The sequence below is a fragment of the Streptomyces sp. NPDC006529 genome, from assembly GCF_040611795.1.
In the GTDB taxonomy this organism is placed as follows: Bacteria; Actinomycetota; Actinomycetes; order Streptomycetales; family Streptomycetaceae; genus Streptomyces.
The window spans coordinates 1-53,783 of the sequence record NZ_JBEXPB010000002.1 but is presented as its reverse complement, the minus strand read 5'-3'; the positions used below and the strand labels follow the sequence as shown (position 1 = coordinate 53,783).

General features: G+C 70.5%; 67 protein-coding genes (1 of these 67 running past the window's edge). 9 read left to right on the top strand and 58 right to left on the bottom strand.

Features of this window, described 5'->3' with window-relative positions; all coding sequences use genetic code 11:
- Window positions 1–512, bottom strand: the 5' portion of a protein-coding gene (locus ABZY31_RS02195; protein ID WP_356403834.1) for a LysR family transcriptional regulator. Its footprint begins 394 nt before the window's first position; only the first 512 of its 906 coding nucleotides appear in the window; its start codon is at window positions 510–512; its stop codon lies beyond the left edge, outside the window.
- A 79-nt stretch (window positions 513–591) separates the two neighbouring features.
- Here ABZY31_RS02195 and ABZY31_RS02190 point away from each other — a divergent pair, with 79 nt between their 5' ends.
- From ABZY31_RS02190 to ABZY31_RS02180, 3 genes are all read left to right on the top strand, one after another.
- Window positions 592–1,281, top strand: coding sequence for an MOSC domain-containing protein (locus ABZY31_RS02190; protein WP_356403831.1), 690 nt, complete (start codon window positions 592–594; stop codon window positions 1,279–1,281).
- 25 nt (window positions 1,282–1,306) lie between these two features.
- On the top strand, window positions 1,307–2,080 hold the full coding sequence (locus ABZY31_RS02185) for an SDR family oxidoreductase (RefSeq protein WP_356403828.1): 774 nt from the start codon (window positions 1,307–1,309) through the stop codon (window positions 2,078–2,080).
- Window positions 2,081–2,154: 74 nt separating this feature from the next.
- Entirely contained in the window at window positions 2,155–2,844 is a 690-nt protein-coding gene (locus ABZY31_RS02180) for an ester cyclase (protein ID WP_356403825.1), read from the top strand.
- A gap of 114 nt (window positions 2,845–2,958) precedes the next feature.
- Here ABZY31_RS02180 and groL read toward each other — a convergent pair whose 3' ends face one another.
- Both groL and groES read right to left on the bottom strand, forming a co-directional pair.
- Window positions 2,959–4,590, bottom strand: coding sequence for a chaperonin GroEL (gene groL, locus ABZY31_RS02175; RefSeq protein ID WP_356403822.1), 1,632 nt, complete (start codon window positions 4,588–4,590; stop codon window positions 2,959–2,961).
- A gap of 132 nt (window positions 4,591–4,722) precedes the next feature.
- Window positions 4,723–5,031, bottom strand: coding sequence for a co-chaperone GroES (gene groES, locus ABZY31_RS02170; protein WP_283455899.1), 309 nt, complete (start codon window positions 5,029–5,031; stop codon window positions 4,723–4,725).
- A gap of 441 nt (window positions 5,032–5,472) precedes the next feature.
- Between groES and ABZY31_RS02165 the strand changes: the two genes are divergently transcribed.
- Window positions 5,473–6,870, top strand: a complete 1,398-nt coding sequence (locus ABZY31_RS02165; protein WP_356403819.1) for an FtsW/RodA/SpoVE family cell cycle protein — start codon at window positions 5,473–5,475, stop codon at window positions 6,868–6,870.
- Between the two features lie 5 nt (window positions 6,871–6,875).
- Here ABZY31_RS02165 and ABZY31_RS02160 read toward each other — a convergent pair whose 3' ends face one another.
- From ABZY31_RS02160 to ABZY31_RS02150, 3 genes are read right to left on the bottom strand one after another with little or no spacing between them, the layout of a single operon-like run.
- Window positions 6,876–7,673 (bottom strand): GNAT family N-acetyltransferase, encoded by a 798-nt coding sequence (locus tag ABZY31_RS02160; protein ID WP_356403816.1) that lies wholly within the window; start codon window positions 7,671–7,673, stop codon window positions 6,876–6,878.
- A gap of 35 nt (window positions 7,674–7,708) precedes the next feature.
- A complete protein-coding gene (locus tag ABZY31_RS02155; protein WP_356403813.1) occupies window positions 7,709–8,596 on the bottom strand; it encodes a polysaccharide deacetylase family protein in 888 nt (295 codons plus the stop codon).
- Window positions 8,593–9,468, bottom strand: coding sequence for a polysaccharide deacetylase family protein (locus tag ABZY31_RS02150; RefSeq protein WP_356403810.1), 876 nt, complete (start codon window positions 9,466–9,468; stop codon window positions 8,593–8,595). The genes ABZY31_RS02155 and ABZY31_RS02150 overlap by 4 nt, the downstream gene beginning before the upstream one ends.
- 175 nt (window positions 9,469–9,643) lie before the next feature.
- Here ABZY31_RS02150 and ABZY31_RS02145 point away from each other — a divergent pair, with 175 nt between their 5' ends.
- Entirely contained in the window at window positions 9,644–10,828 is a 1,185-nt protein-coding gene (locus tag ABZY31_RS02145) for a class I SAM-dependent methyltransferase (protein WP_356403807.1), read from the top strand.
- Here the strand turns inward: ABZY31_RS02145 and ABZY31_RS02140 are convergent.
- The 5 genes from ABZY31_RS02140 to tsaB all read right to left on the bottom strand — a co-directional run bounded on the left by ABZY31_RS02140 (window position 10,758) and on the right by tsaB (window position 14,290).
- Window positions 10,758–11,552, bottom strand: coding sequence for a hypothetical protein (locus ABZY31_RS02140; RefSeq protein WP_356403804.1), 795 nt, complete (start codon window positions 11,550–11,552; stop codon window positions 10,758–10,760). The genes ABZY31_RS02145 and ABZY31_RS02140 overlap by 71 nt on opposite strands.
- 105 nt (window positions 11,553–11,657) lie before the next feature.
- On the bottom strand, window positions 11,658–11,957 hold the full coding sequence (locus ABZY31_RS02135; RefSeq protein WP_356403801.1) for a hypothetical protein: 300 nt from the start codon (window positions 11,955–11,957) through the stop codon (window positions 11,658–11,660).
- Window positions 11,954–13,105 (bottom strand): tRNA (adenosine(37)-N6)-threonylcarbamoyltransferase complex transferase subunit TsaD, encoded by a 1,152-nt coding sequence (gene tsaD, locus ABZY31_RS02130; protein WP_356403798.1) that lies wholly within the window; start codon window positions 13,103–13,105, stop codon window positions 11,954–11,956. Before tsaD ends, ABZY31_RS02135 begins: the two co-directional genes overlap by 4 nt.
- Complete coding sequence (gene rimI, locus ABZY31_RS02125; RefSeq protein ID WP_356404393.1) at window positions 13,098–13,592, bottom strand: ribosomal protein S18-alanine N-acetyltransferase; 495 nt, start codon at window positions 13,590–13,592, stop codon at window positions 13,098–13,100. Before rimI ends, tsaD begins: the two co-directional genes overlap by 8 nt.
- Window positions 13,593–13,627: 35 nt before the next feature.
- A complete protein-coding gene (gene tsaB, locus ABZY31_RS02120; protein WP_356403795.1) occupies window positions 13,628–14,290 on the bottom strand; it encodes a tRNA (adenosine(37)-N6)-threonylcarbamoyltransferase complex dimerization subunit type 1 TsaB in 663 nt (220 codons plus the stop codon).
- Window positions 14,291–14,444: 154 nt separating this feature from the next.
- Here tsaB and ABZY31_RS02115 point away from each other — a divergent pair, with 154 nt between their 5' ends.
- Window positions 14,445–15,002, top strand: a complete 558-nt coding sequence (locus ABZY31_RS02115; protein WP_356403792.1) for a hypothetical protein — start codon at window positions 14,445–14,447, stop codon at window positions 15,000–15,002.
- A 107-nt stretch (window positions 15,003–15,109) separates the two neighbouring features.
- On the opposite strand, the gene ABZY31_RS02110 is transcribed toward ABZY31_RS02115, so the two are convergent.
- From ABZY31_RS02110 to ABZY31_RS02070, 9 genes are all read right to left on the bottom strand, one after another.
- Window positions 15,110–15,319, bottom strand: coding sequence for a hypothetical protein (locus ABZY31_RS02110; protein ID WP_356403789.1), 210 nt, complete (start codon window positions 15,317–15,319; stop codon window positions 15,110–15,112).
- 168 nt (window positions 15,320–15,487) lie between these two features.
- Complete coding sequence (gene tsaE / locus ABZY31_RS02105) at window positions 15,488–16,039, bottom strand: tRNA (adenosine(37)-N6)-threonylcarbamoyltransferase complex ATPase subunit type 1 TsaE (protein ID WP_356403787.1); 552 nt, start codon at window positions 16,037–16,039, stop codon at window positions 15,488–15,490.
- Window positions 15,999–17,171 (bottom strand): alpha/beta hydrolase, encoded by a 1,173-nt coding sequence (locus ABZY31_RS02100; RefSeq protein WP_356403784.1) that lies wholly within the window; start codon window positions 17,169–17,171, stop codon window positions 15,999–16,001. Before ABZY31_RS02100 ends, tsaE begins: the two co-directional genes overlap by 41 nt.
- 85 nt (window positions 17,172–17,256) lie before the next feature.
- Window positions 17,257–18,396 carry an alanine racemase gene (alr, locus tag ABZY31_RS02095; RefSeq protein ID WP_356403781.1) on the bottom strand — a complete coding sequence of 380 codons (1,140 nt, stop codon included), beginning with the start codon at window positions 18,394–18,396 and terminating at the stop codon, window positions 17,257–17,259.
- Between the two features lie 674 nt (window positions 18,397–19,070).
- Window positions 19,071–20,543 carry an NAD(P)H-hydrate epimerase gene (locus tag ABZY31_RS02090; RefSeq protein ID WP_356403778.1) on the bottom strand — a complete coding sequence of 491 codons (1,473 nt, stop codon included), beginning with the start codon at window positions 20,541–20,543 and terminating at the stop codon, window positions 19,071–19,073.
- Window positions 20,544–20,576: 33 nt separating this feature from the next.
- The gene (locus ABZY31_RS02085; protein ID WP_356403775.1) at window positions 20,577–20,945 is read right to left on the bottom strand and encodes a holo-ACP synthase; all 369 of its coding nucleotides are present in this window, start codon (window positions 20,943–20,945) and stop codon (window positions 20,577–20,579) included.
- A gap of 25 nt (window positions 20,946–20,970) precedes the next feature.
- Complete coding sequence (gene glmS, locus ABZY31_RS02080; RefSeq protein WP_356403772.1) at window positions 20,971–22,821, bottom strand: glutamine--fructose-6-phosphate transaminase (isomerizing); 1,851 nt, start codon at window positions 22,819–22,821, stop codon at window positions 20,971–20,973.
- 128 nt (window positions 22,822–22,949) lie between these two features.
- A complete protein-coding gene (locus ABZY31_RS02075) occupies window positions 22,950–23,732 on the bottom strand; it encodes a hypothetical protein (protein WP_356403769.1) in 783 nt (260 codons plus the stop codon).
- A gap of 142 nt (window positions 23,733–23,874) precedes the next feature.
- Window positions 23,875–24,654 carry a hypothetical protein gene (locus ABZY31_RS02070; RefSeq protein ID WP_356403767.1) on the bottom strand — a complete coding sequence of 260 codons (780 nt, stop codon included), beginning with the start codon at window positions 24,652–24,654 and terminating at the stop codon, window positions 23,875–23,877.
- A 241-nt stretch (window positions 24,655–24,895) separates the two neighbouring features.
- Here ABZY31_RS02070 and coaA point away from each other — a divergent pair, with 241 nt between their 5' ends.
- Together coaA and ABZY31_RS02060 are read left to right on the top strand one after the other, a co-directional pair.
- Window positions 24,896–26,002 (top strand): type I pantothenate kinase, encoded by a 1,107-nt coding sequence (gene coaA / locus ABZY31_RS02065; RefSeq protein ID WP_356403764.1) that lies wholly within the window; start codon window positions 24,896–24,898, stop codon window positions 26,000–26,002.
- Window positions 26,003–26,039: 37 nt separating this feature from the next.
- The gene (locus ABZY31_RS02060) at window positions 26,040–27,011 is read left to right on the top strand and encodes a TIGR00341 family protein (RefSeq protein ID WP_356403761.1); all 972 of its coding nucleotides are present in this window, start codon (window positions 26,040–26,042) and stop codon (window positions 27,009–27,011) included.
- A gap of 33 nt (window positions 27,012–27,044) precedes the next feature.
- Here ABZY31_RS02060 and glmM read toward each other — a convergent pair whose 3' ends face one another.
- The 37 genes from glmM to ABZY31_RS01875 all read right to left on the bottom strand — a co-directional run bounded on the left by glmM (window position 27,045) and on the right by ABZY31_RS01875 (window position 51,522).
- Window positions 27,045–28,403, bottom strand: a complete 1,359-nt coding sequence (gene glmM, locus ABZY31_RS02055) for a phosphoglucosamine mutase (RefSeq protein WP_356403758.1) — start codon at window positions 28,401–28,403, stop codon at window positions 27,045–27,047.
- A gap of 136 nt (window positions 28,404–28,539) precedes the next feature.
- A complete protein-coding gene (gene rpsI, locus ABZY31_RS02050; protein ID WP_356403755.1) occupies window positions 28,540–29,061 on the bottom strand; it encodes a 30S ribosomal protein S9 in 522 nt (173 codons plus the stop codon).
- Between the two features lie 44 nt (window positions 29,062–29,105).
- Window positions 29,106–29,549: a 50S ribosomal protein L13 gene (gene rplM / locus ABZY31_RS02045; RefSeq protein WP_330332042.1), complete on the bottom strand. Its 444-nt coding sequence runs from the start codon at window positions 29,547–29,549 to the stop codon at window positions 29,106–29,108.
- Between the two features lie 237 nt (window positions 29,550–29,786).
- Window positions 29,787–31,034: a glycosyltransferase family 87 protein gene (locus tag ABZY31_RS02040; protein ID WP_356403752.1), complete on the bottom strand. Its 1,248-nt coding sequence runs from the start codon at window positions 31,032–31,034 to the stop codon at window positions 29,787–29,789.
- 67 nt (window positions 31,035–31,101) lie between these two features.
- On the bottom strand, window positions 31,102–32,730 hold the full coding sequence (locus ABZY31_RS02035; RefSeq protein WP_356403749.1) for an ATP-binding cassette domain-containing protein: 1,629 nt from the start codon (window positions 32,728–32,730) through the stop codon (window positions 31,102–31,104).
- 53 nt (window positions 32,731–32,783) lie between these two features.
- Window positions 32,784–33,635 carry a tRNA pseudouridine(38-40) synthase TruA gene (gene truA / locus ABZY31_RS02030; protein ID WP_356403746.1) on the bottom strand — a complete coding sequence of 284 codons (852 nt, stop codon included), beginning with the start codon at window positions 33,633–33,635 and terminating at the stop codon, window positions 32,784–32,786.
- 105 nt (window positions 33,636–33,740) lie between these two features.
- Window positions 33,741–34,208, bottom strand: a complete 468-nt coding sequence (gene rplQ, locus ABZY31_RS02025) for a 50S ribosomal protein L17 (RefSeq protein ID WP_356403743.1) — start codon at window positions 34,206–34,208, stop codon at window positions 33,741–33,743.
- A 79-nt stretch (window positions 34,209–34,287) separates the two neighbouring features.
- Window positions 34,288–35,310 carry a DNA-directed RNA polymerase subunit alpha gene (locus tag ABZY31_RS02020; protein WP_283521070.1) on the bottom strand — a complete coding sequence of 341 codons (1,023 nt, stop codon included), beginning with the start codon at window positions 35,308–35,310 and terminating at the stop codon, window positions 34,288–34,290.
- Between the two features lie 155 nt (window positions 35,311–35,465).
- Entirely contained in the window at window positions 35,466–35,870 is a 405-nt protein-coding gene (gene rpsK, locus ABZY31_RS02015; protein ID WP_006376016.1) for a 30S ribosomal protein S11, read from the bottom strand.
- Window positions 35,871–35,936: 66 nt separating this feature from the next.
- The gene (gene rpsM, locus ABZY31_RS02010; protein ID WP_008739674.1) at window positions 35,937–36,317 is read right to left on the bottom strand and encodes a 30S ribosomal protein S13; all 381 of its coding nucleotides are present in this window, start codon (window positions 36,315–36,317) and stop codon (window positions 35,937–35,939) included.
- Between the two features lie 201 nt (window positions 36,318–36,518).
- Window positions 36,519–36,632: a 50S ribosomal protein L36 gene (rpmJ, locus tag ABZY31_RS02005; RefSeq protein WP_003956441.1), complete on the bottom strand. Its 114-nt coding sequence runs from the start codon at window positions 36,630–36,632 to the stop codon at window positions 36,519–36,521.
- Between the two features lie 73 nt (window positions 36,633–36,705).
- Window positions 36,706–36,927, bottom strand: coding sequence for a translation initiation factor IF-1 (infA, locus tag ABZY31_RS02000; RefSeq protein WP_003956442.1), 222 nt, complete (start codon window positions 36,925–36,927; stop codon window positions 36,706–36,708).
- A gap of 137 nt (window positions 36,928–37,064) precedes the next feature.
- The gene (gene map, locus ABZY31_RS01995) at window positions 37,065–37,916 is read right to left on the bottom strand and encodes a type I methionyl aminopeptidase (RefSeq protein WP_330332037.1); all 852 of its coding nucleotides are present in this window, start codon (window positions 37,914–37,916) and stop codon (window positions 37,065–37,067) included.
- Between the two features lie 95 nt (window positions 37,917–38,011).
- Complete coding sequence (locus tag ABZY31_RS01990; RefSeq protein ID WP_356403740.1) at window positions 38,012–38,659, bottom strand: adenylate kinase; 648 nt, start codon at window positions 38,657–38,659, stop codon at window positions 38,012–38,014.
- Window positions 38,659–39,972, bottom strand: coding sequence for a preprotein translocase subunit SecY (secY, locus tag ABZY31_RS01985; RefSeq protein ID WP_356403737.1), 1,314 nt, complete (start codon window positions 39,970–39,972; stop codon window positions 38,659–38,661). The genes ABZY31_RS01990 and secY overlap by 1 nt, the downstream gene beginning before the upstream one ends.
- 186 nt (window positions 39,973–40,158) lie before the next feature.
- A complete protein-coding gene (gene rplO / locus ABZY31_RS01980; protein WP_356403734.1) occupies window positions 40,159–40,614 on the bottom strand; it encodes a 50S ribosomal protein L15 in 456 nt (151 codons plus the stop codon).
- Between the two features lies 1 nt (window position 40,615).
- Window positions 40,616–40,798 carry a 50S ribosomal protein L30 gene (gene rpmD, locus ABZY31_RS01975; RefSeq protein WP_053682614.1) on the bottom strand — a complete coding sequence of 61 codons (183 nt, stop codon included), beginning with the start codon at window positions 40,796–40,798 and terminating at the stop codon, window positions 40,616–40,618.
- Window positions 40,798–41,403, bottom strand: coding sequence for a 30S ribosomal protein S5 (gene rpsE / locus ABZY31_RS01970; RefSeq protein WP_214946843.1), 606 nt, complete (start codon window positions 41,401–41,403; stop codon window positions 40,798–40,800). Before rpsE ends, rpmD begins: the two co-directional genes overlap by 1 nt.
- Window positions 41,404–41,448: 45 nt before the next feature.
- Window positions 41,449–41,832, bottom strand: coding sequence for a 50S ribosomal protein L18 (rplR, locus tag ABZY31_RS01965; RefSeq protein ID WP_030026334.1), 384 nt, complete (start codon window positions 41,830–41,832; stop codon window positions 41,449–41,451).
- Between the two features lie 2 nt (window positions 41,833–41,834).
- Window positions 41,835–42,374 (bottom strand): 50S ribosomal protein L6, encoded by a 540-nt coding sequence (rplF, locus tag ABZY31_RS01960; RefSeq protein WP_330332033.1) that lies wholly within the window; start codon window positions 42,372–42,374, stop codon window positions 41,835–41,837.
- A 20-nt stretch (window positions 42,375–42,394) separates the two neighbouring features.
- Window positions 42,395–42,793, bottom strand: a complete 399-nt coding sequence (gene rpsH / locus ABZY31_RS01955) for a 30S ribosomal protein S8 (protein WP_007265911.1) — start codon at window positions 42,791–42,793, stop codon at window positions 42,395–42,397.
- A gap of 223 nt (window positions 42,794–43,016) precedes the next feature.
- Window positions 43,017–43,202 (bottom strand): type Z 30S ribosomal protein S14, encoded by a 186-nt coding sequence (locus ABZY31_RS01950; RefSeq protein WP_003956452.1) that lies wholly within the window; start codon window positions 43,200–43,202, stop codon window positions 43,017–43,019.
- Between the two features lie 5 nt (window positions 43,203–43,207).
- Complete coding sequence (gene rplE, locus ABZY31_RS01945; RefSeq protein WP_030298216.1) at window positions 43,208–43,759, bottom strand: 50S ribosomal protein L5; 552 nt, start codon at window positions 43,757–43,759, stop codon at window positions 43,208–43,210.
- On the bottom strand, window positions 43,759–44,082 hold the full coding sequence (gene rplX / locus ABZY31_RS01940; protein WP_330332032.1) for a 50S ribosomal protein L24: 324 nt from the start codon (window positions 44,080–44,082) through the stop codon (window positions 43,759–43,761). The genes rplE and rplX overlap by 1 nt, the downstream gene beginning before the upstream one ends.
- 2 nt (window positions 44,083–44,084) lie before the next feature.
- On the bottom strand, window positions 44,085–44,453 hold the full coding sequence (gene rplN / locus ABZY31_RS01935) for a 50S ribosomal protein L14 (protein ID WP_003956455.1): 369 nt from the start codon (window positions 44,451–44,453) through the stop codon (window positions 44,085–44,087).
- A 120-nt stretch (window positions 44,454–44,573) separates the two neighbouring features.
- The gene (gene rpsQ, locus ABZY31_RS01930) at window positions 44,574–44,855 is read right to left on the bottom strand and encodes a 30S ribosomal protein S17 (RefSeq protein WP_053682619.1); all 282 of its coding nucleotides are present in this window, start codon (window positions 44,853–44,855) and stop codon (window positions 44,574–44,576) included.
- On the bottom strand, window positions 44,855–45,079 hold the full coding sequence (gene rpmC / locus ABZY31_RS01925) for a 50S ribosomal protein L29 (protein WP_073912892.1): 225 nt from the start codon (window positions 45,077–45,079) through the stop codon (window positions 44,855–44,857). Before rpmC ends, rpsQ begins: the two co-directional genes overlap by 1 nt.
- The gene (rplP, locus tag ABZY31_RS01920; RefSeq protein WP_030026326.1) at window positions 45,079–45,498 is read right to left on the bottom strand and encodes a 50S ribosomal protein L16; all 420 of its coding nucleotides are present in this window, start codon (window positions 45,496–45,498) and stop codon (window positions 45,079–45,081) included. Before rplP ends, rpmC begins: the two co-directional genes overlap by 1 nt.
- 5 nt (window positions 45,499–45,503) lie before the next feature.
- On the bottom strand, window positions 45,504–46,343 hold the full coding sequence (rpsC, locus tag ABZY31_RS01915) for a 30S ribosomal protein S3 (RefSeq protein ID WP_354383002.1): 840 nt from the start codon (window positions 46,341–46,343) through the stop codon (window positions 45,504–45,506).
- Complete coding sequence (rplV, locus tag ABZY31_RS01910; protein WP_004571827.1) at window positions 46,343–46,690, bottom strand: 50S ribosomal protein L22; 348 nt, start codon at window positions 46,688–46,690, stop codon at window positions 46,343–46,345. The genes rpsC and rplV overlap by 1 nt, the downstream gene beginning before the upstream one ends.
- A 43-nt stretch (window positions 46,691–46,733) precedes the next feature.
- On the bottom strand, window positions 46,734–47,015 hold the full coding sequence (rpsS, locus tag ABZY31_RS01905; protein ID WP_023539342.1) for a 30S ribosomal protein S19: 282 nt from the start codon (window positions 47,013–47,015) through the stop codon (window positions 46,734–46,736).
- A 12-nt stretch (window positions 47,016–47,027) separates the two neighbouring features.
- The gene (rplB, locus tag ABZY31_RS01900) at window positions 47,028–47,864 is read right to left on the bottom strand and encodes a 50S ribosomal protein L2 (protein ID WP_330332030.1); all 837 of its coding nucleotides are present in this window, start codon (window positions 47,862–47,864) and stop codon (window positions 47,028–47,030) included.
- Window positions 47,865–47,903: 39 nt separating this feature from the next.
- A complete protein-coding gene (rplW, locus tag ABZY31_RS01895; protein WP_215023440.1) occupies window positions 47,904–48,227 on the bottom strand; it encodes a 50S ribosomal protein L23 in 324 nt (107 codons plus the stop codon).
- The gene (gene rplD, locus ABZY31_RS01890; protein WP_351047607.1) at window positions 48,227–48,877 is read right to left on the bottom strand and encodes a 50S ribosomal protein L4; all 651 of its coding nucleotides are present in this window, start codon (window positions 48,875–48,877) and stop codon (window positions 48,227–48,229) included. The genes rplW and rplD overlap by 1 nt, the downstream gene beginning before the upstream one ends.
- A 4-nt stretch (window positions 48,878–48,881) precedes the next feature.
- Window positions 48,882–49,526, bottom strand: coding sequence for a 50S ribosomal protein L3 (rplC, locus tag ABZY31_RS01885; protein ID WP_007265899.1), 645 nt, complete (start codon window positions 49,524–49,526; stop codon window positions 48,882–48,884).
- Between the two features lie 14 nt (window positions 49,527–49,540).
- A complete protein-coding gene (gene rpsJ / locus ABZY31_RS01880; RefSeq protein WP_003948644.1) occupies window positions 49,541–49,849 on the bottom strand; it encodes a 30S ribosomal protein S10 in 309 nt (102 codons plus the stop codon).
- Between the two features lie 467 nt (window positions 49,850–50,316).
- Window positions 50,317–51,522, bottom strand: coding sequence for a hypothetical protein (locus ABZY31_RS01875; protein WP_356403731.1), 1,206 nt, complete (start codon window positions 51,520–51,522; stop codon window positions 50,317–50,319).
- Window positions 51,523–51,981: 459 nt separating this feature from the next.
- On the opposite strand from ABZY31_RS01875, the gene ABZY31_RS01870 reads away from it, so the two are divergent.
- A complete protein-coding gene (locus ABZY31_RS01870; RefSeq protein ID WP_356403728.1) occupies window positions 51,982–52,842 on the top strand; it encodes a helix-turn-helix domain-containing protein in 861 nt (286 codons plus the stop codon).
- A gap of 3 nt (window positions 52,843–52,845) precedes the next feature.
- On the opposite strand, the gene trpA is transcribed toward ABZY31_RS01870, so the two are convergent.
- Entirely contained in the window at window positions 52,846–53,676 is an 831-nt protein-coding gene (gene trpA, locus ABZY31_RS01865; protein ID WP_356403725.1) for a tryptophan synthase subunit alpha, read from the bottom strand.
- Window positions 53,677–53,783 lie beyond the last annotated feature (107 nt).

The window sequence follows — 53,783 nt, the reverse complement described above, 5'->3', positions numbered from 1 at the left end:
AGCAGCGGGCGCACCACCAGGTCGTCCCACTCGGCGACCGGTCCGTCCGGCGCGGTGCCCGCGTACCGGAAGGCCAGCGCCACGTCGCAGTCCCCCTCGCGGAGCATCTCCACCGAGCGCGGCGGTTCCGCCTCGACCAGGGAGATGCGGGTGCCGGGGTGCGCGGCGCGCATCGCGGCGAGCGCGGTCGGCACCAGCGTGGAGCTGCCGCTGGGGAAGGAGACCAGCCGGACCCGGCCGGCGCGCAGCCCGGCGATGGCCGCGACCTCTTCCTCGGCGGCGGTGAGCCCGGCGAGGATGCCCGCGGCGTGGCGGACCAGCGCCTCACCCGCCTGGGTCAGCCGCATCTCGCGGCCGGTGCGGACGAGCAGCGGAGTGCCCGCGGACTGTTCCAGCGCCTTCATCTGCTGGGAGACGGCGGGCTGCGTGCAGCCCAGTTCACGGGCGGCGGCGGAGAAGGAACCCGTACCGGCCACGGCGCGCAGGACTCGGAGATGACGTGCCTCGATCACCCTGCGAGCATAAGCCTTGCTTTGGAGACGGCGCCCGGGTGCATGGACGCCTTTGAGGGTGCTCGGTTAGCGTGCACCCATGCAGCTGATGTCCCTCAACGTGGCCCGCCCGCTGTCCGTGGAGTACACCGACGCCGACGGCGGCGTGACCGGCTGCGACAAGCGGCCGGTGCCCGGGCCCCTGCGCATCGTCGCCCCGGGCCCCAAGGGGCGGGGAGCGAGCGGGGTGGAGGGCGACGCCGTCTGCGACCTGCGCCACCACGGCGGCGACCACAAGGCGGTCTACGCCTACGCCCGCGAGGACCTGGACTGGTGGGAGGCCGAGCTGGGCCGGCCGCTGCCCGCGGGCGTCTTCGGCGAGAACTTCACGACGTCGGGGCTGGACGTCACCGGCGCGCGCCTCGGCGAGCGGTGGCGGGTCGGCGCGGAGCTGGTCCTCGAAGTGGCGTCCGCCCGGATCCCGTGCCGGACCTTCCAGGGGTTCCTGGGCGAGCCGGGCTGGGTCAGGCGGTTCACCCGGGAGGTCCGCCCGGGCGCGTACCTGCGGGTGATCCAGGAGGGGCAGGTCTCCCCCGGCGACCCGATCGAGGTGCTCCACCGGCCCGGCCACGAGGTGTCGGTCGGCTTCTGGTTCCGCGCGTTCACCACCGAACGCGCGCTGCTGCCGCGCACCCGGGCGGCGGGCGACGCGATGGACCCGTCGGGGCACGAGAAGGTCCGCTCGTACCTGGACAAGCTCGGCGACGAGGGCGCCGGGGCCCGGGGCTGACGCGTCCTGCGGTTAGGTTGCGCGTATGACGACTGCGTTGATCACAGGATCCACGGCGGGCATCGGCGCCGCCTTCGCCCGCAAGCTCGCCGCCCAGGGGCACAACCTGGTGCTGGTGGCACGGGACACCAAGCGGCTGGGCGAGCAGGCCACCGAGCTGCACGACCGGCACGGCATCGAGGCCGAGGTGCTGACCGCCGACCTGTCCACAGAGGAGGGGATCTCGGCGGTCGAGCGGCGCCTGGCCGACCTCAAGCACCCGGTGGACCTGCTGGTCAACAACGCGGGCTTCGGCAACAAGGGCCGTTACCTGGACGTCCCGATGGCCGACGAGCTGGCGATGATCAAGGTGCACATCGAGGCGGTGCTGCGGCTGACCTCGGCCGCGACCGGGTCGATGCGCACGCGCGGGCGCGGCGGCGTGGTCAACGTGGCCTCGGTGGCGGCGTTCCTGCCGCGCGGGACGTACGGGGCGAGCAAGGCCTGGGTCGTGCAGTTCACCCAGGGCGCGGCGAAGGACCTCGCGGAGTGCGGGGTCCGGCTGATGGCCCTGTGCCCCGGGTTCGTCCGTACGGAGTTCCACGAGCGGGCGGGCATGGGCACCGACAACATTCCCGGCTGGATGTGGCTGGACGCGGACAAGCTGGTCGCGGCGGCGCTGGCCGACCTGGCGCGCGGGCGGACGGTCTCGATCCCGGACCCGCGCTACAAGGCGCTGATGAGCATGGTGAAGCTGGCTCCGCGCGGGCTGCTGGGCGGGGTGTCCTCGCGGACGGGCCGCAAGTACGGACCACAGTAACCACCCGGTAACCACCCAAACGGCCCCATCCTCCCTAAACTGGACGTGTCCCTATCCCGCCGGGAGGCGACGCGATGACATTCGTACAGATTATCGATTACGAGACGCGACGGTTCGACGAGATGAACGCCCTCATCGACCGCTACGCCGAAGAGACCGCGGGCAGGCGCACGGTCACGCACACCCTGATCGGCAAGGACCGCGAGGCGGGGACGCACTACGTGGACCTGGTCGAATTCCCGTCGTACGAGGACGCCATGAGGAACTCTCAGCTCCCGGAGACGGAGCGGATGTTCCAGGAGATGGTGAGCCTCTGCGACGGCATGCCCACCTTCACCAACCTCGACGTGGTCCGCGAACAGCACCTCAACACCCTCATCGCGAACCGGGTGTTCAAGGAGATCGCGGAGCAGGGCCGGTTCGAGGCCATCGACGAGTGCGTGTCGGCGGGGTACGTCACCCACGACATGATGGACACCGAGGGCCGGGGCAACGGCCGCGACGGCATGCGGCGCACGATCGGCATGTGGCGCGACGCCTTCGACTTCACTTTCGACATCACGCGCCAGGTCGCCGAAGGGGACTGCGTCACCACGCTGTGGGACTGGAAGGGCACGCACAAGGGCGAGTTCATGGGGCTCGCGCCGACCGGCAGGGCCGTCGCCATGTCGGGCTGCACGACCGTCCGGATCGAGAACGGGCAGATCGCGGAAGACTGGTGGTACTGCGACGCACCGGGCCTGATGCGCAGCATGGGCAGGTGAGCCGCGGCAAACGGACCGCGGCAGACGAAGAGGGCCCCCGTTCCAGTGGAACGGGGGCCCTCTCTCGCTACTGCCGGCAGTACCGACGCCGGCTCAGCACGTCACCGACGGAGGTCAGTGGCTGTGGCCGTGGCCACCGTGGCCGTGACCGGCGTCGCCCTCGTCCTCGGCCGGCTTCTCGACGACCAGGGTCTCGGTCGTGAGCAGCAGGGAGGCGATGGAGGCGGCGTTCTCCAGAGCGGAACGGGTGACCTTGACCGGGTCGATGACGCCGGCCTTGACCAGGTCGCCGTACTCGCCGGTCGCGGCGTTGAAGCCCTGGCCCTTGTCGAGCTCGGCGACCTTCGCGGTGATCACGTAGCCCTCCAGGCCCGCGTTCTCCGCGATCCAACGCAGCGGCTCGACGGCGGCGCGGCGCACGACCGCGACACCGGTGGCCTCGTCGCCGGAGAGGCCGAGGTTGCCCTCGAGGACCTTGACGGCGTGGACGAGCGCGGAGCCACCGCCGGAGACGATGCCCTCCTCGACCGCGGCGCGGGTCGCCGAGATGGCGTCCTCCAGGCGGTGCTTCTTCTCCTTCAGCTCCACCTCGGTGGCGGCGCCGACCTTGATGACGCAGACGCCGCCGGCGAGCTTCGCCAGGCGCTCCTGCAGCTTCTCGCGGTCCCAGTCCGAGTCCGTGGACTCGATCTCGGCCTTGATCTGGTTGACGCGGCCGACGACGTCGTCGTGGCTGCCGCCACCGTCGACGATGACCGTGTCGTCCTTGGTGATCGTCACGCGGCGCGCGGTGCCGAGGACGTCCAGACCGGCCTGGTCGAGCTTGAGGCCGACCTCTTCGGCGATGACGGTGGCGCCGGTGAGGGCGGCCATGTCCTGGAGCATCGCCTTGCGGCGGTCACCGAAGCCGGGGGCCTTGACGGCCACGGCGTTGAAGGTGCCACGGATCTTGTTCACGACGAGGGTGGAGAGCGCCTCGCCCTCGACGTCCTCGGCGATGATCAGCAGCGGCTTGGAGGCGCCCGCCTGGATGACCTTCTCCAGCAGCGGCAGCAGGTCCTGGATGGACGAGATCTTGCCCTGGTTGATGAGGATGTAGGGGTCCTCGAGGACGGCCTCCATGCGCTCCTGGTCGGAGACCATGTACGGCGAGAGGTAGCCCTTGTCGAAGGCCATGCCCTCGGTGAACTCCAGCTCCAGGCCGAAGGTGTTGGACTCCTCGACGGTGATGACACCGTCCTTGCCGACCTTGTCCATCGCCTCGGCGATCAGCTCGCCGACCTGGGTGTCCTGCGCGGAGAGCGCGGCCACGGCGGCGATGTCGGACTTGTCCTCGATCGGACGGGCGGTCTCCAGCAGCTCGGCCGAGACGGCCTTGACCGCCGCGTCGATGCCCTTCTTCAGGGCGGCCGGGGAGGCGCCGGCGGCGACGTTGCGGAGGCCCTCGCGGACCAGCGCCTGGGCCAGCACGGTGGCGGTGGTGGTGCCGTCACCCGCGATGTCGTTGGTCTTGGTCGCCACCTCCTTCACGAGCTGGGCGCCCAGGTTCTCGTACGGGTCGTCGAGCTCGACCTCGCGCGCGATGGTGACACCGTCGTTGGTGATGGTGGGGGCGCCGAACTTCTTGTCGATGACGACGTTGCGGCCCTTGGGGCCGATCGTCACCTTGACCGTGTCGGCAAGCTTGTTGACGCCGCGCTCCAGAGCGCGACGGGCGTCCTCGTCAAACTTAAGAATCTTCGGCATGGGAGCGGTACAGCCCTCTCGTTGCGATCCCCGGCCGCTCACCGCGACCGCCTGAACGAACTACGCCCCTCGCCGCCCGGCATCAGCAGGGGTGACCAGGGGCGCAGCTCACAGCAAAACTGGTGAAGTGTCTTACTTCTCGACGATCGCGAGCACGTCGCGGGCCGAGAGGACGAGGTATTCCTCGCCGTTGTACTTCACTTCGGTGCCGCCGTACTTGCTGTACAGGACGACGTCGCCGACGGAGACGTCCAGCGGCAGGCGCTGACCGTCCTCGAAGCGACCCGGACCCACAGCGAGGACGACGCCCTCCTGGGGCTTCTCCTTCGCGGTGTCCGGGATGACCAGGCCGGAGGCCGTGGTCTGCTCGGCGTCGAGCGGCTGGACCACGATGCGGTCCTCAAGCGGCTTGATGGCAACCTTGGAGCTGGTGGTCGTCACGTTCCGGTCTCCCCCTTCGGAGATCTCACGGGGTTAACTGTTTTGGGGTGGCGACCAGGTGGTTCCGTCGTCGCGGGTGCCGGACCTGCCTGTCGCTGTGTTGGCACTCACCAGTGGCGAGTGCCAGGCCCGAGACTATTCCGGCGATTAGCACTCGGTCAAGCGGAGTGCCAATTCTGGGTCCGGCGTCGCGTCGGATGCGGGGCCGGGGCGGGGTCACGTGTGGGGCGAGACACTGCTCGCCGAGGGGCTCGCAGGCAACCACGGGAGCGCGGGACACGTCGTAGACGATATGAAGATAAAGCGCCTCAATGCCGAGCAGACAGGACCCGGGGCCGCCGCGGGCCCGAGCGTACCGGGTGCCGCTGCCTCGTCACCGGGGGCGCGGACGCCCGGTTCCACCGCGGCCGGCCCGCGGTGCACCGACGGTGGCGGCGTGCCGTGCGCGGCCTGAGCGCGCGCACGTCGACCTCGGGCGCCCGTCGCCGTACGGAGGCGCTGCTGCTGGGCCTGGTCGTCGTCATCACGGTCGCCGGGCACGCCAGTGCGGGACTCGCGCTGAACGACCGGCTGCCCGACAACCTCACGGGCTTCACGGTCAGCATGACGCTGCTGTCGCTCGTGGGGCACCTGGGCGTGCGCCGGTTCGCGGCGTACGCGGATCCGCTGATCCTGCCGCTGGCGATGCTGCTGACGGGGCTCGGGCTGGTGCTGCTGCACCGGCTGGACCAGTCGTACATCGAGCGGTACAACTCCCCGGCGGTGGCGCCGGGGCAGCTGATGTGGTCGGTGGTGGGCGTCGCGGCCGCGCTGGCGGTGGTGGCGCTGCTGCGCGACCACCGGCTGCTCCAGCGGTTCATCTACATCACGATGGTCGTCTCGCTGGTGCTGCTGATCGCGCCCGCGTTCTTCGGCGCGGACAAGTACGGCGCCAAGCGGTGGATCAACCTCTTCGGGCTGTCGCTCCAGCCGGGCGAGTTCGTGAAGATCATGATCGCGGTCTTCTTCGCGGGCTACCTGGTCCTGCACCGCGACACCCTGGCCCTGGCGGGCCGCAAGTTCCTCGGCATGCGGCTGCCGCCGATGCGCCAGCTCGGCCCGATCATCACGGTGTGGCTGGTCTCGCTGATGGTGCTCGTCTTCGAGCGCGACCTCGGCACCTCGCTGATCTTCTTCGGGGTGTTCGTGGTGATGCTCTACGTCGCCACCGAGCGCACCAGCTGGATCGTGTGCGGCGGGATCATGGCCGCCCTCGGCGCCTTCGTCGTCGGCTCGACCGAGCCGCACGTCAAGGGGCGCGTCGCCGCCTGGCTGGACCCGCTGTCGTACTACCAGAACCCGCGGCCGCCGGGCATCACCTCCGACCAGTCGGCGCAGGCGCTGTTCAGCTTCGGCACCGGCGGGGTCACCGGCACCGGGCTCGGCATGGGCCACCCGGAACTGATCAGCTTCGCGGGGCGCAGCGACTTCATCCTGACCACGGTCGGCGAGGAGCTGGGCCTGGCCGGGGTGATGGCCGTGCTGCTGCTGTACGCGCTGCTGGCCCAGCGGGGGCTGCGGATGGCGCTCGGGGCCCGGGACCCCTTCGGCAAGCTGCTGGCGGTCGGCCTGGCGTCGGCCCTGGCGCTCCAGGTGTTCGTGGTCGCGGGCGGCGTGACCGGGCTGATCCCGCTCACCGGAAAGGCGCTGCCGTTCCTGGCGAGCGGCGGTTCGTCCCTACTGGCCAACTGGGTCATGATCGGGCTGCTGATCCGGATCAGCGACAGCGCGGAGCGCCAGCGGGAGGCGGATTCCCTGCCGGTGTCGGAGCCGCCGGCCACGCTGGCGGCGGTGGCGTAGGCGTCCTAGAGGCTCTGGTCGCGCTCGAAGACGTGCACCCGGCCGACGGGGGCGAAGCCGCGGCGCTCGTACCAGTGGCGCGGCCAGTCGGCCTCGTCGGCGGTGAGGAAGCGCGTGGCACAGCCCGCCTCGGCGGCGGCGCGCAGGCCCGCGGCCAGGACGGCGTCGCCGTAGCCGCGGCCCAGCCGGTCCGCGGCGGTCATCAGGTCCTCGATCTGGGCCGTGCCGGAGGCCGGGTCGAGGTAGAGGTCGGCCCAGGCCGCGACGTCCCCTCCGGGGGTACGGGCGCCCAGGAAGCGCACGGTCTCGGCGCCCCGCAGGCGGGCCCGGCGGCGGTCCACGAGCTGGCGCAGGACCTCGTCCCCGACGTCCGGCAGGAAGCCGCGCCAGCGGCGGGCCAGCGGCTCGCGGAAGGCGGCCGCCTCCACCTCCCCGGCGGCGGGCTCCCCGGGGCCCGCGGCGGGCGGCGGCGGACCGGTGTGCCGCAGGACGACCAGGGGCAGGTGGGCGTACCCGGCGCGGACCATGGACGGCGCGCAGGCGGCTCCGCCCTCGTCGTCGAGGACGCTGACCAGCCGGAACGGCAGGTGTCCCAGCGCCGCGTCCGCAATGCCCGCCAGCGCCGCCGGGTCCACGGCCGCGGGGTCGTCGATGACGACCTGGTTGTCGGCCCGGGAGGCGTGGAAGGTGTCGTCCAGCGCCGCGAACCCGCCGGGCACCGCGACCGTGCGCTCGGCCTGGCGCCGCGCGAAGCCGGAGAGGAATGCGGTGATCCGGCGCATGCCGGGGTCCGGTGCGTGCATGCCCGCACCCTAACCAGCCGCCGTCGAGGAGCTGACTAGAGGTAGTCCTCCAACCGCCCGATCTTGTAGCCCTGTTCCTGTATGCGCTGGAGCATCCGGGTGGTCATCTCGATCTCGGTGGAGCCCTTCAGCTCCGCGGGGCCGCGGAAGTGGGCCAGGATGATGTCACCCGGCTTCAGGGCGCTGCCTTCCGCGTACTGGAAGTTGTTGATCTGCATCGAGGCCCGCCACAGCACCGCGTACGAGAGCCCGCACTCGGAGGCGGCCCGCAGGGTGTCGTCGTTGTAGTTGCCGTACGGCGGGCGGAAGAGCGGCGGCTTCGCGCCGAACCGCTTCTCCAGGCGTTCCTGCTGGCCGCATATCTCCTTCTTCTGCGCCGCGAAGGACAGCGTGCGCAGGTTCGGGTGGGTCAGCGTGTGGTTGTTGACCGTGCTGTGCGAGCCGTTGTCGCGCAGCGACTGGAAGTGGCCGTAGTCCGACGAGGCGATGTTGTCGGTCAGGAACATGCTGATCGGCAGCTTGAGGTCGGCCGCCATCTTCAGGAACTCGGGGTTCTTCTCCGCGCCGTCGTCGAAGGTCAGGAAGACCGTCTTCTCGCCGGCGGGCACGGGTATTCGGTCCACCACGGGTATCCGGCCCGGCGCCGCCTTCGGGAGCTGCGGCTTCTGCGCGGGCTTCGCGGCGAACTCCAGCGGCTTGGCGAGGCCCCACCGCCGGTGGGCGTCGTTCGCGGCGGGGCTCGGCGGGACGGCGCTCGCGGACGGCGCGGGGGACGGCGTACCGCTCGCCGCCCCCTGCGACGCTTCCGTGGTCTTGCGGCCGAGCCGTTCGATCGGGTCCACGCTGTTCCCGCACCCCGAAAGGGACAGCGCGAGCGCGCCGGCCGCCAGCGTTCCGGCCGTCAACCGGCGCGCGATGCTCACAAGTAGTCCTCCAGGCGGGCCACGGCGTATCCCTTCGCCGTGACGGTCTTCATCACTTGTCGGATCATGTCAGGCATCGTGCCCTTCCAGTCCTCCCGGCCCCGGAAATGGGTGAGGATGATGTCGCCCGGGTGCAGGTCCTGGTCGTACTCGCGCCAGTCCATCTTGTCCGTGAACGCCTCGGCGTTCCAGATCGGGACGGCCTTCACGCCGCACGACTTGGCCGCGCGCAGCGTGTCCTCGTTGTAGTTGCCGTAGGGCGGCCGGAAGAGCTTCGGGCGCTTGCCGAACTCCTTCTCGATGGTGTCCTGCATCCCGCAGATCTCCTGGCGCTGCTTCTCGTAGGAGAGGGCGGGCAGGTAGCGGTGGTTGAGCGTGTGGTTGTTGATGCCCACGCCCAGGGACTGCATCTGCTTGAAGTACGCGTAGTTGTCGCGCACCAGGTAGTCGCTGAGGAACGCCGTGTACGGGATCTTCAGCTCCTGCATCATCTTCAGGAACTCGGGGTCCTTCTCCGCACCGTCGTCGATCGTCAGGAAGACGACCTTGTCCTCGGTGGGCACGGTCGTGAAGACCGGCGGGAGGCCCTCGCCGTCCTCCACCTCGAAGCCCTTGCGGAAGGTGATCTCCGGCTTCGTCTTCGGCGCCGGGGGCGCGGCCAGCGGCGCAGCGGCCAGGCCCCACTTCTTGGCGGCCAGCGCCCGGGCCCGCTGGAGCTGCTCGGCGGTGACCGCGGGGCCGCCCCGGGCGCCGGATGCGCCGTTCTGGCCGGACTCCGCCGTCTTCGCCTTCTTGTCCTTCACCGCGGGGGCGGATTCCGTGGAGCCGCAGGCCGACCCCAGGGCGGCGACCAGCAGCGCGGCCAGCGCCACCCCGTACCGGCCGCGGGGACCCGCGGCGCGGCGACCGATACGCGCGTTATCTTCCTTTTTTCCTACTAGCTGCATAGCAGCGCATCCTGGCACCAGGGCCCCGCGCGCCCCCGGCGACACCGCGACCGGCGCCGGACGATCCATCGAGTGGCCCACACTGTCCGACAATGAAGCGGTGAACCCCGACGACCTCGCCGCCCTGCTCGCCCCCGAGGGGCAGGCCCTGCTCGACTCGCTGCACGACTACGACCCGGCCCGGGAGATCGCGGTGGCCACCCGGCTGCGCCGCGAGCACCCCGCCGAGCTGGTCTCCGCCGCCCTCGGGCAGGCCCGGCTGCGACAGCGCGCGGTGGTGAAGTTCGGCGCCGAGGACGCGTACCGCATGTACTTCACGCCGGGCGGCGGCGAGATGGCCACCCGGGCCTCCGTGGCGGCGTACCGCGCCGAGCGGATCGCCGCGCTCGGCGTACGGTCGGTCGCCGACCTGTGCTGCGGCATCGGCGGGGACGCGCTGGCCCTGGCCCGCGCCGGGATCCGGGTGCTCGCCGTGGACCGGGACCCGCTGACCGTCGCCGTGGCCCGCGCCAACGCGGCGGCGCTGGGGCTGGCGGACCTGATCGAGGTCGTGGAGGCCGACGTCACCGAGGTCGACACCGCCGGCTACGACGCCGTCTTCCTCGACCCGGCGCGGCGCGGCGGACGCGGGCGGATCTTCGACCCCGAGGGGTACTCGCCGCCGCTCTCCTGGGCCGTCGGGACCGCCCGGGCAGCGAAGTACGCGGCCATCAAGATCGCCCCGGGGATCCCGCACGAGGCGGTCCCCGCCGAGGCCGAGGCGGAGTGGATCTCCGACGGCGGCGACGTGAAGGAGGCCGTGCTCTGGTTCGGCACCTCGCCGGGCGCCGTCCGCGCCACCCTGCTCCCCGGCCCGCGCACCCTGCGCACCGAGGATCCGCTGCCGGACCCCGAGGCCGGACCGGTGGGGCGCTACCTCTACGAGCCGGACGGGGCGGTCATCCGTGCCCACCTCGTCGCGGAGGTCGCCGAGCAGCTGGGCGGGCGGCTGATCGACCCCACCATCGCCTACATCACCGCGGACGAGCTGCACGCGACGCCGTACGCGACCGCGTACGAGATCACCGACGTGCTGCCCTTCGGCCTCAAGAAGCTCAAGGCGCTGCTGCGCGAGCGCGGGGTGGGCGTCCTGACCGTCAAGAAGCGCGGCTCGGCGATCGAACCGGAGGAACTGCGCCGCAAGGTCAAACCGCAGGGACCGAACTCGGCGACGGTCATCCTGACCCGAGTGGCGGGCGCTCCTGCGATGCTGATCGGCGCTCCTGCGCGGGCACCCGAGCGGTGACGGTCGCGGCCCCGGCGGCGGGCTCCCCGGCCAGGGGGCCGGCCCCGGCGGCGGGCTCCCCGGCGCCGGGCTCCCCGGGCGCGGCCGCGGCCACGGAGTCGGCCGCCGGCGGGACGGGCCGGAAGGCGCGCAGCGCCCAGCGGTAGTGCGCGGCCGCCTTCCCGGCGCCCAGCAGCCCGGTGATCCACAGGATCATCCCGAGGCCCATGAGGTAGGCCACCTCGCCGTACGTGTCCGCGCCGGGCCGGGCCCCGACCGCGCTCCCGAAGGTCACCCACAGCCCGAGCGCGCACAGGACGAACGAGGACATCAGCCAGACCAGACTCCGCCCCGGCATGCGCAGCCTGCGGTCGTTCACCGGATCGCGGTCCGACTCGGCCCACGCGCACAGCAGTTGGCGGACGCGGCGGTCCCGCTTGACGCCCCACACGAACCAGAACCCGGCCGGTACGAGCACCCCGGCGCCCAGCACCAGGAAGACCGCGCCGACCAACGCCTCGACCAGGACGCCCTCTTCGAAGGCCATCAGGGCCATCCCGACGAAGGACCAGCCGAGGGCGAAGACGGCGCTGACCGCCCAGAGCAGCAGCAGCCGCCCCGTGCCCAGGCTGAGCCGCTCCAACTCGCCCAGGAAACGGGCCCGGTCGGCCCGGATGGCGGTCTGGTCCAGCCATGCACGCAGGTGCGCGGGCGGCGGCGGGGGCGGCAGGTCGGGGCGGGGCATGCGCATGACCATAGCGGCACTCCGGAACGCTCCGGGCCCGGACGTGCCGCCGCGTTCGCGGCCGGCCGCGGGCCGGTAGCGGGCCGACCGCAGGCCGGCCGTGCGTCAGCCGCCGGTCAGCTCGACGGACTCGAAGCGCCACCGGTGCACCGGCCGGGCGATCAGGTCGGCGCGGGGCTCGGGCAGTTCGGGCAGCGCGTCCGCGCCCGTGCCCGCGCTGCCGTCCGCCGCCTCCGGCCCGGTCTGCCACCAGGTGATGACCAGGACCCGGTCCTGCGCCGCCCGGAACACCTCGCGCCGCACCGGTTCGCGCGCGAGCACCTGCGAACGGGCCCACTCCAGCAGCTCGCCGCCCCGGCCGTCGGCGGCCCGGGCCTCCCACATGACGGCGACGGTGGTGCTCATGAGTACAGGTTGTCCTTGCTCAGTTCGTGCACGTGATCGTGGTCGTGCGCGTGCCCGTGCGGCTGCCCGTGGTCGTGGCCGTGCGCGTGCTCCCCGTCGTGGGACGCCCCGGGCACGTGCGGCTCGGTCACCGGCAGGGAGGAGTCCGCCGACAGGTCCCAGTCCGAGGCCGGCCGGTTCCGCTTGACCATCTCCGCGCCCAGCGCCGCCACCATCGCGCCGTTGTCGGTGCACAGCTTGGGACGGGGCACGCGCAGCACGATGCCCGCGTCGTCGCAGCGCTCCTGCGCCAGGGACCGCAGCCGCGAGTTCGCCGCGACGCCGCCGCCGATCATCAGGTGGTCGACGCCCTCGTCCTTGCACGCCCGGATCGCCTTGCGCGTCAGCACGTCCACCACGGCCTCCTGGAAGGACGCGGCCACGTCGCGCACCGGCACCTCCTCGCCGGCCTTCCGCTTCGCCTCGATCCAGCGCGCCACCGCGGTCTTCAGCCCGGAGAAGGAGAAGTCGTACGCCGCGTCGCGCGGCCCGGTCAGCCCGCGCGGGAAGTTGATCGCCTTCGGGTCGCCCTCGCGCGCGAGCCGGTCGATGACCGGGCCACCCGGGAAGCCGAGCTGGAGCACCCGCGCGATCTTGTCGAAGGCCTCGCCCGCCGCGTCGTCGATGGTCGCACCCAGCGGCCGGACGTCGCTGGTGATGTCGGGGGCCAGCAGCAGCGAGGAGTGCCCGCCGGAGACCAGCAGGGCCATCGTGGGCTCGGGCAGCGGCCCGTGCTCCAGCTGGTCCACGCAGATGTGGGACGCCAGGTGGTTCACGCCGTACAGCGGCTTGCCGAGCGCGTAGGCGTAGGCCTTCGCCGCCGATACGCCGACCAGCAGCGCGCCCGCCAGGCCGGGGCCTGCGGTCACCGCGATGCCGTCGAGGTCGCGGGCGCTGACCCCGGCCTCCTTCAGGGCGCGTTCGATGGTGGGGACCATCGCCTCCAGGTGCGCGCGGGAGGCCACCTCGGGCACGACCCCGCCGAAGCGCGCGTGCTCGTCCACGCTGGAGGCGATCGCGTCGGCGAGCAGCGTGGTGCCGCGCACGACACCGACACCGGTCTCGTCGCAGGACGTCTCGATACCGAGGACGAGCGGTTCGTCAGCCATGGGATTCACCTTGTACGGGTCCGTCCGTGGAGACGGAGCTTGCGGGATCGGAGAGTCGCATCACGAGCGCGTCGACGTTGCCGGGCTGGTAGTAGCCGCGGCGGAAGCCGATGGCCTCGAAGCCGAAGCGCTCGTAGAGCCGCTGGGCACGGGTGTTGTCGACCCGTACCTCCAGCAGCACCTCGGCGCACTCGAACGCGGTGGCGGCGCCGAGCAGGTCGGTGAGCAGCCGGGCGCCGAGCCCGGTGCCCCACTGGTCGCGGGCCGCCGCGATGGTCTGTACGTCGCCCAGGTCACCGGCGGCGGCGAGCCCGGCGTAGCCGACCAGGCGGCCGCCGTCCGCCTCCTCGGCGACCACGTAGCGGCGGGTGGCGAGCGGGCCGCGGGCGTGGGCCAGTTCGGACCAGAACATCCCCGCGGACCAGGCGTCCTCGGGGAACAGCTCGTGTTCCAGTTCCAGCACGGGCCCGATGTCCCACCAGCGCATCTCGCGCAGCAGGACGGCCGGGGCGGTCGGGGCCGTCACTGGGGCGTGACCACCTTGTAGTTCTTGGGCACCTGGGCGTCGGGGCGGCGCAGGTACAGCGGGGTCGGCGGGAGGAACTCCGCCCCCGCCGCCAGCCGCTGGGCGGCCAGCGAGGCCAGGGCGCCGGCCGACTGGTGCTCGGGGCCGCGCGCGTCCGGGAAGGACTCCGGGTAGAGCAGGGCCCCGGCGCCGACCACCGGCAGCCCGGCGAGCTGCTCGGCGATGTCGGCCGGGCGGTCCACGGCGGGCTCGGTGGTCCGGGTGCGCGGGTCCTCGTACCGGGCCCAGTACACCTCCTTGCGGCGGGCGTCGGTGGCCACCGCGAAGGGGCCCTCGATCCCGGCGTCCCGGGCGGCGTAGGCCAGCCCGTCGAGGGTGCACAGGCCGTGCACCGGCACGCCGAGGACGGAGGCGAAGGTGGCGGCGGTGACGAGACCGACGCGCAGCCCGGTGTACGGGCCGGGGCCGACGCCCACGACGATGCCGGTCAGGGCGTCGAGCTTCAGCCCGGCTCCGGCGAGGACCTTCTCCACGGTGGGCAGCAGCAGCTCCCCGTGGCGGCGGGCGTCGACCTGGTGCGCCTCGGCGATGACGGACTCACCGTCGTGCAGGGCGACGGTGACGGCGGGCGTGGCGGTATCTACAGCGAGCAAGAGCACGCGAACAGCCTACGACTCCGCGGCCCCGGGCCTTCGCGGCCGGTCCGGCGGCACCCCGGCTGCTACCGTCAGCGCGGGTGCATCCAGCGGTGTGATCAAGCGTTGAATCCCCCGGGACCGCGAGGGCGCCGGGGCGGCGGAGAGGTGGAGCAAGGTGGCACGCAGCAGCTCGGGAATCGTGGCCGGGCTCACCGCCGCGGCACTGGCAGCGGTCGGTTTCCTCGGCTACCAGGCGTCGGCGAGCGCTCCGGCCCGCCCGGCCGCGGCCGTGAAGCAGCCGGCCGCCTCCACCGCGCCGAGCCCCGCCGCGCCCGACGCCGCGGGCAAGCCGGCGCCGGTGCCGGCCGACTCGGGCAAGGGCGTGCGGGTCGTCTACTCCGTGTCCCAGAAGCGGGTCTGGCTGGTCGGCGCGGACGGCGTGGAGACGAAGAGCTTCGCGGTGGTGCCGAGCACGGTCCATCCCAAGACGGGCAGCTACTCGGTGGACACGCGCCGCGGCACGGTCACCGGTTCGGACGGGGCGCCGATCGAGCACGTGGTGCTCTTCGCGACCGCGGACGGGGTCGTGATCGGTTTCAGCGCCCGGGTGGACGGCGCGACGCCGGAGCCGGACACGACGAAGAAGACGGGCGGCATCCGCATGACGCGGGCCGACGGGGACGCGATGTGGAACTTCGCCACGATCAACACGCGGGTGGTCGTCGTCCCCTGACGGCGGACCGCCACGATTGACCCGAACGGGTGAGGCCGCGACGGGCGCGACGCCGCGTCACGGTGACCGGCGCCGCGTCGGGGTGCCCCCCTCGGGTCGGGTACGGCTCAGGCCGCTTCGGATTCCGGAGCGGCCTGTGTGCGTACGGACGCGGGGACGGGCGCGGACGCCGGGGCGGCCGGGCGCGCGGGCGGGGTCGAGACGGCGGTCGCGGCGCGGCACGAGGCGAGCAGCGCGCCCATCGACGGTCCGGGGGCGGAAAGGTACGCGGACGCGGACGCGGCGGACGGGCGGGGAACTCGCTCTTCTGCCGACATGGCTGCCTCCTGGGCATTCGACCGATCGTCGAAGTTAGGTAGACCTAACCAGCTCTCGGTACCATGTCACCACGGCCCCCGCCATCGGCGCAACATTTTACCGACGCGTTGTCGGTACCCGTGCGAACGTTGTCGGAAAGTCCAGTGCCGCCGGGGATGTCCGGGCCCTCAGGCGCCCCAGGCCCCGGCGAGCGCCTCGATCCCCGCGTCGGCCCAGCGCGCGCCCACTCCGTACACCGAGACCTCGCGCATGTCGTCGAGGACCTCCTCGTGGCCGACGGCGCGCCGGATCACCACGTGCAGCCGGTCGTCGGACAGTTCCTCCACCTTGCCGTCGCCCCATTCGACGACGACCACGGACTCGGGCAGCGAGACGTCGAGGTCCAGGTCCTCCATCTCCTCCAGCCCGCCGCCGAGCCGGTACGCGTCCACGTGGACCAGCGCCGGGCCCTCGCCCAGCGGGGGGTGGACCCGGGCGATGACGAAGGTCGGCGAGGTCACGGCCCCGCGCACGTCCAGGCCCTCGCCGAGGCCGCGCGTCAGGGTGGTCTTGCCCGCGCCGAGTTCACCGGTCAGCAGGACGAGGTCGCCGGGGCGCAGCAGCGCGGCGAGCCTGCGGCCCAGGCCCTGCATGCCCTCGGGGGAGTCGATCGTGATCAGGGTCGCGCCGGTCGCGGCCTCAGCCGCCCGGTTGTGCGGTGCTTGCAGCGGTGCTTCCATGCCCGCCAACGTTAGCGGCTGCCGGGACCGCTCCCGTGCGGGCCAGCAGCTCGGTGAGCAGGGCGGTGACGGTCTCCGGGCGCTCCAGCATCATCAGGTGCCCTGTCTCCTCCAGGATCACCAGTTCCGCGTCCGGCAGCTCGGCGGCGATGGCCGCGCTGTGCTCCGGCGGGGTGATCATGTCGCGGTCCCCGGCGATGACGGTGACGGGAAGGTCCGCGAACGCCCGCAGTGCGGTCGTCTTGTCGTGGAGCATGATCGCCGGGAAGAACTCGGCGACCACGTCGATCGGGGTCGCCTCGATCAGCCGCTCGGCGAAGCGCGCCACGTCCGGGTCCACGTCCGGCGAGCCGAACGAGTACCGCTTGATCATGCCCGCGAACAGGTCGGCGGTGGCCCGGCGCCCCTTCTCCACCAGTTCCACCTGCGAGCACAGCGCCCGCAGCACGCCCGGCAGCACCCGGCGCACCGCGCTGACCCCGACCGAGGGCAGCCCGTACGTCACCTCGCCGAGCCGGCCGCTGGAGGTGCCGACGAGCGCCACGCCGACGACCCGGTCGCGCACCAGCTCGGGGTACTGGGCGGCCAGCGCCATGGCGGTCATGCCGCCCATGGAGTGGCCGACGAGGATCAGCGGGCCCTCGGGCGCGGCGGCGTCGATGACCGCCTTGAGGTCGCGGCCCAGCTGGTCGATGGTGACCGGTACGCCCTCGGCCTGGGCGACGCCCCGCGCGGAGCGGCCGTGGCTGCGCTGGTCCCAGTAGACGGCGCGGACCACGCCGCGCAGCGCGGCGCGCTGGAAGTGCCAGGAGTCCTGGCCGAGGCAGTAGCCGTGGCAGAAGACGACGGTGGCGGCCGGGGCGGGCTTGCGGCGCAGTCGGCGGCGCTTGGCGTTGTCCTCGGGCAGCTCGTCGCACTCGTAGTGGAGCAGCGTGCCGTCCTCGGCGCGGCAGGTGCCCTCGGTGCCGCGCAGGGTGCCGTAGGGGCCCGAGGCGTCGAGCGCGAGGCGCGCCTTCATCCGGATCCCGCGGCCGACCGTGAGCCGCTCGACGGCCACTCCGGCCGCCGCACCGGCTGCCACGACGCCGATCGCGGCGCCCGCCCAGCCCGCCTTTCGCCAGTTCTCGCCCACGCCGACCTCACTCAGCCAGGAAACCCAGAAACACCGGATATGCAGTCATTCAGCGGCACAGGCGCCACCCCTACGAATGTCCCGATCACGCATGGAGATGCACCCGGGGCACCCGGGACCCGATCCGCGTGACGATCTCGTAGGCGATCGTCCCGGCGGCCCGCGCCCAGTCCTCGGCCGTCGGTTCGCCCCGGTCTCCCGGGCCGAAGAGGACCGCCTCGTCGCCGGAGCGGACGTCCGCGCCGGGCCCGAGGTCGACCACGAACTGGTCCATGGCCACCCGCCCCGCCACCGTCCGCACCGCGCCGCCGACCAGCACCGGGCCGGTGCCCGAGGCGTGCCGCGGGACGCCGTCGGCGTAGCCGGCCGGGATCAGGGCGAGCCGGGTGTCCCCCGGGGTCGTGTAGTGGTGCCCGTAGCTCACGCCGTGGCCGCCGGGTACGTCCTTGACCAGGGCGACCGAGGCCTTGAGCGTCATCGCGGGGCGCAGGCCCAGCTGGGCGGAGGTGCCGAGTTCGGGGGCGGGCGAGACGCCGTAGACCGCGAGGCCGCAGCGCACCAGGTCGAAGTGGCTCTCGGGGAGGGTGAGCGTGGCCGGGGAGTTGGCGATGTGCCGGACCTCGGGGTCCACGCCCTCCTTCTCGGCGTAGCCGAGCATCTCGCGGAAGGCGTCCAGCTGGAGCTGGATGGAGGGGTGGCCGGGCTCGTCGGCGCAGGCGAAGTGCGACCACACGCCGGTGACCTTGACGGTGCCCTCGGCCTGGGCGGCGACGGCCGCGCCGACCAGTTCGGGCCAGTCGGCGGGCTGGCAGCCGTTGCGGCCGAGGCCGGTGTCGGCCTTGAGCTGGATCCTGGCCGTCCGGCCGCTCGCGCGGGCGGCGGCCCGTACCTCTTCGAGGGCCCACATGCCGCTGACGGCCACGTCGACGTCGCGCTCGACGGCTTCCCGCCACGGGCCGCCGGGGGTCCACAGCCAGCACATGATCCGGCCCGCGATGCCCGCCTCGCGCAGCGCGAAGGCCTCCTGCGGGGTCGCCGTGCCGAGCCAGGTCGCGCCGGCCTCCTGGGCGGCCCTGGCGCAGGCCACGGCCCCGTGGCCATAGGCGTCCGACTTGACGACGGCCATCAGCTCGGCCCGGGGTGCGCGGGCGCGCAATGCGCGCACGTTCCCCCGTACGGCGTCAAGATCGATCTCGGCGTGTACGCGCGGCGGTGTCTCATTCATCGCCGCAAGTGTCTCAGAACCCCACCAGCGCGCCGCTCAAGCACCCGACGAGCCGACACCTTGACCAGGTCCCCTTCCCCCGACCGCCCCCGGGGGGACCCGCCTCAAACGCCGGCGCGGCTGGGGTGGCCGCCGCCGGCGAGGCCGGGGTGTCCGCGCTGAACGCGGCCCAGCCCGACCCATCCAGCCCGTCCGGCGTTTGAGGACCCGCCGGGGGCCCCACCCGGCCGCAGCGGTCCAACGCCCGTGGACGGGACGGGTGCGGCCCGACCGCCCTCCGAGGGCGCCTCAAACGCCGGCGAGGCTGAGGTGGCCACGTTGAACGCGGCCCAGCCGACCAAGTCAGCCCGTCCGGCCGACGAAGCCCGGCGGCGCCGGACCAACCAGCCCGTCCGGCGATTGAGGACCCGCCGGAGGCCCCACCCGGCCGCACCGGCCCAACCCGCGGGCGCAGCCGCGACCCGAGTGCCCTCCAGGGACGCCTCAAACGCCGGCGAGGCTGGGGTGACCCGGCCGAACGCGGCCCAGCCGACCAAACCAGCCCGTCCGGCGTTTGCGGACCCGCCGGAGGCGCCACCCGGCCGCACCGGGCCAACGCCCGTGAGCGGCCGCGGGCCGGAGGGCCCTCCGGGGGCGCCTCGAACGCCGGCGAGGCTGGGGTTGGCCCGGGGAGGTCACCGGGGCCCGGGGGCGACCACCGCGCGCCACGCCGTGGGGAGGGCTTCCGCGACCTCGTGGGCCAGGAGCGGCGCGCCCCCGGCGGCGCCGCGGGCCGCGAGGCCGTGGAGGTGGGCCGCCACCGCACCCGCTTCCGCCACCCCCAGCCCCCCGGCCAGCAGCGACCCCGCCAGCCCCGACAGCACGTCACCGCTGCCGGCGGTGGCCAGCCAGGGCGTCCCGGTGCCGTTCACCCACACCGGGCCCCGCCCCCCGGCCCCCGCACCCGCACCCGCACCCGCACCCGCACCCGCACCCGCCACCAGCGTCGTGGACCCCTTCAGCAGCACGGCGCACCCGTACCGCCCCGCCAACTCCCGCACCGACGCCAGCCGCTCCCGCTCGACCTCCTCGCGCCCCACCCCCAGCAGCGCCGCCGCCTCCCCCGCGTGCGGCGTCATCAGCACCGGCGCGCCCCGCCCCCGCAGCACCCCCGGATCCAGCCCGCGCAGGCCGTCCGCGTCCACCAGCACCGGCACCCCCTCCGCAGCCGCCGACGCGAGGAGTTCCGCGACCTCCTCCTCCCGACCCGCCCCCAGGCCCGGTCCGACCACCCACGCCTGCACCCGCCCGCGCCCGGCCAGCACCTCCGGGTAGCGGGCCAGCACCATCTCCGACGCGTGCGCGGGCCCGACGTACCGCACGGCCCCCGCCCCGCCCCGCAGCGCGCCCGCGACGCACAGCACCGCCGCCCCCGGGTACTGCGCGGACCCGGCGACGACGCCCACGACCCCGCGCCGGTACTTGTCGCTCTCCGCGGAGGGCCGCGGCAGCAGCGCGCCCACGTCGGCCCGCCCGAGCGCCCGCACCGCCGCCCCGTCCGGACCCGGCAGGGCCAGCCCGATGTCCACGAGCCGTACCTCCCCGGCCCGTTCGGCCCCGGGGTCGATCAGCAGCCCCGGCTTGTACGCCCCGAAGGTGACGGTCAGGTCCGCCCGTACGGCCGCCCCCGCCACCTCCCCGGTGTCCGCGTCCACCCCGCTCGGCAGGTCCACGGCGACGATCCGCGCCCCCGGCGGCACCTGCGCCACCAGCGCGGCGGCCGCCGGGCGCAGCCCGCCGCGCCCGCCGATGCCCAGCAGCCCGTCCACGACCAGGTCCACCCGCTGCGGCACCCGGACGGCCACCCGGCCCCCGGCGCCCCGCAGCGCGGCCAGTCCGCCCGCGTGCGCCCGCTCGGGGTCCAGGAGCACGGCCGTCACCCCCGCGCCCCTGCGCGCCAGGCGTGCGCCCGCGTAGAGGGCGTCACCCCCGTTGTCCCCGGTCCCCACGAGCAGCGCCACGCGCGCCCCGTACACCCGCCGCAGCAACCCCGCGCAGGCGGCGGCCAGTCCGGCCGCCGCCCGCTGCATCAGGGCGCCTTCGGGCAGCCGCGCCATCAGCTCGCGCTCGGCGGCCCGTACGGTCTCCACGCTGTAAGCAGTACGCATCCCACCAGCGTGCCCGATCCCCGGGCGCGCGGCTCAGCCCTCGGCGATCACCACGGCCGACGCCACCCCCGCGTCGTGGCTGAGCGAGAGGTGCCAGGAGCGCACCCCCAGCTCCCGTGCCCGCGCCGCCACCGTCCCGGAGACCCGCAGCCGGGGCTGCCCGCTCGGTTCGACGTACACCTCGGCGTCGGTCCACAGCATCCCGGCGGGCGCGCCGAGCGCCTTGGCCAGGGCTTCCTTCGCGGCGAACCGGGCGGCGAGCGAGGCGACCCCGCGCCGCTCGCCGCTCGGCAGGTTCAGCTCGGCCTCGACGAAGAGCCGCGCCGCCAGCCTGGGCGTACGCGCCAGCGACTCCGCGAACCTGTCGATCGCGGCCACGTCGATCCCCACACCGATGATCACTTCTCGGACTCCGAACTCGCTGCTCTCACTCCACCGTCACGGACTTGGCGAGGTTACGCGGCTGGTCCACCTCGTTGCCCCGCGCGGTCGCCAGCTCGCAGGCGAACACCTGCAACGGCACGGTCGCCACCAGCGGCTGGAGCAGCGTCGGCGTGGCCGGGATCCGGATGAGGTGGTCGGCGTACGGCACCACCGCCTCGTCGCCCTCCTCCGCGATCACGATCGTGCGCGCCCCGCGGGCCCGGATCTCCTGGATGTTCGACACGATCTTGTCGTGGAGCACCGAACGGCCCTTGGGCGAGGGCACCACGACCACCACCGGCACGTCCGCCTCGATCAGCGCGATCGGCCCGTGCTTCAGCTCGCCCGCCGCGAAGCCCTCGGCGTGCATGTACGCCAGCTCCTTGAGCTTGAGCGCGCCCTCCAGCGCCACCGGGTAGCCGACGTGCCGCCCCAGGAACAGCACGGTGTTCTTGTCCGCGAGCGAGCGGGCCAGCTCCCGGACCGGCTCCATCGTCTCCAGTACGGTGTCCACCGCGCCCGCGATGTCCGACAGTTCGCGGATCACCGCGCGGATCTCGTCGCCCCACTTGGTCCCGCGGACCTGCCCAAGGTAGAGCGCGACCAGGTAGCAGGCGACCAGCTGGGTCAGGAACGCCTTCGTCGAGGCGACCGCGACCTCCGGCCCGGCGTGCGTGTAGAGGACCGCGTCGGACTCGCGCGGGATCGTCGAGCCGTTCGTGTTGCAGACGGCCAGCACCTTCGCGCCCTGCTCGCGGGCGTGGCGCAGCGCCATCAGCGTGTCCATCGTCTCGCCGGACTGGGAGATGGCGATGACGAGGGTGCGCTGGTCGAGGATGGGGTCGCGGTAGCGGAACTCGCTGGCCAGCTCCGTCTCGCAGGGGATCCGCGTCCAGTGCTCGATGGCCAGCTTGGCGATCATGCCGGCGTGGTAGGCCGTACCGCAGGCCACGATGACGACCTTGTCGACCTCGCGCAGCACGGAGGCGGGGATGCGCACCTCGTCCAGGGTCAGCGAGCCGCTCGCGTCGATCCGGCCGAGGAGGGTGTCGGCGACGGCCTTCGGCTGCTCGGCGATCTCCTTGAGCATGAAGTAGTCGTAGCCGCCCTTCTCCGCGGCCGAGGCGTCCCAGTCGACGTGGTAGGCGCGCACGGCGGCGGGCGAACCGTCGAAGTTGGTCACCGACACGCCGTCGCGGCGCAGTTCGACGACCTGGTCCTGGCCCAGCTCGATCGCGGACCGGGTGTGGGCGATGAAGGCGGCCACGTCCGAGGCGAGGAAGTTCTCGTCCTCGCCGACGCCCACCACGAGCGGGGAGTTCCGGCGCGCGCCGACCACCACGTCCGGGGCGTCCGCGTGGACGGCGACCAGCGTGAAGGCGCCCTCCAGCAGGCGGCAGACGCGCCGCATGGCCTCCGCCAGGTCGCCGCCCGAGTCGGCGAACCGCTCGGCGAGCAGGTGGGCGACGACCTCGGTGTCCGTCTCGGACTCCAGCCGGTGCCCACGCTCCGTCAGCTCGGCGCGCAGCACGGCGAAGTTCTCGATGATGCCGTTGTGGACGACGGCCACGCGCCCGGAGTTGTCCAGGTGCGGGTGGGCGTTGAGGTCGGTGGGCCCGCCATGGGTCGCCCACCGGGTGTGCCCGAGTCCCGTGGAACCGGCGGGCAGCGGATGCCCGACCAGTTCCTTCTCCAGATTGACCAGCTTGCCGGCCTTCTTGACGGCGGCGAGCCCTCCGTCGGCGAGCACGGCGACACCGGCCGAGTCGTAGCCCCGGTACTCCAGCCGCTTGAGTCCGGCGACGACCACATCGAGCGCAGATTGCGCTCCCACGTAACCCACGATTCCGCACATAGGCGGCACCCTACGCCGAGCACGGGGCTCGGTCCGGGACCCCAACCGGACGAAAAACCCGCCCCGGCGAATGTGCCGGAGCGGGGTTGACGCGACCTGACCCGGGGTCACCCGGGCGCGTGCGAGGGTCAGCCGAGCTTCTTGACCTGTGCGTCGACGAGGGTCTTGGGCAGCGCGGCGTCCGTCGTCGGGGACACCGAGTAGAAGGACGCGAGGGTGTTGCCCTTGCGGACCACCACGAGCTGGGTGGCGACCTTCTCGCCCTCCACCTCACGCTCGACGGCGTAGGCGACGGCCTCGTCACCGGCGGTCACGGCGGTGCCCGGGGTGACCTTCGTGACCTTGCCGGTCTCGGACTCGCTGGCCCCCGGGTAACCCGCGGCGCACGGGGTGCCCGCCGCCTTCACCGCGGCGAAGGCCTCGTCGGCGCCCTTGCCGTCGTAGGAGTTCAGGCCGACCATCGTGACGGTCACGCTCAGGGCGTCCTTGACGGCCTTGAGCTTGTCCTCCGCGGAAGCGTCGGCGGCGGGCTGCTTCGGCTTGCTGCTGGCCTTGGTGGCCGCGTTGCCCGCGGACTTGCCGGCGCCGGCGCCCGACATCGCCTGGGCGAGCGGCCGGCACTCGGCCTTGGTGGTGGCGTAGGCCGCGGCGGCGCCCGTGACCTCGTCGGGGGCGGCCTCCTTGACCAGGTAGTCAGCGACCTCGGCCTGGGTGACGAGCAGCGGCTTCAGCTCCGCGGCCGTCTTCGCCTTGGCGGCCGGCCCGGCGGCCGGCGTCGACGCGGCGGCCGAGGCACCCGCGTCCTTCGGCTCGTCCTTCGCCGCCTTGTCCGAGCCGCACGCGGTGGCGAGCAGCACCAGCGACACCGCCGAGGCGGTCAGGACGGAACGGCGGACGAGGGTGGAACGCACGATGAATCTCCCCTATGACTCAAAAAAATGATGTTCGCGGCAGTGCCGCCCGAGCAATGTACGAGCGATTGCGCACGGGCCCACCGCGATTTCCGGCCCCGTCCGCCAATCGTGACCAGGGCGATACCGGGCCGCGGCCCCCTCAATCGAGCTTCCTGATCTGTGTCTGGATGATGTCCCGGGGCTGCTCGGCCCGTCCCCATGAAGGAGTCGCGGTGAAAGAGGCGAGGACGTTGCCCTTGCGCACCACGACCAGCTGGCTGATCACCTCGTCGCCTCCCACGTTCCGTTCGACGGTGTAGGCGACCGACTCGTCTCCTGCTACGACAGAAGCGGTGGGGGCGATCCTGGTGACCTTGCCCGCGTCCTCGTCGTGGGCCGTCGCGTAGCCGGCCGCACAGGTGACGGCCGCTTTGCGAAGCTCGGCCAGGGCTTCCACGGCGCCGCCGCCTCCGTACGAGCTGAGGCTGATCACAATGGCGGCACCGGGCGCGTCCGTCGCGGCCCACCGCTCCTCGTCCGTCGCACCGCTCGGAGCGGCACCCTCCGGCCGGCCGGCGGCCTTGGCGGCGGCGGCCTCGGCGGGAGCGCCCACCCCTACGCCGGCTTGGGTATCGCTCAAGGGCGAGCACGCGGCCTCGGTACTGCCGAACGTGGTGGCGAGGGCGAAGGCCCGGTACCTCTCATGCGTCGCGACCACGTAGGCCGGCAGATCCTTCGGCCCGACCAGCATCCCGACCAGCTCCGGCCGCGTCTTGGCCGCGGGCCCCGAAGCGGCCGCCGACGGTATCTCGGAGGTTTCGGTGCCCTTCGGGCCGTCCTTCCCCCGCGCCGTCCCGGCCGGCCCGCAGCCGGCTGCCGACAGCCCGAGGGACACCACGGTGGCGCCGACCACCCATGGGCGAACACGGCTGAGGCGCACGACGGCCCTCCCCCACGGCTCGGCGACCGGCCACTCCTGCGGCCGCCCCAAATCTACGGGCCGATACGCACCGGCGTACGAGGGTTTCCGGTCCCCTGGCGCGCCTTCGCCCCCTGTTTCGGCCACCCCGGCCCCGCACCGGGTCCCGTAACCCGCGTGAACGCCGATCACCCCCCGTGACCGCTCCCCACGTGACCGACCACACCACCCACAACCGGCCGCGACCCCCGACAATGGCGGTGTGATCACTTCGCCGCCACGAAGCACCACGGACCCCGCTCCGGACCCCGCCGAGGGCCCTGTCGCGGGCACCGCCGAGGGCCCTGTCGCGGGGGCCGGCCCGGACCGCGCAACGGAGCGCGCCGACCGGCCGGAGCGTTCCGCCCACCGCCGGGCGGACGCCTCGCCGTACGTCGACCTCACCCGGGCGGAGTGGAGCGCGCTGCGCGAGCGCACCCCCCTGCCGCTGACCGCCGACGAGCTGGAACGGCTGCGCGGCCTCGGGGACGTCATCGACCTCGACGAGGTCCGCGACGTCTACCTGCCGCTCTCGCGGCTGCTCAACCTCTACGTCGGCGCCACCAGCAACCTGCGCGGCACACTGAACACCTTCCTCGGCGACGCGGGCAACGGCCACGGCGCCCAGCAGGGCACCCCCTTCGTCATAGGGGTCGCCGGTTCCGTGGCCGTCGGCAAGTCCACCGTGGCCCGTCTGCTCCAGGCGATGCTGGCCCGCTGGCCGGAGCACCCGCGCGTGGAGCTGGTCACCACGGACGGCTTCCTCTACCCGATGAAGGAGCTCCAGCGGCGCGGCCTGACCGCCCGCAAGGGCTTCCCCGAGTCCTACGACCGCCGCGCGCTCACGCGTTTCGTCGCCGACATCAAGGCCGGCAAGGACGAGGTCACGGCCCCGGTCTACTCGCACCTCATCTACGACATCGTCCCGGGCGAACGGCTCGTCGTGCGCCGCCCCGACATCCTGATCGTCGAGGGCCTGAACGTCCTGCAGCCCGCGCTGCCCGGCGAGGACGGCCGCACCCGGGTGGCCCTCGCCGACTACTTCGACTTCAGCGTGTACGTCGACGCGCGCCCCGAGGACATCGAGCGCTGGTACCTGGGCCGCTTCCGCAAGCTGCGCGAGACCGCCTTCCAGAATCCTTTCTCCTACTTCCGCAAGTACACCCAGGTCTCCGAGGAGGAGGCGCTGGACTACGCGCGCACCATGTGGCGGACGATCAACCGGCCCAACCTGCTGGAGAACGTCGCCCCCACCCGCGGCCGCGCCACCCTCGTCGTCCGCAAGGGACCCGACCACAAGGTGCAGAAGCTCAGCCTGCGCAAGCTCTGAGGACCGCCGCCCCGCCGCCGGCGGCTAACCTGCCGGGATGCTGCACGTACGGATGATCACCCCGGTCCGCCTGACCGACGAGGTGGTCACGCTCGTCCGCCGGACGGTCGGGACCACCCACCTGGCCGTACTGGCGGGCGCCGCCCTCGATCCGCCCGGCGACGTGGTGCTGTGCGACGTGGCGCGGGAAGCTGCCGACGAACTGCTCGTGGAGCTGCGCGCGCTCGGCCTCGACGAGACCGGCTCGATCGCGGTGGAGAACATCGACATCTCCCTCTCCCGCAGCGCCGACCGGGCGGAGGAGGAGGCCCCGGGCGAGGGCGCCGACGCGGTGATCTGGGAGCAGCTGACCGAGGCGACCCACGAGGAGTCCACCCTCTCGGTCACCTACCTCGCCTTCCTGGCCCTCGCGACGATGATCGCGGCCTGCGGCGTGGTCCTGGACAACGCGATCCTGATCGTGGGCGCGATGGCGGTCGGCCCGGAGTTCGGTCCGCTCGCCGGGGTGTGCACCGCCCTGGTCCAGCGGGCGCCCCGGCTGGCGGCCCGGTCCCTGACCGCCCTGCTGGTGGGCTTCGCGGTGGCGATGGTCTCCACCACCCTCTTCAGCCTGGCCATGGACGCGCTGGGGCTGTTCGACCGGGGCATGCTGGAGAACCCGCGTCCGAACACCAGCTTCATCTGGCAGCCGGACCCCTTCTCCTTCGTGGTCGCGGTGCTCGCGGGCGTGGCCGGCGTACTGTCCCTGACCTCGGCCAAGTCGGGCGCGCTGGTCGGGGTCGCGATCTCGGTGACCACCGTCCCGGCGGCCGCGAACGCGGCCGTGGCCCTGGGGTACGGCGAGTTCGCCCAGATGTGGGGCTCGGCCGAGCAGCTGCTGCTGAACCTGGCCGGGATCATGGTGGCGGGCAGCGTGACGCTGTGGGCCCAGAAACTGCTGTGGCGCACCCAGCGGGACCGGATGCTCCGGCCGCCGGGTGCGCCGTCCCGGAACGACGCCCCCCTCTAAAGGGGGGCGACCGGGGTACGCCGTACGAGGCCCTCAGCCGAGGGCGGACTTCACGACGTCGGCGAGGCGGCCCGCGATCGCGCGCGCCTGCTCGATGTCGGCGGCTTCCACCATCACCCGAACGAGCGGCTCCGTACCGGACGGACGGAGCAGCACCCGCCCGGTGGTGCCCAGCTCCCGCTCGGCCTCGGCGACCGCGGCCGCGAGTTCGCCGGAGGTGCCGACCCGGCTGCGGTCCACGTCGGGGACGTTGACCAGGACCTGCGGCAGCCGCCGCATCACCCCGGCGAGGTCCGCCAGCGTCCGCCCGGTCGCCGAGACCCGCGCGGCCAGCATGAGGCCGGTCAGGGTGCCGTCACCGGTGGTGGCGTGGTCCAGGATGATCACGTGGCCGGACTGCTCGCCGCCGAGCGCGTAGCCGTGCTCCTTCATCGACTCCAGCACGTAGCGGTCGCCGACGCCGGTCTGGACGACCTGGATGCCCTCGCCCTCCATGGCCAGCTTGAAGCCGAGGTTCGACATCACGGTGCCGACCACGGTGTTCTCGCGCAGCTGGCCCGCCTCGCGCATGGACAGCGCCAGGACCGCGAGGATCTGGTCGCCGTCGACCTCGTTGCCCTCGGCGTCCACGGCCAGGCAGCGGTCGGCGTCCCCGTCGTGCGCGATGCCGAGGTCCGCCCCGTGCTCGACCACGGCCGCCTTGAGCAGGCCGAGGTGGGTGGAGCCGCAGCCGTCGTTGATGTTGAGGCCGTCGGGCGCGGCGCCGATCGTGATGATCTCGGCGCCCGCGCGGGCGAAGGCCTCGGGCGAGACGTGGGCGGCCGCGCCGTGCGCCTCGTCCAGGACGACCTTGAGCCCGTCCAGGCGGTTCGGCAGGACGCCGATCAGGTGGGCGACGTAGCGGTCGAAGCCCTCGGTGTAGTCGGAGACGCGGCCGACGCCGGAGCCCGTGGGGCGGTCCCAGGGAGCGCCGGTGCGGTGCTCCTCGTAGATGGACTCGATCCGGTCCTCCAGCTCGTCGGCGAGCTTGTGGCCGCCGCGCGCGAAGAACTTGATGCCGTTGTCGGGCATGGCGTTGTGGCTGGCGGAGAGCATCACGCCGAGGTCGGCGCCCAGCGCACCGGTGAGATACGCCACCGCCGGGGTGGGCAGCACACCGACGCGCAGGACGTCCACGCCCGCGCTCGCGAGGCCGGCGACGACCGCGGCCTCCAGGAACTCGCCCGACGCTCGCGGGTCACGGCCGACGACGGCGGTCGCCCGGTGCCCCTCGAAGGTGCCCGCTTCCGCGAGGACATGGGCTGCCGCGACGGAGAGGCCGAGCGCCAGCTCGGCCGTCAGATCCGCATTGGCGACACCGCGTACACCGTCTGTGCCGAAGAGTCGTCCCATGTTTGTCCTCCGAGGTTTCGCGTTTCACGCAGTGACCGCTTGTGACAGATATTTGCCGCTTGTGGCGGTAAACGAACCGCCCCGGCAGCACAGAGTGTGCCGCCGGGGCGGGATCGTGCAGACCAGCAGGCGCAGATTAACGCTTGCTGTACTGCGGGGCCTTGCGGGCCTTCTTGAGACCGGCCTTCTTGCGCTCGACCGCACGGTCGTCACGCGAGAGGAAACCGGCCTTCTTCAGCGTGGCGCGGTTGTTGTCCACGTCCGCCTCGTTCAGCGCACGGGCCACGCCGAGGCGCAGGGCGCCGGCCTGACCGGAGACGCCGCCACCCGAGATGCGGGCGATGACGTCGTAGCGGTTGTCGAGCTCGAGCACCTTGAAGGGCTCGTTGACTTCCTGCTGGTGCACCTTGTTGGGGAAGTAGTCCTCAAGGGTGCGACCGTTGATCTTCCACTTGCCGGTGCCCGGAACGATCCGGACACGGGCGATGGCGTTCTTGCGACGGCCCAGGCCGGCGGCCGGCTGCGGGTCGCCGAAACGGCCGGCGAGCGACTCGGAGGTGTAGTCACCCTCCGGAACGTCCGCAGACTCGGTGGTGTACTCCTCGACAGCGCCCTCGAACTCTTCGTCGATGACAGTCTCGGTGGTGGTCTCGGCCACGATGCTCCTCAGAATTTTCTACGTCTTAGGGGGTGTGGCCGGAACTACTGCGCGACCTGGGTGATCTCGAACGGCACCGGCTGCTGGGCAGCGTGGGGGTGCACATCGCCCGAGTAGACCTTCAGCTTCGAGAGCATCTGGCGGCCCAGGGTGTTCTTCGGGATCATGCCCTTGATGGCCTTCTCGACGGCCTTCTCCGGGTTGTTCTTGAGGAGGTCGTCGTAGCGGACCGAGCGGAGACCACCCGGGAAGCCAGAGTGGCGGTACGCCATCTTCTGGGTCGCCTTGTTGCCGGACAGGTGAACCTTGTCGGCGTTGATGATGATGACGAAGTCGCCCATGTCCATGTGGGGGGCGTAAGTCGGCTTGTGCTTGCCGCGGAGCAGGGTCGCGGCCTGGGTCGCCAGACGGCCGAGGACAATGTCCCGGGCGTCGATGACGTGCCAGACGCGCGAGATGTCGCCGGGCTTGGGGCTGTACGTACGCACGGTCGTAGCCTTCGCTTCTTCAGTGATGGGTATTCCCATATGGCGTGAGACCTTGGGAACGGGTCCTGACAAGGCCACCACGGACGATCACGACAGCCCTGGTCCACAACGGGGACGCAACCCGTGTGTACCGCTGGTCATCGGCCCGGTGGACCGGCGTAAGGGCCCTTTCACGTGAGAATGAACAAGCCAATACGCATAACGAACCAGCAGGATACCCGTGATGCCCCGGACGGGTCAAAACGCCGAGCGAGCGCCTGCGTCCGCAGGCTCGTCGGCGCGTGCGCGACCGGGCACGGCTCCTGCCGTTCGTACGTCATCCAGGTTAACCCGAGCCGGAGCCGTACACCGCCGCGTGAGGGCGACGGCGAGCACGCCCAGGGTGAAGAAGTCCTTGAACGCGCGCCGCTTGTGCTCCAGCTCGGAGGGCCACGGCACGCCCGCCACCTGCGGCCCCATCGCCAGCCAGAACCACGGCGACCGCGCCACCGAGTCCTCCCGCACCGCCGACGCCAGCAGCAGCGGCAGCACCACCAGCAGGTAGTGGTCGAAGGACGGACGCGAGACCAGGAATGCGGCGAGCATCACCATGCAGCCCGTCTCCGCCAGCCGCATCTGACCGGTGTCCCGCTCGTCGCTGCGGTGCCACCTGCGCCACGCCCCCCACAGCCCGGCCAGCGCCCCCGCGCCCGCCACCAGCACCGCGACCGGTTGCGGCACCCCCAGCCGCGGCAGCACCGCGATCGGCGAGGCGTCCCAGGGCAGCGCGTAAGCGTCCTGTCCCTGGAGCAGGAACGGCAGGGTCTTGGTGAAGAAGAGCGACGGGCTCGGCATCATCAGCGCCCCCGCGAGCGAGAGCCCCAGCGGGACCAGCACCGCGGCCGCGAGCCCCCGCCACTGCCGCGCCACCAGGAACAGCAGCCCCAGCGGCACCAGCATCGGCTTGCACGCGATGGCGAGCCCCACGACCAGCCCGGCCGCCCCCCACGACCGGCGGTGCGCGAGCAGCAGCGCGAGCGGCAGGGCGGCGGCCGAGATCGCCGTCCAGTTCCCGATCACCACGAGGTTGAGATACGGCTTGTAACCGATGGCGAACAGCGCGAAACCGCCCACCGCGAAGCGCGAGCGCATCGGCACCGAGAACAGCTTGAGCGCCCCCCACCAGCCCAGCGCCAGCAGCCCCGACATCACCAGCGGCAGCACCCAGCGCAGCACCGGCATCGGCAGCAGCGCCTCCGGCACCGCCATCAGCACCGCGCTGGGCAGGTACAGGAAGCGCTTGTCCTCGTACGGGGAACCGCCCGAGAGCAGGGTGTCCGCGGCCTTGACCACGAAGGCGTTGTCCGAGCCCCAGTTCTGCCGCAGGCCCACGGAGACCACGATCCCGAGCACCACGGCCAGGGAGACGGCCCGCCACGACCGGGGCGCGGGGCGCAGCAGCCAGTCGACGGCCCGGTTCCCGGAGTCCCGCTTGTCCCACTTCATGAGCCAGATGCTAGGCCGCAGGCCCACAACGCCTCCCCCTCGACTCGCACGGGGGTGGTCTCCCCCCTCAGCGCTTCCGGTCGACCCTACGTTCGTCCCACACGGGTTCCTGAGTCTCCCGTACAACACCGTCCGAACCGAAGACCAGATAACGGTCAAAAGTACGGGCGAACCAGCGGTCGTGCGTGACGCACAGCACAGTGCCGTCGTAGCTCTCCAGGCCGTCCTGCAAGGCCTCCGCCGACTCCAGGTCCAGGTTGTCCGTGGGCTCGTCCAGCAGCAGCGCGGTGGTGCCGGCCAGCTCCAGGAGCAGGATCTGGAAGCGCGCCTGCTGCCCGCCCGACAGCTTCTCGAAGGGCTGCTCGCCCTGCCGCTCCAGCTCGTAGCGGCGCAGGGCGCCCATCGCCTGGCCCAGGGGCTTCGCCGCCTCCGTCCACAGGATGTCGACGAGCGTGCGGCCGAACAGCTCCGGGTGGGCGTGGGTCTGCGCGAAGTGCCCGGGGACCACCCGCGCACCGAGCTTCCAGGTCCCGGTGTGCTTGACGTCCTCGCCGGCCAGCAGCCGCAGGAAGTGCGACTTGCCCGAGCCGTTCGAGCCCAGCACCGCCACCCGCTCGCCGTAGAAGACCTCCAGCGAGAACGGCTTCATCAGCCCGGTCAGCTCCAGGTTCTCGACCGTCACCGCCCGCACGCCGGTGCGCCCGCCCTTGAGCCGCATCGTGATCTCCTGCTCCCGCGGCGGCTCCGGCGGCGGCCCGGCCTCCTCGAACTTCTGGAAGCGGGTCTGCATCGCCCGGTAGCGCGAGGCCATGTCCGGGCTGCTCGCGGCCTGGTTGCGCAGCCGCAGCACCAGGGCCTTCAGGCGCGCGTGCTCCTCGTCCCAGCGGCGCTTGAGCTCCTCGAAGCGCGCGAAGCGCTCCTTGCGGGCCTGGTGGTAGGTGTCGAAGCCGGAGCCGTGCACCCAGACGTCGGAGCCCATCGGGCTCGCCTCCAGGCTGACGATCTTCTCCGCGGCCCGGGTCAGCAGCTCCCGGTCGTGCGACACGAACAGCACCGTCTTGCGGGTGGCCTTCAGCTGCTCCTCCAGCCACCGCTTGCCGGGCACGTCCAGGTAGTTGTCCGGCTCGTCGAGGAGCAGCACCTCGTCCGGCCCGCGCAGCAGCGCCTCCAGCACGAGCCGCTTCTGCTCACCGCCCGACAGCGTGCGCACCTCGCGGAACTGCGCGCTGTCGTACGGGATCGACAGCGCCGCCATCGTGCAGACGTCCCACAGCGTCTCCGCCTCGTAGCCCTGGACGTCGGCCCAGTCGCTCAGCGCCTGCGCGTACGCCATCTGCGCGGCCTCGTCGTCCACCGTCAGGATCAGGTGCTCGGCCCGGTCCACCGCCTTCGCCGCCTCCCGGATCCGCGGCTGGGCCACCGAGACCAGCAGGTCGCGGACGGTGGTCTCGTCCCGGACCGAGCCGACGAACTGCGACATCACCCCGAGGCCGCCGGTGACCACGACCCCGCCGCCGTGCGGCTGGAGCTCACCGGAGATCAGCTTCAACAGGGTGGTCTTGCCGGCGCCGTTCGCCCCGACCAGGGCGACCACGGAGCCCTCCCCCACCCGGAAGGAGACGTCGGGAAGCAGGACCCGCCCGTCGGGAAGGTAGTACTCCAGATGACTCGCTTCGAGATGTCCCATGCCGGGCATTGTCCCGGTCCGCCCGCGATCCGCCCAAACGGATTAGCCGCGGACCGGGCGCCTCAGCAGCAGCCCGCCCCCGGCAGCGTCCGCATGTTGCGCGCCTCCTTGCTGCGGGCGGCGAGCAGCTCGTCCGCCGGATAGCCGACCTCTTCGAGGGTCAGGCCGTGCGGACGGACGACGTGCACGGAGGAATCGCGCACCGCGGCCCCCAGCACCTTCCCGGGCCACTCCACCGGCCGGTGCCCGTCGCCGACGTGCAGCAGGGCGCCCACGAGCGAGCGCACCATGTTGTGGCAGAAGGCGTCGGCGCGCACGGTCGCGGTGACGATCCCCTCCGCGTCCCGCACCCAGCTGAGCTGCTGGAGCGTACGGATGGTGGTCGCGCCCTCGCGCTTCTTGCAGTACGCGGCGAAGTCGTGCTCGCCGAGCAGCGGCTGCGAGGCCTCGTTCATGGCGTCCACGTCCAGCGGCCAGGAGTGCCACAGCACGTGCCCGCGGCGCAGCGGGTCCACCCCGGCGGTGTGGTCGCCCACGCGGTAGGCGTACCGGCGCCAGATCGCCGAGAAGCGCGCGTTGAACCCGGCGGGGGCCTCGGCCACCTTCCAGACCCGGATGTCGTGCGGCAGGCGGCCCGCGAGGCGCCGCAGCAGCTTGTCGTGGTGCTCGGCCCACACCTCGTCGGCCACGTCGAACTGGGCGACCTGGCCGCGCGCGTGGACGCCCGCGTCCGTACGTCCGGCCACGGTCAGCTCGACCGGACCGGGCAGCCTCATGACGGTCGCCAGGGCCGACTCCAGCTCGCCCTGGACGGTCCGCAGCGTCCGCTGCTTCGCCCAGCCGGAGAAGTCCTTGCCGTCATAGCTCAGGTCCAGCCGCACCCGGACGTGTCCGGGCTCCACCTCGTCACTCACGTGACCGATCCTCTCAGCTGCGCTGTCGAACGAATGCGAAACGGGCCCGCCCCGGAAGGGGGCGGGCCCGTTCAGAGCCGATCAAAAAGACGTGATCCCGGAGGATCAGGCCTCCTTGGTCTCCTCGGCGGCGGGAGCCTCGGCAGCAGCCTCGGCGTCCTTCGCGGCACGCTTGGTGGCGGCCTCGGCCTCACCGGTGGCGGCCTGCGCCACGGTCAGGGCCTCGACGAGCTCGATGACCGCCATCGGGGCGTTGTCGCCACGACGGTTGCCGATCTTGGTGATGCGCGTGTAACCACCGGGGCGGTTCTCGTAGCGCGGGGCGATCTCGGTGAAGAGCGTGTGCACGATGCTCTTGTCCGTGATCGTCTGCAGCACCAGGCGACGGTTGTGGATGTCGCCCTTCTTGGCCTTGGTGACCAGACGCTCGGCGTAGGGACGCAGGCGGCGGGCCTTGGCCTCGGTGGTGGTGATGCGGCCGTGCTCGAAGAGCGACTTCGCGAGGTTCGCGAGGAGGTGCTTCTCGTGCGCGGCGCTGCCGCCCAGACGGGCACCCTTTGCGGGACGCGGCATGGTCTTACTCCTTCATATCTGCACCGGCCGTGTCAGGTACCGGTGTCAGTTCACCCGGGGCGGACGCCCCGGGAAAGTCCTAGTACTGCTCGGTCTCGACGAAACCGGCGTCCGCGTCGTCGTCGGCGCCGAAGGCGTCCGCGGCGGCGGTCGGGTCGAATCCGGGCGGGCTGTCCTTGAGGGCCAGGCCCATGCCGGCGAGCTTCGCCTTGACCTCGTCGATCGACTTCGCACCGAAGTTGCGGATGTCGAGCAGGTCCGCCTCGGAGCGGGCCACGAGCTCGCCCACCGAGTGGATGCCCTCGCGCTTGAGGCAGTTGTACGAGCGGACCGTGAGCTCCAGCTCCTCGATCGGCAGCGCCAGATCGGCGGCCAGGGCCGCGTCCGTCGGCGAGGGGCCCATGTCGATGCCCTCGGCGTCGATGTTGAGCTCGCGGGCCAGACCGAACAGCTCGACCAGGGTCTTGCCTGCGGACGCCATGGCGTCGCGCGGGCGCATGGCCTGCTTGGTCTCGACGTCGACGATGAGCTTGTCGAAGTCGGTGCGCTGCTCGACTCGGGTCGCCTCGACCTTGTAGGTGACCTTCAGCACGGGGCTGTAGATGGAGTCGATCGGGATGCGACCGATCTCCTGGCCGACCTGCTTGTTCTGGACGGCGGAGACGTAGCCGCGACCGCGCTCGACGGTCAGCTCCATCTCCAGCTTGCCCTTGCCGTTGAGCGTGGCGAGGACGAGGTCCGGGTTGTGCACCTCGACACCGGCCGGGGGCGCGATGTCGGCGGCGGTGACCAGACCGGGACCCTGCTTGCGCAGGTACATCACGACGGGCTCGTCGTGCTCCGAGGAGACGACCAGCTGCTTGATGTTGAGGATGAGGTCGGTGACGTCTTCCTTGACACCCGGCACGGTGGTGAACTCGTGCAGGACGCCGTCCACGCGAATGCTCGTGACGGCGGCACCCGGGATCGAGGACAGGAGCGTGCGGCGGAGCGAGTTGCCGAGGGTGTAACCGAAGCCCGGCTCGAGCGGCTCGATCACGAACCGCGAGCGGTACTCGTCGACGACCTCTTCGGTCAGCGACGGACGCTGAGCGATAAGCATGTGTGTGTTCCTTCAGTCGTGGACGCCCACTATTTGACGTCCTACGGGCACTGCGTACAGCAAGGGTACGGGCGGCACGTCCCCCGGAGGGGTCGTGCCGCCCGCAACCTCAAGAGCGCACGGTGTACGCGTTCACGTACACCCAGCGCGCAGCGTCAGACGCGGCGGCGCTTCGGCGGGCGGCAACCGTTGTGCGGGGTGGGGGTGACGTCCTGGATCGAGCCGACCTCGAGGCCGGTGGCCTGGAGGGAGCGGATCGCGGTCTCGCGGCCGGAGCCCGGACCCTTGACGAAGACGTCAACCTTGCGCATGCCGTGCTCCTGCGCGCGGCGGGCGGCCGACTCGGCGGCCATCTGCGCGGCGAAGGGGGTGGACTTGCGCGAGCCCTTGAAGCCGACGTGGCCGGCGGAGGCCCAGGAGATCACGTTGCCCGCGGGGTCCGTGATCGAGACGATGGTGTTGTTGAACGTGCTCTTGATGTGGGCGTGCCCATGAGCAACGTTCTTCTTTTCCTTGCGGCGCACCTTCTTGGCAGCGCCCTGACGACCCTTGGGGGGCATCTAAATCTCCTACGGGAGGTGGTCGGTCCTACAGCGAAGACCGCTGAGTAAGCGTCCGGCTGAGGACTACTTCTTGCCCGGCTTCTTCTTACCGGCGATCGCGCGACGCGGGCCCTTGCGGGTACGAGCGTTCGTGCTGGTGCGCTGACCGTGCACCGGGAGGCCGCGACGGTGGCGGATGCCCTGGTAGCACTGGATCTCGACCTTGCGGCGGATGTCCGCCTGGATCTCGCGGCGGAGGTCACCCTCGGTGCGGAGGTTGGCGTCCACGTACTCGCGGATCTTGACCAGGTCTTCCTCGGCCAGGTCACGAACGCGGGTGTCGGGGTTCACACCGGTGGCCGCAAGGATTTCCTTGGACCGGGTGCGACCGACACCGAAGACGTAGGTAAGTGCGATCTCCACGCGCTTTTCGCGCGGGATGTCAACACCGGAAACGCGTGCCATTCAATGGCTCCTGTGTGTTCGGGGGTCTTCAGCAGAACCGAACCCCGGCCGCCGACCACACCTGATGGGTGGTGGTACGTCCGGGTCCCCGGCCCCCGCCGGAGGTGCCGCCGGCCCTGGTCGGGGCTAGGCGGGTTCTGCGTATGTACGTATTACTTACGTCGCGCGAAGAACTGCGTAGTGCAGGTCGGTCGGCGTGCGTCAGCCCTGGCGCTGCTTGTGGCGCAGGTTGTCGCAGATGACCATGACCCGACCGTGACGGCGGATCACCTTGCACTTGTCGCAGATCTTCTTGACGCTCGGCTTGACCTTCATGTGGGTGAGGTTCTCCGGGTCAGTGCCACCACCCGCACCGGGACGGATGCCCAGGCAGGAGTGAGGACAAGATCTACTTGTATCGGTAGACGATCCGGCCACGCGTCAGGTCGTACGGAGACAGCTCCACGACGACCCGGTCATCAGGGAGGATGCGGATGTAGTGCATGCGCATCTTGCCGCTGATGTGCGCGAGGACTTTGTGACCGTTCTGGAGTTCCACCTTGAACATCGCGTTCGGGAGGGACTCGATCACGGTGCCCTCGATTTCGATGGCACCTTGCTTCTTGGCCACGCTTCGCCTTTCGAATCGGCTACCTTGATCGACCTCGTACCCATGCAGGCATGGAAGTGCACGAGAGCCGACGAGTCAGTCTACGACAGGGCACCCAGAAAGACGAATCCGGAAAGTTTGCCCCGAAGTCTAGATCATTAACCGAGGGGGTCCGGAGCCGTGGTGACCCCGTACTCCGCCAGCTTCGCCTTGCCGCAGTCCGGCGAGGTCAGGACGATGGGCCCGGCCTCGGTCAGTGCGATGGAGTGCTCCCAGTGGGAGGACCAGGTGCCGTCCGTCGTGATGACGGTCCAGTCGTCCGCCAGGACCTCCGTCTGGGCGGTGCCCAGGGAGACCATGGGCTCGATCGCCAGGCAGACGCCCGGGACGAGCTTGATGCCCTTGCCCCGCTTGCGCGAGACGTAGTTCAGCAGGTGGGGGTCCATGTGCATCTCGGACCCGATGCCGTGGCCGCCGTAGTCCTCGATGATCCCGAACTTGCCGAGGCTGTGCTCACCGGTGGTGGGGCGGGGCTGGCGCTTGATGTAGGTCTCGATCGCCTTGGAGATGTCCACGAGGCGGTTGCCGAGCTTCATGGCGGCGATGCCGGCCCACATGGACTCCTCGGTCACCCGGGAGAGCTCCACCAGCTCCGGAGCGTGTCCGGTGCCCACGAAGGCCGTGTAGGCGGCGTCGCCGTGCCAGCCGTCGATGATCGCGCCCGCGTCGATGGAGATGATGTCGCCGTCCTTGAGGACGGTCTTGTCATCGGGGATGCCGTGGACGACGACCTCGTTGACCGAGGTGCAGATGGTCGCGGGGAACCCGCCGTAGCCGAGGAAGTTCGACTTCGCTCCGGCGTCGGCGATCACCTTGCGCGCGACCATGTCCAGGTCCCGCGTCGTGGCGCCCGGCACGGCCGCCTCGCGGGTGGCGGCGTGAATGGCGGCGACGACCAGTCCGGCCTCCCGCATCTTCGCGATCTGCTCGGGCGTCTTCAGCTGCACCATGAACGTGCCTTCCACCTTCGGTTCGGGGTCATACAACAGTACGGCCGTGGTGCCCAGGGGACACCACGGCCAGTACGGCACAGAAGAACGCGTGACTACTTCTTCAGGGCGTCCATAGCGCGCTGCGTGACGTCCTCGACCTTACCGAGGGCGGAGATCGTCACGAGCAGGCCCTGGGCCTTGTAGAAGTCGATGATCGGCTCGGTCTGCGTGTGGTAGACCTCCAGGCGGTTGCGCACCGTGGCCTCGGAGTCGTCCTCGCGCAGGTACAGCTCACCACCGCACACGTCGCACACGCCCTCGACCGTCGGCGGCTTGTAGTCGACCTGGAAGATGTGCTTGCTGTCCAGTCGACAGGTCCGCCGGCCGGCGATCCGCTTCACGACCTCGTCCTCCTCGACCTCCAGGTCGAGGACGGCGTCGAGCTCGATGCCCTGGGCCCGGAGGATCTCGTCCAGCGCTTCGGCCTGCGAGACGTTGCGGGGGAAGCCGTCGAGCAGGAAGCCGTTCGCGGCGTCCGGCTGCTCCATGCGGTCCCGGGCCATGTCGATCGTGACCTGGTCGGGGACCAGTTCACCCTTCGACATGTAGGCCTGGGCGCGCTGCCCCAGCTCGGTCTTCTGGCTGATGTTCGCGCGGAACAGGTCGCCCGTGGAGATGTGCGGGATGGACAGGGTCTCGGCAAGCACGGTTGCCTGCGTTCCCTTGCCCGCACCAGGAGGTCCGACGAGGACGATACGCATCAGCGGAGGAACCCTTCGTAATTGCGCTGCTGGAGCTGGCTCTCGATCTGCTTCACGGTCTCCAGACCCACACCCACGATGATCAGGATGCTCGTCCCGCCGAACGGGAAGTTCTGGTTCGCGCCGAAGCCCGCCAACGCCATTGTCGGCACAAGAGCGATGAGTCCCAGGTACAGCGACCCCGGCCAGGTGATCCGGTTGAGCACGTAGCTCAGGTACTCGGCGGTGGGTCGGCCTGCCCGGATGCCCGGGATGAACCCACCATACTTCTTCATGTTGTCTGCAACTTCCTCGGGGTTGAACGAGATCGCCACGTAGAAGAACGCGAAGAACACGATCAGGAGGAAGTAGGCAGTGATGTAGTACGGGTGGTCGCCCTTGACGAAGTGCTGCTGGATCCAGGTGGCCCAGCCCGCCTTCGAGCCGCTGAACTGGACGATCAGGGCCGGGATGTAGAGCAGCGACGAGGCGAAGATGACCGGGATCACACCCGCCTGGTTCACCTTGAGCGGGATGTAGGTGGAGGTCCCGCCGTACGCGCGGCGCCCGATCATGCGCTTCGCGTACTGCACCGGGATCCGGCGCTGGGCCTGTTCGACGAAGACCACGAGGGCCACCATCGCGAGACCCACCAGGATGACCACGCCGAACTCGACCCAGCCACCGGCGATCTTGCCCTGGAGCTTGATGGTCCACAGGGCGCTGACGAAGCCCGCGGCGATCGAGATGAACATGAGGATCGACATGCCGTTGCCGATGCCGCGGTCGGTCACGAGCTCACCGAGCCACATGACGACACAGGTGCCGGCGGTCATGGTGATCACCATGGTGATCATGGTGAAGATCGAGCGGTCCGGGACGATCTTGCTGGCGACCTGGCAGCCCTGGAACAGGGCGCCGCTCTTGGCGGTGGCGACGAGGCCGGTGCCTTGGAGGATCGCGAGCGCGACCGTCAGATAGCGCGTGTACTGAGTGATCTTCGCCGTGCCGGACTGACCCTCTTTTTTGAGGTTCTCCAGCTTCGGGATGACCACGGTCAGCAGCTGCAGGATGATGCTCGCCGTGATGTAGGGCATGATGCCGAGCGCGAAGATCGTCACGTGCAGCAGCGCACCGCCACTGAACATGTTGACAAGCCCGAACAGGCTGTTGCTGCTGCCCATCGAGTTGACGCAGATCTGTACGTTCTTGTAGCTCACGCCGGGGACCGGGATGTGGGACCCGAGCCGGAACAGCACGATGATGCCGAGCGTGAAGAGCAGCTTCTTGCGCAGGTCGGGCGTCTTGAACGCCCGGGCGAACGCGGTGAGCACGGTGCCTCCTGCGACCCCCGCGCTACTGCGTCAGAGGTGACGGTCTGAGGGATCGACGAATACGACAAAGCAAAGGTGCAGGCCACCATACCGGCGAGAAGGCCCGCCTAGGAACGACCAACCGGGGATGCCCCATATGTGAGGCATCCCCGGTCGGGTTTCTAGCTATAAATCACTGGGTTCGTCTTAGACGAGCTCGGTGACGGTGCCGCCAGCGGCGGCAATCTTCTCCTTGGCGGAGCCGGAGACGGCGTCAACCGAAACCTGCAGCGCCACGGAGATCTCGCCGGATCCGAGGACCTTGACGAGGCTGTTCTTGCGCACCGCGCCCTTGGCGACCAGGTCGGCCACCGTGACCTCTCCACCCTCGGGGTAGAGAGCGCCGAGCTTGTCCAGGTTCACGACCTGGAACTCGGTGCGGAAGGGGTTCTTGAAGCCCTTGAGCTTCGGCAGACGCATGTGGAGGGGCATCTGCCCGCCCTCGAAGCGCTGCGGGATCTGGTAACGGGCCTTCTGGCCCTTCGTACCACGACCGGCCGTCTTACCCTTCGACGCCTCACCACGACCGACACGGGTCTTCGCGGTCTTGGCACCGGGGGCGGGACGGAGGTTGTGGGCCTTCAGCGGGCTGTTCTCAGCCATGTTAGTCAACCTCCTCAACCGTCACGAGGTGGCGGACGGTCTGCACCATTCCGCGGAACTCGGGGCGGTCCTCCTTGACGACCACGTCGTTCAGGCGCTTGAGCCCGAGCGAACGCAGAGTGTCGCGGTGGTTCTGCTTGCTGCCGATGTACGACTTGGTCTGCGTGATCTTGAGACGGGCCATTACGCACCCGCTCCCGCAGCACGCGCACGAAGGAGCGCCGCCGGGGCGACGTCCTCGAGCGGCAGACCGCGGCGAGCCGCGATCTCCTCGGGACGCTGGAGGCCCTTGAGGGCCGCCACGGTCGCGTGCACGATGTTGATCGCGTTGGACGAGCCAAGCGACTTCGACAGGATGTCGTGAACGCCGGCGCACTCCAGAACGGCGCGCACCGGACCACCGGCGATAACACCGGTACCGGGCGAAGCCGGCTTCAGGAGCACGACGCCCGCGGCACGCTCACCCGTGATCGGGTGAGGAATCGTGCCCTGGATGCGCGGAACCTTGAAGAAGGACTTCTTGGCTTCCTCGACACCCTTGGCGATGGCCGCGGGAACTTCCTTGGCCTTGCCGTAACCGACACCTACAGTGCCGTCACCGTCGCCCACCACGACCAGCGCGGTGAAGCTGAAGCGGCGACCACCCTTGACAACCTTGGCGACGCGGTTGATCGCGACAACGCGCTCAACGTAAGCGGTCTTCTCGGCGGCAGGGCCACCGTCGCGACCCTTCCGGTCCCGCCGCTCGCCGCCACCGGCACCGCTTCCGCGGCGCTGGGGTCCAGCCATTGGATTACCTCTCTCTGTTACGTCCGTTAGTCCCGGAACCGGGGCTTAGAACTTCAGCCCGGCTTCGCGGGCGGCGTCAGCCAGAGCGGCAATGCGCCCGGCGTATCGGTTGCCACCGCGGTCGAACACGACGGTCTCGACACCCGCAGCCTTGGCACGCTCGGCGACGAGCGCGCCGACAGCCTGGGCCTGAGCGCTCTTGTCGCCTTCGCCACCGCGGATCGAAGCGTCCAGGGTCGACGCGGACGCCAGGGTGTGACCCTGGAGGTCGTCGATGACCTGAGCAACGATGTTGCGGTTGGAACGCGTCACGACGAGGCGCGGACGCTCCGCCGTACCCGAGACGTTCTTGCGGATGCGGATGTGGCGGCGAGCCTTGGCAGCGCGCTTGTACGCGTCGCCCTTGGCGATCTTCACACCGTATGCCATGGCTACTTACCAGCCTTTCCGACCTTGCGGCGGATGACTTCGCCGGCGTACTTGACACCCTTGGCCTTGTACGGGTCGGGCTTCCGCAGCTTGCGGATGTTGGCGGCGACCTCGCCGACCTTCTGCTTGTCGATGCCCTCGACCGTGAACTTGGTGGGCGACTCGACCTTGAAGGAGATGCCCTCGGGCGCCTCGATCAGGATCGGGTGGCTGTAACCAAGCTGGAACTCCAGGTTGGAGCCCTTCGCGGCGACGCGGTAACCGACACCGCTGATCTCGAGCGCCTTGACGTAACCCGTGGTCACGCCGGTGATCATGTTCGCCACCAGCGTGCGGGACAGGCCGTGCAGGGCCTTGTTCTGACGCTCGTCGTTGGGGCGCGTGACGGTGAGGACACCGTCCTCGCCCTTAACGACACCGATGGGCGACGCGACGGTGTGCGCGAGGGAACCCTTGGGGCCCTTCACGGAGACCGTGCTGCCATCGATGGTGACGTCCACACCGGCGGGAACCTGGATGGGGAGCTTGCCGATTCGCGACATTGCTTTTCCTCCGTTCCCGACTACCAGACGTAGGCGAGGACTTCCCCACCTACGCCCTTCTTGCCTGCCTGCTGGCCGGTGAGGAGACCGTGGGACGTGGAGATGATCGCCACGCCCAGGCCGCCGAGCACCTTGGGCAGGTTGGTGGACTTCGCGTACACGCGCAGACCGGGCTTCGAGATCCGCTTGATGCCCGCAATGGAGCGCTCACGGTTCGGCCCGAACTTCAGCTCGAGGACGAGGTTCTTGCCGACCTCGGCGTCCTCGACCTTCCAGCCGGTGATGAAACCCTCTTGCTTGAGGATCTCCGCGATGTGCGACTTGATCTTGCTGTGCGGCATCACCACGGTGTCGTGGTACGCCGAGTTAGCGTTACGCAGACGAGTCAGCATGTCTGCGATCGGGTCAGTCATGGTCATGAATCGGCCTTCGGCCTCTCTCGCCGGGGTTTCCTGTATGCGCCATCCCTCTCCCCACTCAGTGGCGGGACGGGTGCGGTGCGGGGACCTACGGCGTAGTAAGTCGTTATGGACGGCAGGCGCCCAACCCCACAAGCCTACGGCATGCGGAGCGGGGCACCCACCGGCCAGGTGCTTACCGAGAGTCTCTGGTGATTCCCAAGTCCCTAGGGACGAGAGGGAATTACCAGGAGCTCTTGGTCACGCCCGGCAGCTCGCCACGGTGAGCCATCTCACGAAGGCACACGCGGCACAGGCCGAACTTGCGGTACACGGAGTGGGGACGACCGCAGCGCTGGCAGCGGGTGTACGCACGCACACCGAACTTGGGCTTGCGGGCAGCCTTCGCGATGAGAGCCTTCTTCGCCATCTCGCTTACGCCTCCTTGAAGGGGAAGCCGAGGTGACGAAGGAGGGCGCGGCCCTCGTCGTCGTTGGTCGCCGTGGTGACCACGGTGATGTCCATACCCCGGGTACGGTCGATCTTGTCCTGGTCGATCTCGTGGAACATGACCTGCTCCGTGAGACCGAAGGTGTAGTTGCCACGGCCGTCGAACTGCTTCGGCGACAGACCACGGAAGTCACGGATACGCGGCAGCGCGAGCGACAGCGTACGGTCCAGGAACTCCCACATGCGGTCACCACGGAGGGTGACGTGGCAGCCGATCGGCTGACCCTCACGCAGCTTGAACTGCGCGATGGACTTGCGGGCCTTCGTGACGGCCGGCTTCTGACCGGTGATCGTCGTCAGGTCGCGGATGGCGCCGTCGATCAGCTTGGAGTCGCGGGCGGCGTCGCCCACACCCATGTTGACCACGATCTTCACGAGGCCGGGAATCTGCATGACGTTCTCGTAGGAGAACTCTTCACGCAGCTTGCCCGCGATGTCCTCACGGTACTTCGTCTTGAGACGCGGAGTGGTAGCCATCAGATGTCCTCACCCGTCCGCTTGGCAACGCGGATCTTGTTGCCCTCGTCGTCGAAGCGGTAGCCGACGCGGGTGACGACCTTCTGGCCGTCCTTCTCCACAACCAGCTGAACGTTGCTGACGTGGATCGGCGCCTCGGTGATCACGATGCCACCGGTCTGCGAACCACCAGCGGTCTGACCGGCCTTGGTGTGCTTCTTGACCCGGTTGACACCCTCGACCAGGACGCGGTTCTCAGTAGGGATGGCCACAATGACCTTGCCCTGCTTGCCCTTGTCCTTACCGGTGATGACCTGAACCAGGTCGCCCTTCTTGATCTTCATGCTTACAGCACCTCCGGCGCGAGCGAGATGATCTTCATGAACTTCTTCTCGCGCAGCTCACGACCCACGGGGCCGAAGATACGGGTGCCACGAGGGTCGCCGTCGTTCTTGAGAATGACAGCGGCGTTCTCGTCGAAGCGGATGTACGAGCCGTCCTGGCGGCGGCGCTCCTTGACGGTGCGAACGATGACGGCCTTGACGACGTCACCCTTCTTCACGTTGCCGCCGGGGATCGCGTCCTTGACGGTGGCGACGATGACGTCACCGATGCCCGCGTAGCGGCGACCCGAACCACCGAGAACACGGATGCAAAGGATTTCCTTGGCACCAGTGTTGTCGGCGACACGCAGTCGCGACTCCTGCTGGATCACGTCTATCTCCTGTTTGTCTGCCGGTTCCCGGCAGGGGCTTCGCGGCGCTCTCGCGAGCGGTGGAAGCCCCTGCCGAGCCTGGCGGAACTGACCTGGGGGAAACCCCCCCAGGCAATTTCCTTACTTGGCCTTCTCGAGGATCTCGACGATGCGCCAGCGCTTGCTCGCCGACAGCGGACGCGTCTCCATGATGAGGACGCGGTCGCCGACGCCGGCAGCGTTCTGCTCGTCGTGCGCCTTGAGCTTGTTCGTACGGCGGATGACCTTGCCGTACAGGGCGTGCTTCACGCGGTCCTCGACGGCGACGACGACGGTCTTGTCCATCTTGTCGCTGACGACGAGGCCCTCACGGGTCTTGCGGAAGCCGCGGTCCTGGGTCTCAGTCACATTCTTCTCGCTCATCAGGCGCTCTCCACCGTCTCGATGCCGAGCTCGCGCTCGTGCATCAGGGTGTAGATCCGGGCGATGTCCTTGCGGACGGAACGGAGCCGGCCGTTGTTCTCGAGCTGACCCGTGGCCGCCTGGAAGCGCAGCTTGAACAGCTCTTCCTTGGCCTCGCGCAGCTTGCCAACGAGCTCCTCGTTGCCGAGCTCACGCAGCTCGGACGCCTTGGTTCCCGTCGCCATCACGACTCACCTGCCTCGCGCCGAACAATCCGGCACTTCATCGGAAGCTTGTGAGCAGCGCGGGTGAGCGCCTCACGAGCAATCTTCTCGTTCGGGTAGGACAGCTCGAACATGACCCGGCCCGGGTGCACGTTCGCGATCCACCACTCGGGAGAACCCTTACCGGAACCCATGCGGGTCTCGGCAGGCTTCTTCGTCAGGGGACGGTCCGGGTAGATGTTGATCCAGACCTTGCCGCCACGCTTGATGTGGCGGGTCATCGCGATACGAGCCGCCTCGATCTGGCGGTTCGTCACGTAGGCGGGGGTAAGCGCCTGGATGCCGTACTCGCCGAACGAGACCTCAGTACCGCCCTTGGCCATACCGCGGCGCTTGGGGTGGTGCTGCTTGCGGTGCTTGACCCTACGAGGGATCAGCATGTCGGTCAGGCCTCCGTTCCGGTGCTCTCAGCCGGAGCGGCGGCAGCAGCCTCGGCCTTGGGGGCCTCGGCGCCGACAGCCTGCTGCGGCTTGCGGCCGCCACGGCCGCCACGCTCGCCACCACGACCACCACGGCCACCGGCCGGACGGTCGTTCGCGCCACCACGGGCCGGGCGGTTACCCGCACGGGCCGCAGCGTTCTCGGCGCGAACCTCGGCGATGTTCTTGACGTCGCCCTTGTAGATCCAGACCTTCACGCCGATACGGCCGAAGGTGGTCTTGGCCTCGAAGAAGCCGTAGTCCACGTTCGCGCGCAGCGTGTGCAGCGGCACACGACCCTCGCGGTAGAACTCGGACCGGCTCATCTCGGCGCCGCCGAGACGGCCACCACACTGGATCTTGATGCCCTTGGCGCCGGCCTTCATCGTGCCCTGCATGCTCTTACGCATGGCGCGACGGAAGGAGACGCGGGAGGACAGCTGCTCCGCAACGGCCTGCGCGACCAGCTGAGCGTCCATCTCGGGGTTCTTGACCTCGAGGATGTTCAGCTGGACCTGCTTGCCCGTGAGCTTTTCGAGGTCGCCGCGAATGCGGTCGGCCTCGGCGCCACGGCGGCCGATGACGATGCCGGGACGCGCGGTGTGGATGTCCACACGCACGCGGTCACGGGTGCGCTCGATCTCAACCTTCGAGATGCCGGCGCGCTCCATGCCGGACGTCATCATCCGACGGATGGCGACGTCTTCCTTGACGTAGTCCTTGTACAGCTTGTCGGCGTACCAACGCGACTTGAAGTCGGTGGTAATGCCGAGCCGGAACCCGTGCGGGTTTACCTTCTGGCCCATTACCGGGTTCCTTCCTTGCTGCTGACGACCACGGTGATGTGGCTGGTCCGCTTGCGGATCCGGTAGGCACGGCCCTGAGCACGCGGACGGAACCGCTTCAGGGTCGGGCCCTCGTCCACGTACGCCTCGCTGATGACCAGCGAAGAGGCGTCCGTGTGGTCGTAATTGTGAGCCGCGTTGGCAATGGCGCTGTCCAGCACCTTGCCAACGGGCACGCTCGCGGCCTGCGGGGCGAAACGCAGGACCGCCTGAGCCTCCGTGGCATCCATGCCACGGATAAGGTCCACCACTCGGCGGGCCTTCATGGGCGTGACGCGGATGTACCGCGCCTGGGCCCTGGCTTCCATGGTTGTCCCTTCGGTGTAAGTCATAGTCGTTACCACCCCGCCTTTAGCGGCGCTTCGACTTCCGGTCGTCCTTGACGTGGCCGCGGAAGGTGCGAGTCGGCGAGAACTCGCCGAGCTTGTGGCCGACCATCGACTCGGTGACGAACACCGGGACGTGGATCTTGCCGTTGTGCACCGCGATGGTGTGACCCAGCATGGCCGGGATGATCATCGAGCGACGGGACCAGGTCTTGATGACGTTCTTGGTACCGGCTTCGTTCTGTACGTCCACCTTCTTGATGAGGTGTCCGTCGACGAAGGGTCCCTTCTTGAGACTGCGCGGCATCTAAACCCGCTCCTAGCGCTTCTTGTTCGTCTTGCGGCGGCGGACGATGTACTTGCTCGAAGCCTTCTTCGGCGAGCGAGTACGACCCTCCTTCTGACCCCACGGGGAGACCGGGTGGCGACCACCGGAGGTCTTACCCTCACCACCACCGTGCGGGTGGTCAACCGGGTTCATCGCGACACCGCGGACGGAGGGGCGAACGCCCTTCCAGCGCATACGGCCGGCCTTGCCCCAGTTGATGTTCGACTGCTCGGCGTTGCCGACCTCGCCGACCGTGGCGCGGCAGCGGACGTCGACCAGGCGGACCTCGCCGGACGGCATGCGCAGGTGGGCGTACTGGCCCTCCTTCGCCAGGAGCTGCACGGACGAACCGGCAGAACGGGCGAACTTGGCGCCACCACCGGGACGGAGCTCGATCGCGTGGATCGTGGTACCGACCGGGATGTTGCGGAGCGGGAGGTTGTTGCCCGGCTTGATGTCGGCGCCGGGGCCGTTCTCAATCCGGTCACCCTGGCTCAGCTTGGCCGGGGCGATGATGTAGCGCTTCTCGCCGTCTGCGTAGTGCAGGAGCGCGATGCGCGCGGTGCGGTTCGGGTCGTACTCGATGTGAGCGACCTTGGCCGGCACGCCGTCCTTGTCGTGACGACGGAAGTCGATCACGCGGTAGGCGCGCTTGTGGCCGCCGCCCTGGTGGCGAACAGTGATCCGACCGGTGTTGTTACGGCCGCCCTTGCTGTGCAGCGGGCGAACCAGCGACTTCTCCGGCGTGGACCGCGTGATCTCGACAAAGTCGGCGACGCTGGAGCCACGACGGCCCGGGGTCGTCGGCTTGTACTTGCGGATACCCATTTCTCAGTCCTCGTCCGATTCCGGACGACTAGACCTCCGTTAGGAGGCCTGGCCGCCGAAGATGTCGATTCGGTCGCCCTCAGCGAGGGTCACGATGGCGCGCTTGGTGTCAGCGCGCTTGCCGAAACCGGTCTTGGTGCGCTTGCGCTTACCCTGACGGTTGATCGTGTTGACCCCGGTGACCTTGACCGAGAAGACCGCTTCCACAGCCTGCTTGATCTGGGTCTTGTTCGAGCCCGGCGCGACGATGAACGTGTACTTGTTCTCGTCGAGCAGCGCGTAGCTCTTCTCCGAGACAACCGGCTTGATCAGCAGGTCGCGCGGGTCAGTGAAGGTCTTGCTGGTAACGGTCGCGTCAGACATTACGCGTCGCTCCCTTCGGTCTCGTCGGCCTTGGGGCCAGACACGAAGGACTCGAAAGCGGCCTGAGTGAAGACCACGTCGTCAGAGACGATCACGTCGTACGTGTTCAGCTGGCCCGGCTCCAGGATGTGCACCTGGGGCAGGTTGCGGGCGGACAGCCACGCGGCCTCGTCGGCGCGGTCGACGACCAGGAGCAGGTTCTTGCGCTCCGAGATCTTGCCGAACAGCGTCTTGGCGGCCTTCGTGGAGGCGGCACCCTCGACCACACCGGTGACGATGTGGATGCGGGAGTGGCGCGCGCGGTCCGACAGGGCACCACGGAGAGCGGCGACCTTCATCTTCTTCGGGGTCCGCTGCGAGTAGTCACGCGGCTGCGGGCCGTGGACGACGCCACCGCCGGCGAACTGCGGAGCGCGGGTCGAACCCTGACGGGCGCGGCCGGTGCCCTTCTGGCGGTACGGCTTGCGGCCACCACCACGGACTTCGCCACGGCGCTTGGTCTTGTGCGTGCCCTGACGGGCAGCGGCCAGCTGAGCGACAACGACCTGGTGGATCAGCGGAACGCTGGTCTTGGCGTCGAAGATCTCCGCGGGGAGATCGACGGTACCGGCCTTGTCGCCTGCCGGCGAAAGGATGTCAATGGTGCTCATTACCTCAAGCCCCCTTGGCCGCGGTACGGACCAGGACGAGGCCGCCGTTCGGACCGGGGACCGCACCCTTGATGAGGAGCAGACCCTTCTCCGCGTCAACCGCGTGGATGGTCAGGTTCTGGGTGGTGACGCGCTCGTTACCCATACGACCGGCCATGCGCATGCCCTTGAAGACACGCCCAGGGGTGGCGCAGCCACCGATCGAACCGGGGGAGCGGTGCTTGCGCTGCACACCGTGACCGGCGCCGAGGCCCCGGAAGTTGTGCCGCTTCATGACACCGGCGAAGCCCTTGCCCTTGCTGTTGCCCGTGACGTCGACCTTGACGCCGGACTCGAACACCTCAGCAGTGATCTCCTGGCCGAGCGTGTACTCGCTGGCGTCGGAGGTGCGGAGCTCCACCAGGTGGCGGCGGGGGGTCACGTCGGCCTTGGCGAAGTGGCCCTTGAGGGGCTTGTTCACCTTGCGCGGGTCGATCTCGCCGAAGGCGATCTGGACCGACTCGTAGCCGTCGATGTCGTTCGTACGGACCTGGGTAACGACGCAGGGTCCGGCCTTGACCACGGTCACCGGGACGACACGGTTGTTCTCGTCCCAGACCTGGGTCATGCCGAGCTTCTCGCCCAGGACGCCCTTGATCTGCTTTGCCATCTTCTCCGTGCCTCTCAGAGCTTGATCTCGATGTCAACGCCGGCCGGAAGGTCCAGGCGCATCAGCGAGTCAACGGTCTTGGGCGTCGGGTCGAGGATGTCGATCAGGCGCTTGTGCGTGCGCATCTCGAAGTGCTCGCGCGAGTCCTTGTACTTGTGCGGCGACTTGATGACGCAGTACACGTTCTTCTCAGTGGGCAGCGGCACCGGGCCCGCGACCGACGCACCAGTGCGCGTCACCGTCTCGACGATCTTCTTCGCCGAGGAATCGATGACCTCGTGGTCGTAGGCCTTGAGCCGGATGCGGATCTTCTGTCCCGCCATGGCTACTCCGTAGTCCTGTCTGTTGTGGAAACGCTCTGGCTCCCGGCTGGCTGCGGATTTCTCCACCGCCTCTCCTCCGACCCCCGCGGTCGGGCGTGTCGCACTCCCTCCAAAGAAATTTCCGAGGAAATTCCCTGCCAAGGGGGTGCGGTCCCAGGACCGCGCATCGGGGGAGAAACACCCACCGAGTGCCTGGCCGGCGCCGTGCTGACACTTCCCAGAAGATTCCCGTACGTCCGCCCCAGTGCTGCCCCGAGGGGCAGGTAAAGGCGACGAGTACTGTGGGACTCGCTTCCGGTCCTCCCGGCGGGAGGCGCGCAGCATCGGTACTCAGCCGAGCAACTTGAGTAGTCTGCCATACGAGGCACGTATGGCGCCAATCGGGCCGAAGAGAATACCCCGCCACGCTGAGTGGTCAAACTGCACCACGCGGCCACCCGCGGCGGGGCCCTCCCCGGCAGCCCCGGTCAGGTGCGCGACACCGTCCCGCAGTCCTGCGGCAGCTCTTCCTGGGGCTTGCTCCGGTCGTACGGGTCGGTGACCGGCCCGGACGGGCCCGGCCCCGCGCTCGGCTCGCTGTCGAACCGCGGATGCAGGTATCCGGTCCCGCCCCGGGAACAGTCGTCGTTGCCCGCGCTCTCCGCCCAGTCGACGACGTGCAGCTTGCCTTGAGTGGCCTCCCAGACCTTCGGGTCGAGATACGCCGTGGTCAGCGTGCGCCGCACCACCGTCCGCGCCACCTCGTCGGAGCCGCCCTTCGCCCGGACCACGGGGTAGACGAAGGTGTAGTCGGCGCGCACCCGCACCTCGCCGTCCTTGCCGCCCTCGACGGTCATCCGGCCCCGCGTCTTCACCACCCCGCCGTGGAAGCGCACCTCCGCCGGGTCGAAGCGGCTGAAGAGGAACAGCGGGTCGGCCTCCTCGGAGGGCTTCTCCAGCGCCCGTTCCATGAGGCCCCGGACCTCGTCCTGGCGCGGGTCCAGGAGGTCGAGCGCGGCCTGCGGCCGCCCTCCGCCCAGGACCGCGGGGTCCAGGTTCGAGGCGACCAGCAGGTCCCGGGTACGGGTCAGCAGGGCCGCGACCTGCTCCCGGGACACACTGCCCACGGCCGCGGCGGGCGGAAGCTCGATGCCCGCCGCGCCGTCGGCCCACTGGAGCGCCGGGGAGCCGCGGAAGGGCTCCTTCAGGGTCGGCCGGTCCGGGTCCGCCGACGCCGGGGGCGCGCTCGGGCGAGCGGTCTCCGCGGCCAGCGGGGCGGCGTTCCGGGCGGTGTCGCGCGCCCGCGTCTCGCCGGTCAGCTTGTCGATCAGCAGCTCCGGCCGTACGACGACCAGCGCCAGCCCGGCGACGAGCGCGACGCCCAGGGCGGCCTTGAACCGCCGCTTGCCCCGGCCCCGGCCGCCCTCCATGTCCTGCCAGGCCGGCCCGGTCCGCCAGCCGGGCGGATCGCCCGCCCCGGGCCCGGACCGCGAGCCGGACCGCGACCCGAACCGCCCGCGGCCGCCGGCCGCGGCCCGCTGCTCGTCCTCGCGCCGCAGCCGCTCCGTCACCATCCGCGCCCGCGCCGACGGCTCCTTGGGCCCCTCCCCCGCGCCCCGCCCGGCCTCCCGAACGAACCGCGCCCACTCCTCGTCGGAGACCTCCGGTCCACCGCCGCCCTCGTTCTTCGTCATGCTTCCCCACCCCTGAAACGTTCGCGATGCGCGAGCGTCTCACAGCCCCTGAACAGGGCCGGAGGCGGGTCGGGCGGATGACGTCGGGCGCGGGTACAGCCGGATCGCGGGTATCCGCGATGCGGTGGGCTTAGACGTATAAGGCCCAAGTACCCGGGAAGCGAAAGGACCCCGCCAAGCCCCTCCAGCCTCCCGGCGCGGGGAGGCCCGGGGCGGGGGCCGGGGCGTAGCTCACATGGGTGAACTAGGCCAATTGGGCTGGTATCCAAGGGGGTTCGCTGGCATATGCTCGCCGCGACAACTCCAGACATACGTCGGCCCCCGGCGGGACTGCAATCCCGGACGGGGGCCTGACCAGCGAGAAGAAAAGGCTTCCCGGTGGGTATTCAGCAGCTTAGCGCGCCCTCGCGCGCCGCGTCCCGGCATCCCGATGCCGTTCCCCGGTACGGGGTCGTCCACGTGAACGTCCGCCATCAGAAGCGGTTCACGATCGTCGGCAACCACCTGGCCCAGCACACCGAGATGTCCCTGGTCGCGATGGGTCTCGCGCTCCACATCCAGTCCCTGCCGGCCGGCCACCGCATCGGCATCAAGGACCTCGCGGAGCGGTTCCCCGAGAGCGAGTACCGGATCGCCGAGGCGCTGCGGGAGCTGGAGAAGTACGGCTACCTGATGCGCACCCGGGTGCGGCTGGACAACGGGCAGGTCGTCACCCGGACCGTTTCCTACAACCGGCCCCGGTTCCTCGGCGAGGAACCTCCGGAGGCCGGGGAGGACGACGCGGGCGCGGACGCAGGGGGCGGGGCGCCGCCGGGCGAGCGGTCCGGCGGCGCCCCTGTACGGGCCGCGGGCGCGCACGTCGCGGCGGTGGAGCCGCTGCCCCGGCCCGCGGAGGAGGTCGTCTCGGTTGTGCGGCCGCTGCCCCGGCCCGCGGAGGAGGGCAGCCCCGCCCGCAGGGAGGCCGCTGCCCGGATCCTGGTCGCTCTGCGCGCGGTGGACCCGCGGCTGCTGCTCGGGACGCGGGACATCGAGCGGTTCGTGCCCGCCACCGAGGCCTGGCTGGAGCGCGGGGCCGCGCCCGACGCGGTGATCGCCGCGCTCAGCGGCGATCTGCCCCCGCATCCGCGGAACCCGGCGGGGCTGGTCGCGTACCGGCTCGCCGTGCGGATCCCGCCCGAGCGGGTACCGGCGGCCGCCGGCCCCTTCCCCGTACGACCGCCCGGACCGGAGCCGCTGCGCAACTGCGACCACTGCGACCGCGCCTACCGGGGCCCCGAACCGGGCTGCTGCGACGGGTGCCGGAGTAGCGGGGCCGCCTGAGGGTCAGCTCCTGCGTACGCCTTCCGCAAGTTCGGCCGCCAGGGCGCGGACCGCGTCGAGGCCGGCCGGGAGGTCGGGGGCGTCCAGGAGGAGCTTGACGAAGGCCGAGCCGACGATCACCCCGTCCGCGAAGACGGCGACCTCCTTGGCCTGCGCCGCGTTGGAGACGCCCAGACCGACACAGACCGGCAGACCGGTGGTCTTACGGGTCCGGGCCACCAGGTCCTGCGCCTGCGCGCCCACCGAGACCCGGGTACCGGTCACCCCCATCAGCGACGCCGCGTACACGAAGCCGGAACCCGCCGCGGTGATCGTCGCCAGCCGCGCGTCCTTGCTCGACGGCGCGACCACGAACACCGTCGCCAGCCCGTGCTTGTCCGCGTGCTCGCGCCACAGCGCGGACTCCTGCACCGGCAGGTCCGGCAGGATGCACCCCGCCCCGCCCGCCGCCGCCAGCTCCGCCGCGAACCGCTCCACCCCGTACCGGTCGACCGGATTCCAGTACGTCATCACCAGCACCGGAGCACCCGTCGCCTCGTGCGCCTCACGCACCGTCCGCAGGACGTCCGCGATCTTCACCCCACCGCGCAGCGCGATGTCATCGGCCGTCTGGATCACCGGACCGTCCAGCACCGGGTCACTGTGCGGCAGACCGACCTCCACCACGTCCGCGCCGCCCGCAATGACCGCCTTGACGGCCTCGATCCCGCCGTCCACCGTCGGGAAACCCGCCGGCAGATAGGCGACCAGCGCCGCGCGGTCCTCCGCCTTCGCCTTCGCCAGGGTCTCGCTCAGCAGCCGGATGTTGCCCTGTCCCGCCGTCGTGCTCGTCACTTGCTCTGCCCCTCGGTGCCGTCGTAGAGGCCGAAGTAGCGGGCCGCCGTGTCCATGTCCTTGTCGCCCCGCCCCGACAGATTGACGATGATCAACCCGTCCCGGCC

Coding starts and splice junctions, on each gene's coding strand:
- ABZY31_RS02135 (WP_356403801.1), bottom strand. CDS start 11,957: ATGAGCACCACCGTCGCCGTCATGTGGGAGGCCCGGGCCGCCGACGGC.
- rplB (WP_330332030.1), bottom strand. CDS start 47,864: ATGGGTATCCGCAAGTACAAGCCGACGACCCCGGGCCGTCGTGGCTCC.
- rplF (WP_330332033.1), bottom strand. CDS start 42,374: ATGTCGCGAATCGGCAAGCTCCCCATCCAGGTTCCCGCCGGTGTGGAC.
- glmM (WP_356403758.1), bottom strand. CDS start 28,403: ATGGGACGACTCTTCGGCACAGACGGTGTACGCGGTGTCGCCAATGCG.
- rplC (WP_007265899.1), bottom strand. CDS start 49,526: ATGGCAAAGCAGATCAAGGGCGTCCTGGGCGAGAAGCTCGGCATGACC.
- rplV (WP_004571827.1), bottom strand. CDS start 46,690: ATGGAAGCCAGGGCCCAGGCGCGGTACATCCGCGTCACGCCCATGAAG.
- ABZY31_RS01990 (WP_356403740.1), bottom strand. CDS start 38,659: ATGCGTATCGTCCTCGTCGGACCTCCTGGTGCGGGCAAGGGAACGCAG.
- ABZY31_RS02190 (WP_356403831.1), top strand. CDS start 592: ATGCAGCTGATGTCCCTCAACGTGGCCCGCCCGCTGTCCGTGGAGTAC.
- ABZY31_RS02140 (WP_356403804.1), bottom strand. CDS start 11,552: ATGCCCCGCCCCGACCTGCCGCCCCCGCCGCCGCCCGCGCACCTGCGT.
- rpsC (WP_354383002.1), bottom strand. CDS start 46,343: ATGGGCCAGAAGGTAAACCCGCACGGGTTCCGGCTCGGCATTACCACC.
- ABZY31_RS02020 (WP_283521070.1), bottom strand. CDS start 35,310: ATGCTTATCGCTCAGCGTCCGTCGCTGACCGAAGAGGTCGTCGACGAG.
- rimI (WP_356404393.1), bottom strand. CDS start 13,592: ATGCGCTGGTGGGACATCGGGCCCGTGCTGGAACTGGAACACGAGCTG.
- rplR (WP_030026334.1), bottom strand. CDS start 41,832: ATGGCATACGGTGTGAAGATCGCCAAGGGCGACGCGTACAAGCGCGCT.
- rplP (WP_030026326.1), bottom strand. CDS start 45,498: ATGCTGATCCCTCGTAGGGTCAAGCACCGCAAGCAGCACCACCCCAAG.
- map (WP_330332037.1), bottom strand. CDS start 37,916: ATGGTGCAGCTGAAGACGCCCGAGCAGATCGCGAAGATGCGGGAGGCC.
- tsaE (WP_356403787.1), bottom strand. CDS start 16,039: ATGGAAGCACCGCTGCAAGCACCGCACAACCGGGCGGCTGAGGCCGCG.
- glmS (WP_356403772.1), bottom strand. CDS start 22,821: ATGTGCGGAATCGTGGGTTACGTGGGAGCGCAATCTGCGCTCGATGTG.
- rpmJ (WP_003956441.1), bottom strand. CDS start 36,632: ATGAAGGTCAAGCCGAGCGTCAAGAAGATCTGCGACAAGTGCAAGGTG.
- ABZY31_RS02090 (WP_356403778.1), bottom strand. CDS start 20,543: ATGCGTACTGCTTACAGCGTGGAGACCGTACGGGCCGCCGAGCGCGAG.
- rpsK (WP_006376016.1), bottom strand. CDS start 35,870: ATGCCCCCCAAGGGTCGTCAGGGCGCTGCCAAGAAGGTGCGCCGCAAG.
- ABZY31_RS02035 (WP_356403749.1), bottom strand. CDS start 32,730: ATGCCCGGCATGGGACATCTCGAAGCGAGTCATCTGGAGTACTACCTT.
- rplX (WP_330332032.1), bottom strand. CDS start 44,082: ATGAAGATCAAGAAGGGCGACCTGGTTCAGGTCATCACCGGTAAGGAC.
- tsaD (WP_356403798.1), bottom strand. CDS start 13,105: ATGGCTGACGAACCGCTCGTCCTCGGTATCGAGACGTCCTGCGACGAG.
- ABZY31_RS02180 (WP_356403825.1), top strand. CDS start 2,155: ATGACATTCGTACAGATTATCGATTACGAGACGCGACGGTTCGACGAG.
- rpmC (WP_073912892.1), bottom strand. CDS start 45,079: ATGGCGACGGGAACCAAGGCGTCCGAGCTGCGTGAGCTCGGCAACGAG.
- ABZY31_RS02160 (WP_356403816.1), bottom strand. CDS start 7,673: ATGCACGCACCGGACCCCGGCATGCGCCGGATCACCGCATTCCTCTCC.
- rplO (WP_356403734.1), bottom strand. CDS start 40,614: ATGGCTGAGAACAGCCCGCTGAAGGCCCACAACCTCCGTCCCGCCCCC.
- rplQ (WP_356403743.1), bottom strand. CDS start 34,208: ATGCCGCGTCCCGCAAAGGGTGCCCGTCTGGGCGGCAGCGCCGCGCAC.
- ABZY31_RS02060 (WP_356403761.1), top strand. CDS start 26,040: ATGCTGCACGTACGGATGATCACCCCGGTCCGCCTGACCGACGAGGTG.
- rpsM (WP_008739674.1), bottom strand. CDS start 36,317: ATGGCACGCGTTTCCGGTGTTGACATCCCGCGCGAAAAGCGCGTGGAG.
- ABZY31_RS01875 (WP_356403731.1), bottom strand. CDS start 51,522: ATGACGAAGAACGAGGGCGGCGGTGGACCGGAGGTCTCCGACGAGGAG.
- rpsJ (WP_003948644.1), bottom strand. CDS start 49,849: ATGGCGGGACAGAAGATCCGCATCCGGCTCAAGGCCTACGACCACGAG.
- rplW (WP_215023440.1), bottom strand. CDS start 48,227: ATGTCTGACGCGACCGTTACCAGCAAGACCTTCACTGACCCGCGCGAC.
- rpmD (WP_053682614.1), bottom strand. CDS start 40,798: ATGGCCCGTCTCAAGATCACGCAGACCAAGTCGTACATCGGCAGCAAG.
- ABZY31_RS02185 (WP_356403828.1), top strand. CDS start 1,307: ATGACGACTGCGTTGATCACAGGATCCACGGCGGGCATCGGCGCCGCC.
- rpsQ (WP_053682619.1), bottom strand. CDS start 44,855: ATGAGCGAGAAGAATGTGACTGAGACCCAGGACCGCGGCTTCCGCAAG.
- alr (WP_356403781.1), bottom strand. CDS start 18,396: ATGAATGAGACACCGCCGCGCGTACACGCCGAGATCGATCTTGACGCC.
- rpsS (WP_023539342.1), bottom strand. CDS start 47,015: ATGCCGCGCAGTCTCAAGAAGGGACCCTTCGTCGACGGACACCTCATC.
- ABZY31_RS02110 (WP_356403789.1), bottom strand. CDS start 15,319: ATGTCGGCAGAAGAGCGAGTTCCCCGCCCGTCCGCCGCGTCCGCGTCC.
- ABZY31_RS02040 (WP_356403752.1), bottom strand. CDS start 31,034: ATGAAGTGGGACAAGCGGGACTCCGGGAACCGGGCCGTCGACTGGCTG.
- rpsE (WP_214946843.1), bottom strand. CDS start 41,403: ATGGCTGGACCCCAGCGCCGCGGAAGCGGTGCCGGTGGCGGCGAGCGG.
- rpsH (WP_007265911.1), bottom strand. CDS start 42,793: ATGACCATGACTGACCCGATCGCAGACATGCTGACTCGTCTGCGTAAC.
- rplD (WP_351047607.1), bottom strand. CDS start 48,877: ATGAGCACCATTGACATCCTTTCGCCGGCAGGCGACAAGGCCGGTACC.
- rplE (WP_030298216.1), bottom strand. CDS start 43,759: ATGGCTACCACTCCGCGTCTCAAGACGAAGTACCGTGAGGACATCGCG.
- groL (WP_356403822.1), bottom strand. CDS start 4,590: ATGCCGAAGATTCTTAAGTTTGACGAGGACGCCCGTCGCGCTCTGGAG.
- ABZY31_RS01950 (WP_003956452.1), bottom strand. CDS start 43,202: ATGGCGAAGAAGGCTCTCATCGCGAAGGCTGCCCGCAAGCCCAAGTTC.